The organism is Pseudomonas sp. MWU12-2319 (genome assembly GCF_023242525.1).
GTDB lineage: Bacteria > Pseudomonadota > Gammaproteobacteria > Pseudomonadales > Pseudomonadaceae > Aquipseudomonas > Aquipseudomonas gingeri_D.
The window spans coordinates 56,630-113,595 of sequence record NZ_JALJES010000012.1; the positions used below are offsets into that span (position 1 = coordinate 56,630).

51 protein-coding genes (1 of these 51 cut by a window edge) are annotated in these 56,966 nt (G+C 62.6%); 29 read left to right on the top strand and 22 right to left on the bottom strand.

Translation table 11 applies throughout. The annotated features are described in order from the left end of the window. The 5 genes from M5C01_RS19765 to pdxJ all read left to right on the top strand — a co-directional run. Positions 1 to 331: the 3' portion of a DUF4845 domain-containing protein gene (locus tag M5C01_RS19765; RefSeq protein WP_103497046.1), read on the top strand. 47 nt of this gene lie to the left of the window's left edge; 331 of the gene's 378 nt are visible here — the last part of the coding sequence; its start codon lies off the left edge, out of view; its stop codon occupies positions 329 to 331. Beyond that, positions 328 to 1,017: a ribonuclease III gene (gene rnc / locus M5C01_RS19770; RefSeq protein WP_103497033.1), complete on the top strand. Its 690-nt coding sequence runs from the start codon at positions 328 to 330 to the stop codon at positions 1,015 to 1,017. The genes M5C01_RS19765 and rnc overlap by 4 nt, the downstream gene beginning before the upstream one ends. Next, on the top strand, positions 1,010 to 1,912 hold the full coding sequence (era, locus tag M5C01_RS19775) for a GTPase Era (RefSeq protein WP_103497032.1): 903 nt from the start codon (positions 1,010 to 1,012) through the stop codon (positions 1,910 to 1,912). Before rnc ends, era begins: the two co-directional genes overlap by 8 nt. Positions 1,913 to 2,141: 229 nt before the next feature. Then, positions 2,142 to 2,831 carry a DNA repair protein RecO gene (gene recO / locus M5C01_RS19780; RefSeq protein ID WP_103497031.1) on the top strand — a complete coding sequence of 230 codons (690 nt, stop codon included), beginning with the start codon at positions 2,142 to 2,144 and terminating at the stop codon, positions 2,829 to 2,831. Positions 2,832 to 2,989: 158 nt separating this feature from the next. Beyond that, positions 2,990 to 3,736, top strand: a complete 747-nt coding sequence (gene pdxJ / locus M5C01_RS19785) for a pyridoxine 5'-phosphate synthase (protein ID WP_177099694.1) — start codon at positions 2,990 to 2,992, stop codon at positions 3,734 to 3,736. A gap of 170 nt (positions 3,737 to 3,906) precedes the next feature. Here pdxJ and mltF read toward each other — a convergent pair whose 3' ends face one another. Beyond that, positions 3,907 to 5,367, bottom strand: a complete 1,461-nt coding sequence (mltF, locus tag M5C01_RS19790) for a membrane-bound lytic murein transglycosylase MltF (protein ID WP_152740168.1) — start codon at positions 5,365 to 5,367, stop codon at positions 3,907 to 3,909. Positions 5,368 to 5,653: 286 nt separating this feature from the next. Between mltF and purL the strand changes: the two genes are divergently transcribed. Together purL and M5C01_RS19800 are read left to right on the top strand one after the other, a co-directional pair. Beyond that, complete coding sequence (purL, locus tag M5C01_RS19795; protein WP_152740169.1) at positions 5,654 to 9,550, top strand: phosphoribosylformylglycinamidine synthase; 3,897 nt, start codon at positions 5,654 to 5,656, stop codon at positions 9,548 to 9,550. A 6-nt stretch (positions 9,551 to 9,556) separates the two neighbouring features. Then, positions 9,557 to 9,868 (top strand): YqfO family protein, encoded by a 312-nt coding sequence (locus M5C01_RS19800; RefSeq protein WP_100944717.1) that lies wholly within the window; start codon positions 9,557 to 9,559, stop codon positions 9,866 to 9,868. Between the two features lie 106 nt (positions 9,869 to 9,974). Here M5C01_RS19800 and M5C01_RS19805 read toward each other — a convergent pair whose 3' ends face one another. The 8 genes from M5C01_RS19805 to M5C01_RS19840 all read right to left on the bottom strand — a co-directional run bounded on the left by M5C01_RS19805 (position 9,975) and on the right by M5C01_RS19840 (position 19,755). After that, positions 9,975 to 11,048, bottom strand: a complete 1,074-nt coding sequence (locus M5C01_RS19805; RefSeq protein ID WP_152740170.1) for a hypothetical protein — start codon at positions 11,046 to 11,048, stop codon at positions 9,975 to 9,977. A 284-nt stretch (positions 11,049 to 11,332) separates the two neighbouring features. Next, positions 11,333 to 13,048 carry an N-acetylglucosamine-specific PTS transporter subunit IIBC gene (gene nagE, locus M5C01_RS19810; RefSeq protein ID WP_103497026.1) on the bottom strand — a complete coding sequence of 572 codons (1,716 nt, stop codon included), beginning with the start codon at positions 13,046 to 13,048 and terminating at the stop codon, positions 11,333 to 11,335. A gap of 42 nt (positions 13,049 to 13,090) precedes the next feature. Further along, positions 13,091 to 15,607, bottom strand: coding sequence for a phosphoenolpyruvate--protein phosphotransferase (gene ptsP / locus M5C01_RS19815; protein WP_152740171.1), 2,517 nt, complete (start codon positions 15,605 to 15,607; stop codon positions 13,091 to 13,093). A gap of 13 nt (positions 15,608 to 15,620) precedes the next feature. Beyond that, positions 15,621 to 16,643, bottom strand: coding sequence for an SIS domain-containing protein (locus M5C01_RS19820; RefSeq protein ID WP_152740172.1), 1,023 nt, complete (start codon positions 16,641 to 16,643; stop codon positions 15,621 to 15,623). Then, complete coding sequence (nagA, locus tag M5C01_RS19825) at positions 16,624 to 17,730, bottom strand: N-acetylglucosamine-6-phosphate deacetylase (RefSeq protein ID WP_103497023.1); 1,107 nt, start codon at positions 17,728 to 17,730, stop codon at positions 16,624 to 16,626. The genes M5C01_RS19820 and nagA overlap by 20 nt, the downstream gene beginning before the upstream one ends. Positions 17,731 to 17,749: 19 nt before the next feature. After that, entirely contained in the window at positions 17,750 to 18,481 is a 732-nt protein-coding gene (locus M5C01_RS19830) for a GntR family transcriptional regulator (protein ID WP_152740173.1), read from the bottom strand. Positions 18,482 to 18,655: 174 nt separating this feature from the next. Beyond that, positions 18,656 to 19,159: a L,D-transpeptidase family protein gene (locus M5C01_RS19835; RefSeq protein WP_152740174.1), complete on the bottom strand. Its 504-nt coding sequence runs from the start codon at positions 19,157 to 19,159 to the stop codon at positions 18,656 to 18,658. Between the two features lie 41 nt (positions 19,160 to 19,200). Next, positions 19,201 to 19,755: an NUDIX hydrolase gene (locus M5C01_RS19840; RefSeq protein WP_152740175.1), complete on the bottom strand. Its 555-nt coding sequence runs from the start codon at positions 19,753 to 19,755 to the stop codon at positions 19,201 to 19,203. A gap of 147 nt (positions 19,756 to 19,902) precedes the next feature. Between M5C01_RS19840 and M5C01_RS19845 the strand changes: the two genes are divergently transcribed. The 5 genes from M5C01_RS19845 to purT all read left to right on the top strand — a co-directional run bounded on the left by M5C01_RS19845 (position 19,903) and on the right by purT (position 23,100). Then, the gene (locus M5C01_RS19845) at positions 19,903 to 20,502 is read left to right on the top strand and encodes a CoA pyrophosphatase (RefSeq protein WP_103497019.1); all 600 of its coding nucleotides are present in this window, start codon (positions 19,903 to 19,905) and stop codon (positions 20,500 to 20,502) included. 40 nt (positions 20,503 to 20,542) lie between these two features. Beyond that, a complete protein-coding gene (locus tag M5C01_RS19850; RefSeq protein ID WP_100944707.1) occupies positions 20,543 to 21,067 on the top strand; it encodes a gamma carbonic anhydrase family protein in 525 nt (174 codons plus the stop codon). After that, a complete protein-coding gene (locus M5C01_RS19855; RefSeq protein WP_103497018.1) occupies positions 21,064 to 21,270 on the top strand; it encodes a DUF1289 domain-containing protein in 207 nt (68 codons plus the stop codon). Before M5C01_RS19850 ends, M5C01_RS19855 begins: the two co-directional genes overlap by 4 nt. 63 nt (positions 21,271 to 21,333) lie before the next feature. After that, positions 21,334 to 21,801 carry a VUT family protein gene (locus M5C01_RS19860; protein ID WP_103497017.1) on the top strand — a complete coding sequence of 156 codons (468 nt, stop codon included), beginning with the start codon at positions 21,334 to 21,336 and terminating at the stop codon, positions 21,799 to 21,801. Positions 21,802 to 21,918: 117 nt separating this feature from the next. Then, entirely contained in the window at positions 21,919 to 23,100 is a 1,182-nt protein-coding gene (purT, locus tag M5C01_RS19865; protein WP_152740176.1) for a formate-dependent phosphoribosylglycinamide formyltransferase, read from the top strand. A 171-nt stretch (positions 23,101 to 23,271) separates the two neighbouring features. Here the strand turns inward: purT and M5C01_RS19870 are convergent, their stop codons facing one another. The 3 genes from M5C01_RS19870 to ccsA form a co-directional block, all read right to left on the bottom strand. After that, positions 23,272 to 24,588: an MFS transporter gene (locus M5C01_RS19870; RefSeq protein ID WP_152740177.1), complete on the bottom strand. Its 1,317-nt coding sequence runs from the start codon at positions 24,586 to 24,588 to the stop codon at positions 23,272 to 23,274. Between the two features lie 226 nt (positions 24,589 to 24,814). After that, positions 24,815 to 26,050 carry a transporter associated domain-containing protein gene (locus M5C01_RS19875; RefSeq protein WP_152740178.1) on the bottom strand — a complete coding sequence of 412 codons (1,236 nt, stop codon included), beginning with the start codon at positions 26,048 to 26,050 and terminating at the stop codon, positions 24,815 to 24,817. A gap of 15 nt (positions 26,051 to 26,065) precedes the next feature. After that, positions 26,066 to 26,878, bottom strand: a complete 813-nt coding sequence (gene ccsA / locus M5C01_RS19880) for a cytochrome c biogenesis protein CcsA (RefSeq protein WP_152740179.1) — start codon at positions 26,876 to 26,878, stop codon at positions 26,066 to 26,068. 197 nt (positions 26,879 to 27,075) lie between these two features. Between ccsA and ffh the strand changes: the two genes are divergently transcribed. The 11 genes from ffh (at position 27,076) to M5C01_RS19935 (ending at position 40,498) form a co-directional block, all read left to right on the top strand. Beyond that, positions 27,076 to 28,452, top strand: a complete 1,377-nt coding sequence (ffh, locus tag M5C01_RS19885; protein ID WP_100944700.1) for a signal recognition particle protein — start codon at positions 27,076 to 27,078, stop codon at positions 28,450 to 28,452. Positions 28,453 to 28,704: 252 nt separating this feature from the next. Next, a complete protein-coding gene (gene rpsP / locus M5C01_RS19890; RefSeq protein WP_017124058.1) occupies positions 28,705 to 28,956 on the top strand; it encodes a 30S ribosomal protein S16 in 252 nt (83 codons plus the stop codon). Positions 28,957 to 28,961: 5 nt separating this feature from the next. Beyond that, positions 28,962 to 29,498: a ribosome maturation factor RimM gene (rimM, locus tag M5C01_RS19895; protein ID WP_103494908.1), complete on the top strand. Its 537-nt coding sequence runs from the start codon at positions 28,962 to 28,964 to the stop codon at positions 29,496 to 29,498. 3 nt (positions 29,499 to 29,501) lie between these two features. Further along, entirely contained in the window at positions 29,502 to 30,254 is a 753-nt protein-coding gene (gene trmD, locus M5C01_RS19900; protein WP_100944698.1) for a tRNA (guanosine(37)-N1)-methyltransferase TrmD, read from the top strand. A gap of 45 nt (positions 30,255 to 30,299) precedes the next feature. Continuing rightward, positions 30,300 to 30,650 carry a 50S ribosomal protein L19 gene (gene rplS, locus M5C01_RS19905; RefSeq protein WP_100944697.1) on the top strand — a complete coding sequence of 117 codons (351 nt, stop codon included), beginning with the start codon at positions 30,300 to 30,302 and terminating at the stop codon, positions 30,648 to 30,650. 122 nt (positions 30,651 to 30,772) lie between these two features. Next, entirely contained in the window at positions 30,773 to 31,669 is an 897-nt protein-coding gene (xerD, locus tag M5C01_RS19910; protein ID WP_152740180.1) for a site-specific tyrosine recombinase XerD, read from the top strand. 132 nt (positions 31,670 to 31,801) lie between these two features. Further along, positions 31,802 to 32,533 (top strand): DsbC family protein, encoded by a 732-nt coding sequence (locus M5C01_RS19915; protein WP_103494910.1) that lies wholly within the window; start codon positions 31,802 to 31,804, stop codon positions 32,531 to 32,533. A 139-nt stretch (positions 32,534 to 32,672) separates the two neighbouring features. Beyond that, positions 32,673 to 33,977 (top strand): homoserine dehydrogenase, encoded by a 1,305-nt coding sequence (locus M5C01_RS19920; protein WP_103494911.1) that lies wholly within the window; start codon positions 32,673 to 32,675, stop codon positions 33,975 to 33,977. Between the two features lie 30 nt (positions 33,978 to 34,007). After that, positions 34,008 to 35,417, top strand: a complete 1,410-nt coding sequence (thrC, locus tag M5C01_RS19925) for a threonine synthase (RefSeq protein ID WP_152740181.1) — start codon at positions 34,008 to 34,010, stop codon at positions 35,415 to 35,417. A 203-nt stretch (positions 35,418 to 35,620) separates the two neighbouring features. Then, entirely contained in the window at positions 35,621 to 39,145 is a 3,525-nt protein-coding gene (locus M5C01_RS19930) for a transporter substrate-binding domain-containing protein (protein ID WP_152740264.1), read from the top strand. Between the two features lie 87 nt (positions 39,146 to 39,232). After that, complete coding sequence (locus M5C01_RS19935) at positions 39,233 to 40,498, top strand: EAL domain-containing response regulator (RefSeq protein WP_152740182.1); 1,266 nt, start codon at positions 39,233 to 39,235, stop codon at positions 40,496 to 40,498. Positions 40,499 to 40,510: 12 nt separating this feature from the next. Here M5C01_RS19935 and M5C01_RS19940 read toward each other — a convergent pair whose 3' ends face one another. Further along, positions 40,511 to 41,191: a response regulator transcription factor gene (locus M5C01_RS19940; protein WP_152740183.1), complete on the bottom strand. Its 681-nt coding sequence runs from the start codon at positions 41,189 to 41,191 to the stop codon at positions 40,511 to 40,513. Positions 41,192 to 41,360: 169 nt separating this feature from the next. Here M5C01_RS19940 and M5C01_RS19945 point away from each other — a divergent pair, with 169 nt between their 5' ends. Beyond that, positions 41,361 to 41,651: a DUF3509 domain-containing protein gene (locus M5C01_RS19945; RefSeq protein WP_103494915.1), complete on the top strand. Its 291-nt coding sequence runs from the start codon at positions 41,361 to 41,363 to the stop codon at positions 41,649 to 41,651. 162 nt (positions 41,652 to 41,813) lie between these two features. Here the strand turns inward: M5C01_RS19945 and M5C01_RS19950 are convergent, their stop codons facing one another. Together M5C01_RS19950 and M5C01_RS19955 are read right to left on the bottom strand one after the other, a co-directional pair. Then, entirely contained in the window at positions 41,814 to 42,713 is a 900-nt protein-coding gene (locus M5C01_RS19950) for a TIGR02285 family protein (protein WP_103494916.1), read from the bottom strand. 51 nt (positions 42,714 to 42,764) lie between these two features. Next, a complete protein-coding gene (locus tag M5C01_RS19955; RefSeq protein WP_103494917.1) occupies positions 42,765 to 43,964 on the bottom strand; it encodes a CaiB/BaiF CoA-transferase family protein in 1,200 nt (399 codons plus the stop codon). Positions 43,965 to 44,102: 138 nt separating this feature from the next. Here M5C01_RS19955 and M5C01_RS19960 point away from each other — a divergent pair, with 138 nt between their 5' ends. The 5 genes from M5C01_RS19960 (at position 44,103) to M5C01_RS19980 (ending at position 48,902) form a co-directional block, all read left to right on the top strand. Next, positions 44,103 to 44,645, top strand: coding sequence for a YaeQ family protein (locus M5C01_RS19960; RefSeq protein ID WP_100944687.1), 543 nt, complete (start codon positions 44,103 to 44,105; stop codon positions 44,643 to 44,645). A gap of 8 nt (positions 44,646 to 44,653) precedes the next feature. Beyond that, entirely contained in the window at positions 44,654 to 46,363 is a 1,710-nt protein-coding gene (gene recJ / locus M5C01_RS19965) for a single-stranded-DNA-specific exonuclease RecJ (RefSeq protein ID WP_103494918.1), read from the top strand. 345 nt (positions 46,364 to 46,708) lie between these two features. Further along, the gene (locus M5C01_RS19970; protein WP_152740184.1) at positions 46,709 to 47,815 is read left to right on the top strand and encodes an NADH:flavin oxidoreductase/NADH oxidase; all 1,107 of its coding nucleotides are present in this window, start codon (positions 46,709 to 46,711) and stop codon (positions 47,813 to 47,815) included. Positions 47,816 to 48,010: 195 nt separating this feature from the next. Further along, the gene (locus M5C01_RS19975; protein ID WP_152740185.1) at positions 48,011 to 48,523 is read left to right on the top strand and encodes an ATP-binding protein; all 513 of its coding nucleotides are present in this window, start codon (positions 48,011 to 48,013) and stop codon (positions 48,521 to 48,523) included. A gap of 187 nt (positions 48,524 to 48,710) precedes the next feature. After that, the gene (locus M5C01_RS19980; protein ID WP_103494921.1) at positions 48,711 to 48,902 is read left to right on the top strand and encodes a hypothetical protein; all 192 of its coding nucleotides are present in this window, start codon (positions 48,711 to 48,713) and stop codon (positions 48,900 to 48,902) included. A 134-nt stretch (positions 48,903 to 49,036) separates the two neighbouring features. Here the strand turns inward: M5C01_RS19980 and M5C01_RS19985 are convergent, their stop codons facing one another. From M5C01_RS19985 to M5C01_RS20015, 7 genes are all read right to left on the bottom strand, one after another. Further along, a complete protein-coding gene (locus tag M5C01_RS19985; RefSeq protein WP_152740186.1) occupies positions 49,037 to 50,338 on the bottom strand; it encodes a HipA domain-containing protein in 1,302 nt (433 codons plus the stop codon). Continuing rightward, positions 50,328 to 50,654, bottom strand: a complete 327-nt coding sequence (locus tag M5C01_RS19990) for a helix-turn-helix transcriptional regulator (RefSeq protein ID WP_103494923.1) — start codon at positions 50,652 to 50,654, stop codon at positions 50,328 to 50,330. The genes M5C01_RS19985 and M5C01_RS19990 overlap by 11 nt, the downstream gene beginning before the upstream one ends. 200 nt (positions 50,655 to 50,854) lie before the next feature. Beyond that, positions 50,855 to 52,336, bottom strand: coding sequence for an amino acid permease (locus M5C01_RS19995; protein ID WP_103494924.1), 1,482 nt, complete (start codon positions 52,334 to 52,336; stop codon positions 50,855 to 50,857). A 101-nt stretch (positions 52,337 to 52,437) separates the two neighbouring features. Continuing rightward, on the bottom strand, positions 52,438 to 53,862 hold the full coding sequence (locus tag M5C01_RS20000; protein WP_152740187.1) for a gamma-aminobutyraldehyde dehydrogenase: 1,425 nt from the start codon (positions 53,860 to 53,862) through the stop codon (positions 52,438 to 52,440). 58 nt (positions 53,863 to 53,920) lie between these two features. Next, positions 53,921 to 54,745, bottom strand: coding sequence for an ABC transporter permease (locus M5C01_RS20005; RefSeq protein WP_248764380.1), 825 nt, complete (start codon positions 54,743 to 54,745; stop codon positions 53,921 to 53,923). Beyond that, on the bottom strand, positions 54,735 to 55,682 hold the full coding sequence (locus M5C01_RS20010) for an ABC transporter permease (protein ID WP_152740189.1): 948 nt from the start codon (positions 55,680 to 55,682) through the stop codon (positions 54,735 to 54,737). The genes M5C01_RS20005 and M5C01_RS20010 overlap by 11 nt, the downstream gene beginning before the upstream one ends. Before the next feature lies 1 nt (position 55,683). Next, complete coding sequence (locus M5C01_RS20015) at positions 55,684 to 56,709, bottom strand: ABC transporter ATP-binding protein (RefSeq protein WP_152740190.1); 1,026 nt, start codon at positions 56,707 to 56,709, stop codon at positions 55,684 to 55,686. Positions 56,710 to 56,966 lie beyond the last annotated feature (257 nt).

Below are 56,966 nucleotides of genomic sequence, written 5' to 3' on the forward strand. Positions count from 1 at the left end.
GCTGACCCTGGCGTTGGTGGCCTTTGCCGCCAGTGTGGCGCTGAAGGTGGTCCCGCATTACCTCGACTATATGTCGATGAAGAGAATCATCATGTCGGTGGAAACCGACAAGGCGGCGGATATCACCACCGTCAACGATTTCTATACCCATGTTACCCGCGGCATGCAGGTCAACAGTATTCAGGATTTGGATTTGAACAAGGTGTTAAGCGTGACGTTGGAGAACAACAAGTTCCTCGCGCACTTGAAATATGAGCAGCGCGATCCGCTGATTCAGAACATCGATCTGGTGGTCAAGTTCGACCACGAATTCAGCGTGGCCAAACCGTGAGCGTGTCTTTAAGTCGTCTCGAGCGCCAGCTCGGCTATACCTTCAAGGATCAGGAGCTGATGCTCCTGGCCCTGACTCACCGCAGTTTTGCCGGGCGCAACAACGAGCGCCTGGAATTCCTCGGTGATGCCATTCTCAATTTCGTAGCCGGCGAGGCGTTGTTCGAGCGTTTTCCCCAGGCTCGCGAAGGCCAGTTGTCGCGTTTGCGCGCGCGCCTGGTGAAAGGTGAAACACTGGCGGTACTGGCTCGTGGTTTCGAGTTGGGCGAGTACCTGCGCCTGGGTTCCGGCGAATTGAAAAGCGGTGGTTTCCGCCGTGAGTCGATTCTCGCCGACGCCCTGGAGGCCCTGATCGGCGCCATTTACCTGGATGCCGGCATGGAAGCGGCACGGGACCGGGTGTTGGCCTGGCTGACCTCGGAGTTCGACAGCCTGACGCTGGTGGACACCAACAAGGACCCCAAGACCCGGCTGCAGGAGTTTCTCCAGTCCCGGGCCTGCGACCTGCCGCGTTACGAAGTGGTGGATATCCAGGGTGAACCACATTGCCGGACGTTCTTCGTCGAGTGCGAGATCACCCTATTGAATGAAAAAAGCCGAGGACAGGGCGTGAGCCGTCGTATTGCCGAACAGGTAGCGGCGGCATCGGCACTGATTGCCCTGGGCGTGGAGAATGGTAATGACTGATTCAACGGCAACACGCTGCGGCTACGTCGCCATCGTCGGCCGGCCGAACGTGGGCAAGTCCACGCTGCTGAACCATATCCTCGGGCAGAAACTGGCGATCACCTCGCGCAAGCCCCAGACCACTCGTCACAACATGCTCGGGATCAAGACCGAAGGCACCGTGCAGGCGGTCTACGTGGATACCCCCGGTATGCACAAGGGCGGCGAAAAGGCCCTGAACCGCTACATGAACAAGACCGCTTCGGCGGCGTTGAAAGACGTCGACGTGGTGATCTTCGTGGTTGACCGGACCCGCTGGACCGACGAGGACCAGATGGTCCTGGAACGCATCCAGTACGTCGAAGGCCCGGTGATCGTGGCCTTGAACAAGACCGACCGGATCGAAGACAAGGCCGAGCTGATGCCGCACCTGACCTGGTTGCAGGAACAGTTGCCCAAGGCGCAGATCGTGCCGATCTCGGCGCAGCACGGACACAACCTCGAGCACCTGGAAAGCCTGATCGCCACGCACCTGCCGGAAAACGAGCACTTTTTCCCGGAAGACCAGATCACCGACCGCAGCAGCCGTTTCCTGGCGGCGGAACTGGTGCGTGAGAAAATCATGCGGCAGATGGGCGCCGAGCTGCCTTACCAGATCACCGTGGAAATCGAAGAATTCAAGCAGCAGGGCAAGACCCTGCATATCCATGCGCTGATCCTCGTCGAACGTGACGGCCAGAAGAAGATCATCATTGGCGACAAGGGCGAGCGCATCAAGCGCATCGGCACCGAGGCGCGCAAGGATATGGAGCTGCTGTTCGATTCGAAGATCATGCTCAACCTGTGGGTCAAGGTGAAGGGCGGTTGGTCCGATGACGAGCGTGCACTGCGTTCGTTGGGTTACGGTGACCTGTAACCGGGTTGTTTGAGCGCTCCCTGGCGGAACGCGATCCCTGTAGGAGCAGGGCTTGTCCGCGAAGAGGCCCTTGAGGGCGCCAGAAGTTTCGCGAATGATCCCGAATACCAGTCAGTCGTATCTGAACAGCGGTATACCAACAAAGCTTTCAGAGGTCTTGAGGGCCTCTTCGCGGGCAAGCCCTGCTCCTACAGGGTTTCGGTAAATTCCTCTTTTGAGTCTCGGCTTCATGTCCGCTAACCCGCCTCCCGGCCAACCCGCCTACGTCCTGCACTCCCGTGCCTATCGCGAAAACAGCGCCTTGGTGGACTTCATCACCCCGCAAGGTCGGCTGCGTGCCGTGCTGCGCAGTGCGCGGGGCAAGGCCGGGACCCTGGCACGGCCCTTCGTGCCCCTCGAAGTGGAATTTCGCGGTCGCGGCGAACTGAAGAACGTCGGTCGGATGGAAAGCGCCGGTGTCGCCACCTGGCTGGTTGGCGAGGCCCTGTTCAGCGGTCTCTACCTCAATGAACTGTTGATCCGCCTGCTCCCGGCCGAAGACCCGCACCCCGCGGTCTTTGATCATTACGCCGCGACCCTGCTGGCCCTGGCCGAAGGCCGCCCCCTCGAACCGCTGTTGCGCTCCTTTGAATGGCGGCTGCTGGACGACCTCGGTTATGGCTTTTCCCTGGACCAGGATATTCACGGCGAACCGCTGGCGGCGGATGGCTTGTACCGCCTGCAAGTGGATGCCGGCCTGGAGCGGGTCTACCTGTTGCAACCGGGTCTGTTCCAGGGCACCGAGCTGCTGGCCATGGCCGAGGCCGACTGGACGGCGGTGGGCGCCTTGTCGGCGGCCAAGCGCCTGATGCGCCAGGCTCTGGCAGTGCACCTGGGCGGCAAGCCGCTGGTCAGTCGCGAGTTGTTTCGCAAGCCCTGAGGGCGGGCTCATTGGCGACAGGGCCGAGGTTTGGTTGGCGGCTTCAGTGATCCCCGGTGAACCCTCGGCATCCACACTCGACACACAGAACTGGCCGTACAGGCCACGACTGACGTGTATGCTGTGCACCGAATCTTCCACTCTTCAGGAGTCTTTCCGTGAGCACCAGCACTCGTATCCTTCTCGGCGTGAACATCGACCACGTCGCCACCCTGCGTCAGGCCCGGGGCACGCGTTATCCTGATCCGGTCAAGGCTGCGCTGGATGCCGAAGAGGCGGGCGCCGACGGCATCACCGTGCACCTGCGTGAAGACCGCCGGCACATCCAGGAGCGCGATGTGCTGCTGCTCAAGGATGTGTTGCAGACGCGGATGAACTTCGAGATGGGCGTGACCGAAGAGATGATGGCGTTTGCCGAGCGCATTCGGCCGGCACATATTTGCCTCGTGCCGGAAACCCGTCAGGAGCTGACCACCGAAGGTGGCCTGGACGTGGCGGGGCAGGAGGAGCGGATCAGGGCGGCGGTGGAGCGCCTGGGCAAGATCGGCAGCGAAGTATCGCTGTTCATCGATGCCGACGAGCGTCAGATTGCCGCGGCCAAGCGTGTCGGGGCACCGGCCATCGAGTTGCACACAGGACGTTATGCCGATGCCCATACGCCGGCCGAAGTTGCCGAAGAGCTGAAGCGGATTGCCGATGGCGTGGCGTTTGGCGTGGCCCAGGGCCTGATCGTCAATGCCGGGCATGGCCTGCATTACCACAACGTCGAGGCGGTGGCGGCGATTCCGGGGATCAATGAGCTGAACATCGGCCATGCGCTGGTGGCCCATGCGCTGTTCGTCGGATTCAAGGCAGCGGTGGTGGAGATGAAAGAGCTGATTCTGGCGGCTGCGCCCAAGGCTTGAGGGCTGGGCACTTCATATCGCGGCGCAACCTGGAGTTTTGTTGCGCCTGTTCCGGCCTCTTCGCGGGCAAGCTCCGCTCCCACAGGGGGGACGCGGTCAAACTGTGGGAGCGGAGCTTGCCCGCGAAGAGGCCCGTGAGCGCGCTACAAATAGCACAGGCTGGCAGCTGGCTAGAGCTGTGACGGCTGCTCGGTCGGCTTGGTCTTGTCCACGCCCGGCACATGCAGGTTGCTGTCCACCACCTGGCTGCCTTCCAGCTGCGGCTGGGTTACCCAGGTCAGGATGTCGTAGTAACGGCGGATGTTGGCGACGAAATGCACCGGCTCGCCGCCCCGCGCATAACCGTAGCGGGTCTTGCTGTACCACTGCTTCTGCGCCAGGCGCGGCAGCATCTTCTTCACGTCCAGCCACTTGTTCGGGTTCAGGCCTTCCTTCTCGGCGAGCTTGCGCGCATCGTCCAGATGACCGCTGCCGACGTTATACGCCGCCAGGGCAAACCAGGTGCGGTCCGGCTCTTCGATCTGCTCGTCCAACTGATCCTTCATATACGCCAGGTACTTGGCCCCGCCACTGATGCTCTGTCGTGCATCCAGACGATTGGACACGCCCATGGCCTGGGCCGTGCTCTGGGTCAGCATCATCAGGCCGCGCACGCCGGTCTTGGAGGTGACCCCCGGCTGCCACAGCGATTCCTGATAACCGATGGCCGCCAACAACCGCCAGTCGACTTTTTCTTCCTTGGCCGACGCGCGGAAATGTTTCTCGTACTTGGGCAGCCGCTGCTGCAGGTGCTGGGCAAAGGTATAGGCGCCGACGTACCCCAATACATCGACATGCCCGTAATAGCGATCTTTCAGGCGTTGCAGGGTGCCGTTCTGCTGCACTTTGTCGAGGTAGGCGTTGATCTCGTTGAGCAGGCTGTTGTCTTCGCCAGGGGCCACCGCCCAGCGCTGGCTGCGGGCATCGCCGAGGTCAAACGCGACCCGCACGTTGGGAAAGTAAACCTGGTTCATCGCCACTTCGTTGGAATCCACCAGGGTCAGGTCGATCTGACCTTCGTCGACCATGCGCAGCAGGTCGACCACTTCAACCGCGTCGGACTCTTCGTATTCAATCGCAGGATTCTGCTTTTTCAGCTCGGCGAGTTGTTCGGCATGGCTGCTGCCCTTGAGCACCGTGATGCGTTTGCCCACCAGGTCGGCCGGTGTGGTGGGGCGGGACTGGCCATTGCGATAGACGATCTGCGGGGTGACTTCCAGGTACGGATGGGAAAAGCGCGCCTGCAGCTTGCGCTGGTCGCTGCTCACCAGGCCGGCGGCCGCCAGCACCGGACCGTTGGGTTTGCCCAGCTGATTGAACAGATCGTCGAGGTTGTCCGCGGTTTCGATCTCGAGCTTGACCCCCAGGTCATCGGCAAAGCGCTTGACCAGCTCGTACTCGAAGCCGGTTTCGCCGTTGCGATCCTGGAAATAGGTGGCCGGACTGTTGCGGGTAATCACCCGCAGTACGCCGTCCTCCTTTACGCGCTCGAGTGTGCTGGGTTTATCAACACAGGCGCCGAGCATCAGGAAGAGTCCGGTTGCGATGAGCCACCTGGCACAGCGCGGGCGGAAAGCAGTTGGGGAGAACATCTGCGCAGTATACGCAAAGGACCCCGGCCGCCATATCTCGACAGAATCGCGCCGGTCTGCTAGCGATCCCCGGGAATGGCTGGAGGCTGTAGGAATAGGCTTTTGAGAGTGTATGAACTTTATAAAATAGTGGCGATGAATAATGCTAATGATCTGTAGGAATGGGTAATTAGACCTTGAGAGGCATGTGCTGTGAGGCAAGCGTGCCGTTTCGGGTGCCGTCGCGGGCGGTTTAGGCTAGAATGCACGGCCTCAAAGCACACCCCTTCCCGAGGCTGTCCCGAAGATGTTGATCCTGCGCGGCGCTCCTGCCCTTTCCGCCTTTCGCCACAGCAAACTGCTTGAACAACTGAGCCAAAAAGTTCCAGCTGTCAGTGGTTTGTATGCCGAGTTCGCCCATTTCGCCGAAGTGACTGGCGTGCTGACTGGCGACGAACAGCAAGTGCTGGCCCGCCTGCTGAAATACGGCCCGAGCGTGCCGGTCCAGGAGCCGACCGGTCGTCTGTTTCTGGTGTTGCCGCGTTTCGGCACCATTTCGCCCTGGTCGAGCAAGGCCAGCGACATTGCCCGCAACTGCGGCCTGGGGAACGTCCAGCGCCTGGAGCGCGGTATTGCCTTCTACGTGGCTGGCCAGTTCAGCGAAGCCGAAGCCGAGCTGATCGCCGCGGTCCTGCATGACCGCATGACCCAGATCGTGCTGGGCAAGCTGGAAGAGGCCGCCGGTCTGTTCAGCCATGCCGCGCCCAAGCCGCTGACGGCCATCGATCTGCTGGGCGGCGGTCGCGCCGCGCTGGAAAAAGCCAACGTCGAGCTGGGCCTGGCCCTGGCGGAAGACGAGATCGACTACCTGGTCGATGCGTTCAACGGCCTCAAGCGCAACCCCCACGACATCGAACTGATGATGTTCGCCCAGGCCAACTCCGAGCATTGCCGGCACAAGATCTTCAACGCCAGTTGGGATATCGACGGCCAGAGCCAGGAAAAAAGCCTGTTCGGCATGATCAAGAACACCTACCAGATGCACAGCGAAGGCGTTCTGTCGGCTTACAAGGACAACGCCTCGGTGATCGTCGGTAACGTCGCCGGACGTTTCTTCCCGGACCCTGAAACCCGCCAGTACGGCGCGGTGCAGGAGCCGGTGCACATCCTGATGAAGGTCGAGACCCACAACCACCCGACCGCGATTGCCCCTTTCCCGGGCGCAGCCACCGGTTCCGGCGGCGAGATCCGCGATGAGGGTGCTACCGGTCGCGGCGCCAAGCCGAAAGCCGGTCTCACCGGTTTCACCGTGTCCAACCTGCAGATCCCGGGCTTCGAACAGCCGTGGGAAGTGCCGTACGGCAAGCCTGAGCGCATTGTCACCGCGCTGGACATCATGATCGAAGGCCCACTGGGTGGCGCCGCGTTCAACAACGAATTCGGTCGTCCGGCCCTGACCGGCTACTTCCGGACCTTCGAGCAATCCATCACCACCCCGCGTGGCGACGAAGTGCGCGGTTACCACAAGCCGATCATGCTGGCCGGCGGTATGGGCAACATCCGCGCCGAGCACGTACAGAAAGGCGAAATTGTCGTCGGCTCCAAGCTGATCGTCCTCGGCGGCCCGGCGATGCTGATCGGCCTGGGGGGCGGTGCGGCTTCCTCGATGGCCACCGGCACCAGCTCGGCGGACCTGGATTTCGCTTCGGTACAGCGCGAAAACCCGGAAATGGAACGCCGTTGCCAGGAGGTCATCGACCGTTGCTGGCAACTGGGCGACAAGAACCCCATCAGCTTTATCCACGACGTGGGTGCCGGCGGTCTGTCCAACGCCTTCCCGGAACTGGTCAACGACGGCGACCGCGGCGGTCGTTTCGAACTGCGCAATATCCCCAATGACGAGCCGGGCATGGCCCCGCACGAAATCTGGTCGAACGAATCCCAGGAACGTTATGTCCTGGCGGTCGGCGCTGCGGATTTCGAACGCTTCAAGGCCATCTGCGAGCGTGAGCGTTGCCCGTTCGCCGTGGTCGGCGAGGCCACTGCCGAGCCGCAACTGACCGTCACCGACAGCCACTTCGGCAACAGCCCGGTGGACATGCCGCTGGAAGTGCTGCTGGGCAAGGCCCCGCGCATGCACCGTTCGGCGGTTCGCGAAAGCGAACTGGGCGACGATTTCGATCCGAGCACCCTGGCCCTGGCCGAGTGCGTCGAGCGCGTCCTGCATCACCCGGCCGTGGCGAGCAAGAGCTTCCTGATCACCATCGGCGACCGGACCATTACCGGCCTGGTCTCCCGCGACCAGATGGTCGGCCCGTGGCAGGTGCCGGTGGCTGACGTCGCCGTGACCGCCACCAGCTTCGACGTCTACACCGGTGAAGCCATGGCCATGGGCGAGCGTACGCCGCTGGCCCTGCTGAACGCCCCGGCTTCCGGGCGCATGGCGATCGGCGAAACCCTGACCAACATCGCCGCTTCGCGGATCGGCAAGCTGTCCGATATCAAGCTGTCGGCCAACTGGATGTCGGCTGCCGGCCATCCGGGTGAAGACGCCCGTCTGTACGACACCGTCAAGGCGGTCGGCATGGAACTCTGCCCTGAACTGGGCCTGACCATTCCGGTGGGCAAGGACTCCATGTCCATGGCCACCCGCTGGAACGACGAAGGCACCGACAAGAGCGTGACCTCGCCGCTGTCACTGATCGTGACCGGTTTCGCCCCGGTCACCGATATCCGCCAGACCCTGACCCCGCAACTGCGCATGGACAAGGGCACCACCGACCTGATCCTGGTCGACCTCGGCCGTGGCCAGAACCGCATGGGGGCCTCGATCCTCGCCCAGGTCTACGGCAAGCTCGGCAAGCAGGCTCCAGACGTCGACGACGCCGAAGACCTGAAGGCCTTCTTCGCGGTGATCCAGGGCCTCAACGCCGACGGTCATCTGCTGGCTTACCACGACCGTTCCGACGGCGGCCTGCTGACCTCCGTGCTGGAAATGGCCTTTGCCGGTCACTGCGGCCTGCACCTGAACCTCGACGGCCTGGCGGAAACCTCCGCCGACCTCGCGGCCATCCTGTTCAACGAAGAACTCGGTGCGGTGATCCAGGTTCGCCAGGACTCCACCCCGGACGTGCTGGCGCAGTTCAGCGCCGCCGGCCTGGGCGACTGCGTGTCGGTGATCGGCCAGCCGTTGAACAACGGCGAAGTCAGCATCACCTTCGACGGCGAGACGGTCTTCACCGGCGAGCGTCGCCTGTTGCAGCGCCAGTGGGCGGAAACCAGCTATCGCATCCAGCGCCTGCGGGACAACGCCGAATGCGCCGACCAGGAGTTCGATGTCCTGCTCGACGAGGGCAATCCGGGCCTGAGCTACAAGACCAGCTTCGATGTGAACCAGGACATCGCCGCGCCGTACATCAAGAAGGGCATTCGCCCACAGGTCGCCGTGCTGCGTGAGCAGGGCGTCAACGGCCAGGTGGAAATGGCCGCGGCGTTCGACCGTGCCGGTTTCAACGCCATCGACGTGCACATGAGCGATATCCTCGCCGGCCGCGTTGACCTGAACGAGTTCAAGGGCCTGGTTGCCTGCGGCGGCTTCTCCTACGGTGACGTACTCGGCGCCGGTGAAGGCTGGGCCAAGTCGGCACTGTTCAACGCCCGTGCCCGCGATGCCTTCCAGGGCTTCTTCGAGCGCACCGACAGTTTCACCCTGGGCGTGTGCAACGGTTGCCAGATGATGTCCAACCTGCACGAGCTGATTCCGGGCAGCGAATTCTGGCCGCACTTCGTCCGTAACCGCTCCGAGCAGTTCGAAGCGCGGGTGGCGATGGTCCAGGTCCAGGAGTCGAACTCGATCTTCCTGCAGGGCATGGCCGGTTCGCGCATGCCGATTGCTATCGCCCACGGCGAAGGCCATGCCGAGTTCGAAAGCGAGGAAGCCTTGCTGCAAGCCGACCTGTCGGGTTGCGTGGCCATGCGTTTCGTCGACAACAACGGCAAGGTCACCCAGACCTACCCGGCCAACCCGAACGGCTCGCCGCGCGGGATCACCGGGCTGACCAGCCGCGACGGTCGCGTCACCATCATGATGCCGCACCCTGAGCGGGTATTCCGTGCCGTGCAGAACTCCTGGCGCTCGGAAGACTGGAACGAAGACGCGCCGTGGATGCGTATGTTCCGCAACGCCCGCGTCTGGGTTAACTAAGCCACGATGTACAAGCTCAGCTTTTTCGTGCCGCCGAGCCATGTGGAACAGGTCAAGAGTGCCGTATTCGCCGCCGGAGGCGGGCGGATCGGTGCTTACGACCAGTGTGCATGGCAGGTGCTGGGCCAGGGCCAGTTTCGCCCGTTGGACGGCAGCCAGCCGTTTCTCGGGCAGACTGGTGTGGTCGAGCAGGTGGAGGAGTGGAAGGTTGAGCTGGTGGTGGCGGACGCCCTGATCGAGGCGGTGGTGCTGGCTCTGAAGCAGAGCCATCCCTACGAAACACCGGCTTATGAAGTCTGGCGATTAGCGGATTTCTGACCGTTTCACCGCTTTCACAAAACCCGCCACCTCGGCGGGTTTTGCTTGTCTGGGCATTGGCCGTTTCCAGCGGATTGCCGCAGCTTCCATGAGTTGGAAAACCCTTCTAGTTTTGCACTGGAGGCATCTTTCTCTCGCCGACGCACTCGGCCGGCAGACTCGCACCTTTCTCGAATCGGCACGCGCCTAGCAGTAACTCACTCTTGATACCGCCGATGAACGCGACGGCGCCTTCACGCCCTCCAGTACTAGGCCCTGAAAGGTCCACCGCCACGCTGTTGGGCTTGACTTCATAGACCCAGCCGCCGTTCTGCGCATCCGCGACCGCCCAGTTCCTGGCCGCGGTATAGTCGCGAAACGCCACAACGATCGAGTTGGTGAAGACCGGCGACTCCGGGTTGCTGCCCAATCGCAAATTCGGTGCCTGCGAGTTCCAGGCCCGCAACCCATGGGCAAGCGCCTCAGCCCCTTGCACGGGGTTGATGAGCGAGGAGCCGACCGCCCAGAGGGTTTGATTGCTCGTTACCCAGGCCAGTCCTTCTGGAGGCGTCACCTGGCTCCAGTCGATGGACATCGCCGCGACCTCCAATCGGCTTTCCTGGCCGGTGGGTTCGCGGTAGGCCTGGTTCGGGACGCAATCAGCCGCGTCGTTCTTCTTGCACGCCTGCTTGATAAAGCGCCCCTTGACCCCGCCCGGGAAGCTGATCTCTTCCTCGCTGACAATAGGTCCCCCGGATTTCTCCTGGTCGATGCCATGGGGGGCCTTGAACTCGAACACCCATTCCTTGGCGAAGCTCTGGGCGATCCGCTGACTGCGTGTGGTACTGCTATAGACCGACTTTCCCGCCCCCGCCCCGTGGCGGAACCAGTCGTACATCCACTCGTTCTCGGGGAAGTTCACGGCTTTGGGCAAGAGCCCGACCTGGAAGGCCTCAAGCCCCTGATCCGTGGTGTCGCCCCGATAGAGCGTGTCCATGTCGGTCCGCCAGTGCAGGGAGGGCAGGGTGTCGCGGATCGGTACGCTGGTATCCGCCGCGACCTGAAGCCAGGCTTGATACCAGGGCTCCTCGTCGCCCTGGGGTGTTCCTGCCGCCCATGCGCCATTGCCCGGCAGCCACGCGCCTGCCAACACTACCGCCGCGACCGCAGTCGTCCGAAGAAAACCGCCATCTTTTTTCATGATTTTGTGCCTCATCCAGAACGGTCAAGCCATGCCGAATCACATACGTCATGACTACACATTCTTCGACGTGACACCTTTCATCACTTTCGCGGGAGAAAGCTGCGCTGAGCGGAGCCTCGATCCGCAGAGTGAATGTTGAGTGTAGATTGTCACGGGTGCGATAGCTGCCTTCGGGCTCCCAGACTTGTAACGCTTCTTGTCCCGGTGCTGGGTAGTCGCTATTCATGGGGAGCCAGGCAGTTTGAGGTAACGCAGCGGTGCCGCTACCTCAAGCGGCGGAGCTAGAGTGGCGCTGCACAGGTTTCCCGGCGGTTCAATAGCGCCCCCAGTGCTTCACTGATTCCGCTGGCCGGATTCCCCACCAGCACATGCCAGGTCCCACCTTCCACCTGACTGACGCCTTGGCAGCCCAGGGTTTTCAGATCCGCCTCCGATAACCGTCGACCATCCTCAAGTTGCACCCGCAGCCGAGTCTGGGCCACGCATTCCAATGCCAGCACATTGTCTTTTCCGCCTAGCGCGTCCAGCCATTGTTGGAGCTGTTCCGTACTGATCGCTGTCGACTCGGCCCGCACCGGCTTACTCACCGCGATATCGATCGAACCGGTTACGGGCAAGGCCAAACGAATCTCATCGGCAATGCTGTCCGCCAACGGCCCGACCACCACTTGCAGGCTGCCGCCATGGCCCGGCCGGACCACCGCCATCGCCCCGAGGCTTTTCAGTTCGGCGTCCAGGGCTTTGTCACGGTCCAGCAACTCCACCCGCAGGCGCGTGGTGCAGGCACCGACCGTCAGCAGGTTGGCCGCCCCGCCCAGGGCCTGGATATAAGCGGCGGCCCTCTGGTTTTCGCTGAGTATCCGGGTGGCGGTCGCAGTGGCGATGTTCTCGCGCCCGGGCGTCTTCAAATCGAAACGACGGATGCAGAAATCGAAGACGAAGTAGTACAGCAGGGCATAGGCCAACCCCACCGGGAACACCAGCCAGCCGTTGGTCGACTTGCCCCAGCCCAGGGCCATGTCGATGGCGCCGCCGGAGAAGGTAAAGCCCAGGTGGATGTTCAGCGCGTTGGTCACCGCCATCGACAGACCCGTCAACAAGGCGTGCAACACATAGAGCATCGGCGCAAGGAACATGAAGGCGAATTCGATCGGCTCGGTCACCCCGGTCAGGAACGAGGTCAGGGCCATCGACAGCAGCAGCCCGCCCATCAGCTTGCGCCGTTCCGGCAGGGCATTGCGGTACATCGCCAGGCAGGCGGCCGGCAGGCCGAAGACCATCACCGGAAACATCCCGGTCATGAACTGTCCGGCCTTCGGGTCGCCGGCGAAGTAACGCGCCAGGTCGCCGGTCACCGCCAGCCCGGTCTCGGGCGAGGTGTAGCTGCCGAACACGAACCACATCATATTGTTGAGGATGTGGTGCAGGCCGGTGACGATCAGCAGCCGGTTGAAGACGCCGAAGACAAAGGCGCCGAGGCTGCCGCTCTCGACCATCAGCAGGCCGAGGCTGTTGATGGCGCTCTGGATCGGCGGCCAGATAAAGCCGAACACCACCCCCAGGCCCACCGCCGAGAACCCGGTGACAATCGGCACGAAGCGTCGCCCGCCGAAGAACGCCAGGTACTCCGGCAGCTTGATGTCCTTGAAGCGGTTGTACAGCGCACCGCCCAGCAGGCCGCTGATGATCCCGGCGAGCATGCCCATGTTGATGCTTGCATCGAGCACCTTGAGGGTGGCGATCAGCACCAGGTAACCGATGGCCCCGGCCAGCCCGGCGGTGCCGTTGTTGTCGCGGGCGAAACCCACGGCGATGCCGATGGCGAAGATCAGCGCCAGGTTGGCGAAGATGGTGTTGCCGGCATCGTGGACGATCGCGATGTTCAGCAGGTCGGTATCACCCAGGCGCAACAGCAGGCCGGCTATCGGCAGGATGGCGATGGGGAGCATCAACGCCCGTCCCAGGCGTTGCAGACCTTCGATGAAGAACTGGTACATGACGTGTCTCCTTCTTGTTGTTGTATGCAGGCGCTGGATCAATCAGCCCAGGGGCCAGTGTTGGCGACAGGCTTCACGGACTTTCGCGGCGCTGCCCAGTTGCAGCAGCGACGGCACGATCCGCCGACATTCGGCGGCATCCAGGTCGCGGACCCGCGCCTTGATTTCGCCAATTTGCGGGGTACTCACGGACAGCTCGGTGACCCCCAGGCCGATCAGCACCGGGGTTGCCAGCGGATCGGAGGCCAGCGCGCCGCAGACCCCGACCCAGCGCTGATGCAGGGCGGCCCCGGCGCAGGTCTGGGCCATCAGCCGCAGCAGGGCCGGGTGCAGGGCATCGACCCGGGCGGCGAGGCCGGCGTGGTCGCGGTCCATGGCCAGGGTGTATTGCGACAGGTCGTTGGTGCCGATGGACAGGAAGTCCGCGTGCTCGGCCAGTTGTTCGGCCAGCAGGGCGGCGGAAGGCACTTCGATCATCACCCCCAGTTCCGGGCGCAGGTTGAGTCCCATCTCAGTGGCCAGCTCATCCAGACGCTGGCGCACCTGCAGCAGTTCGTCGACTTCGCTGATCATCGGCAACAGGATCCGGCAGCGTTGCAGCGGGCTGACCTGCAGCAGGGCGCGCAGTTGCTGGTCGAGCAGTTCCGGCTGGGCCTGGCCCAGGCGGATGCCCCGCAGGCCCAGCACCGGATTGGTTTCCATCGGCAGCGGCAGGTAGTCGAGCTGCTTGTCGCCACCGACATCGATGGTGCGGATGATCACCGGTCGGTAGCCCATGGCATCGAGTACGCCCTGGTAGGCACTGCGTTGTTTCTCCTGATCCGGCGCGCTGCGACGGTCGACGAAGAGGAACTCGGTGCGCAACAGGCCGACGCCATCGGCACCGTGTGAATGGGCCTCGCCGGCTTCGGCGGCCGAGGCGACATTGGCCGCGACCTCGATGCGCAGGCCATCGAGGGTGTCGGCCGGCAACTGGGCCTGGGAGTGTTGTTGCTGGCGGCGCAGTTGCTGTTGCCCGTGGGCCAGGGCGACGCCTTCGCGGCGGGCCGCATCGGGGCTCGGTTCGAGGCGGCCCTGGCCGGCGTCGAGGACCACCACCTGGCCGGGCGCGATGTCCAGCAGCCCGCTCCCTAGCGCGACCAGGCAGGGCAGGCCCTTGCTGCGGGCGAGGATCGCCACGTGGGAGGTCGCACCGCCAGCGGCCATGCACAGCCCGGCGACCTGTTGCTGGCTGAGCAGCAGCAGGTCCGAGGGGGTCAGTTCCTGCGCGGCGACGATAGCGCCGGGCGGCAGGTCGTAGTGCGCGGCTTCACCCAGCAGGGCCCGCAACACCTGTTGCCGGAGGTCGCGCAGGTCGTTGGTGCGCTCGGCCAGCAGTGGATTGCCGAGATTGAGCAGGACCTGGCATTGCGCTTCGATCGACTGGTCCCAGGCGTGGCTGGCCGCCTGGCCGGCTTCGATGGCATGGCTGGCGGCATCCAGTAGCACGGGGTCTTCGAGCAGGGCGAGATGGGCGTTGAAGATCGCTTCTTCTTCGACGGCCTTGCGCTGGCGGGCCTGTAACAGTGTGCCGTGGATATCCGAGCGGACCTTTTCCAGGGCGGCGTCCAGCGCTTGCAGTTGTTCATCGGCGTTGTGCTGGCCGGCGTCCGGCGCCAGGCTGATGGCGGCCAGGCGTACCAGCGGGCCACTGACCAGGCCGGGCGAGGCGCACACGCCCTGGAGAACGCCGTCTTCGTTCGGTTGCGGCGCCGCCGTCTGCAGCGGTGGTGGTGCCGAATGGTGTGCATCGTTCAAAGGCGTGCGCAGCACCTTCAGCAGGGCCAGCAGTGCCGCTTCGCGGTCCGGCCCCTGGCAACTGATCTGCACTTCCTGCTGTTCGCCGACGCTGAGGCCCATGATGCCGATCAGGCTATCGAGGGCGGCGGATTTATCGCCCAGATGCAGGCGCGCGCTGCAATTGAAGCCCTGCGCGGTCTGGCGCAGCAAGGCCGCCGGACGTGCATGCAGGCCGCCGTGATGGGCGACCCGGGCGCTGCCGCGGACTTCGTCGGTGTCCGTCATCGGGGTAGGGGCCTGCTGTTCGGCGTTCTGGCGCGGGACGATTCGCAGCAAGGGCTCACCGACCTTGACCTGGCCCTGGGCCACGGGCTCCAGGTCGTAATGTTCGGCGTTGGTCAGGACCACCAGGCTCACCAGGCTTTTGCACTGGCGCGCCACCCGGTCCAGGTCGATCCGCAGCAAGGCCTGGCCGTCCTGCACCCGGGCGCCGGTCTCGACCAGCAGGGCAAAACCTTCGCCTTGCAGTTCGACCGTGTCCAGGCCCAGGTGCAGCAGCAGTTCGGCGCCGTTGTCGGCGCGCAGGGTCAGGGCGTGCCGCGTTCGGGCGATATGAATGATCTCGCCGGCACAGGGCGCATGCAGGCAATCGTTGAGCGGGTCGATGGCCAGCCCCGGACCCATGGCGCCGCTGGCGAATACCGCATCGTCGACCTCGACAAGCGGGAACACGGGGCCGCTCAGCGGGGCGCTGAGGGTGATGTTGTTCTTGTTATGCATGGCGCTGTACTCGTCAGTGGGTACGGGTGACTTTGCTCAGGTGGCGCGGTTGGTCGGGGTCCATGCCACGGGCCACGGCCAGGTGGGCGGCCATCACGTAGAAACTCTGGATCGCGAGGATCGGGTCGAGGGCCGGGTGCTCGGCGCAACACAGGTCCAGGTCGCGTTCGGCCACGTCCGGCGGCGCGGCCAGCAGCACCCGGGCCCCGCGCTGGCGCATCTCGGCGGCGAGCTTGAGCAGCCCGGCCTGTTCGGCACCCCGTGGGGCGAAGACCAGCAACGGGTAGCCGGCGTCGATCAGGGCCATGGGGCCGTGGCGGACTTCCGCGCTGCTGAAGGCTTCGGCCTGGATCGCCGAGGTTTCCTTGAATTTCAGCGCCGCTTCCTGGGCGATGGCGAAACCGGCGCCACGGCCGATCACCATCAACCGTTCGCAATCGCGCAGGGTCTCGATGGCCTTGCTCCAGTCGCGGGTCGCGGCCTGGCGCAGGCCTTCCGGCAGGGCCTCCGTGGCGGCGAGCAAGGCCGGGTCCTGGTGCCAATGGCCGAGCAGCCGCGCACTGGCGCTGAGGGTGGCGATAAAACTCTTGGTCGCGGCCACGCTTTGTTCCGGTCCGGCCAGCAGCGGGATCGTATATTCGCAGGCGGCTTCCAGCGGCGAGTCCGCCGCGTTGACCAGGGCCACCGTCAAGGCACCGCGTTCGCGCAGCAGGCACAGGCTGTCCACCAGATCAGGGCTCTGGCCGGACTGGGAAAAGGCCAGTACCGCCTGGCCGCTGACCTGCAACGGCGAGTGTTGCAGGGTCACCACCGACATCGGCAGGGAGGCCACCGGGACGCCGGTCTGCTGCATGGCGATATAGGCGAAGTAGCTGGCGGCATGGTCGGAGCTGCCACGGGCGACGGTCATCACCACCTGTGGCGGTTGCTCGCGCAGCCGGGTGCCGAGGGCCATCAGCCGGGTATCGAGCTGCTGCAACTGGCGGCTGACCGCCTCGTGGGCCGACAGTGCCTCTTCAAGCATTCTGGAAGTCATGGACTTCTCCTTCGACCATGATCGAGGTCAGTGTCAGTGAACGGTCCAGGCGCACGCAGTCGGCCCAACTGCCGGTTTGCAGGCGTCCGCGCTCGGGCAGGCCAAGGTAGTCGGCGGGGAATTGCGACAGGCGTTGCGAGGCTTCGGCCAGGGGCAGGCCGATCTTCACCAGGTTGCGCAGGGCCTGGTCCATGGTCAGGGTGCTGCCGGCCAGGGTGCCATCGGCCAGGCGTACGCCGCCCAGGCATTTGGTCACGGTGTGGCTGCCCAGCTTGTACTCGCCGTCCGGCATGCCGGCCGCCGCCGTGGAGTCGGTGACGCAATACAGGCAGGGAATCGAGCGCAGGGCCACGCGCATGGCCCCGGGGTGCACATGCAGCAGGTCCGGGATCAGTTCGGCGTAGCGGGCGTGGGCCAGGGCGGCGCCGACGATGCCGGGCTCGCGGTGATGCAGCGGGCTCATGGCGTTATACAGGTGGGTGAAGCTGGTGGCCCCGGCCTCGAGGGCGGCGACACCTTCTTCGTAGCTGCCCAGGGTATGGCCGATCTGCATGCGGATGCCCCGTGAGCTGAGGTCGCGGATCAACGGCGCGTGGCCGGCGATTTCCGGGGCGATGGTAATCACCCGGATCGGTGCCAGGCGCAGGTAGTCCTCGATTTCGGCGCTGACCGCCGTATGGGCGAAGTTCGGCTGCGCCCCCAGCTTGCCGGGGTTGATGAACGGACCTTCCAGATGCACACCGAGGACCCGGGCGGTACCGGGCTGGCGCTGTTCGCAATAGACCCCGAGTTGGCCGAGGATCGCGCTGATTTCCTCGGGCGGCGCGGTCATGGTGGTGGCCAGCAGCGAGGTGGTGCCGAAGCGCAGGTGGGTGCGGGCGATGGTCTCGAAGGCGTCGCCACCCTGCATGATGTCCTTGCCGCCGCCGCCGTGGACGTGCAGATCGATAAAACCGGGCAGCAGGTACGGCAGGTCGTTTTCACTCGGATCGCAGGGCGTGCCCTCGATCTGCGTGACCTTGCCGTGCTGGTGCAGCAGGCGGCCGCGAATCCAGCCTTGCGGGGTGAGAATGTTGTCTTCGGACATGGCAGGCTCTCTGAACAGGCTAACGCCGCAGTTCGGCGACGAAGTCGTAGTAATCGTTACGGCAGTAGGTGTCGGTCAGCTCGATGGGGGTGTTGTCCTCGAGGTAGCCGACCCGGGTCATCAGCAGCATCGCGGTACCGGGCTCGATGCCCACCAGCGCGGCGAATTCGGTCGAGGCGTTGATCGCGCGAATATGTTGCAGGGCCCGCACCACCGGACGGCCGATGCTGTCGAGGAAGGCGTAGAGCGAATCGCCGACGGCCTCGGGGTCGGGCAGCAGGGCGGCGGGCAGGGTGCTCATCTCGATGGCCATGACGGTATCGTCGGCGGTGCGCAGGCGCTTGAGCCGGGTGACCTGGTCCCGTGGCGACAGGGCCAGGCGGATCAGTTCCTCATGGCTCGGCAGGGCGATCTCGCGTTCCAGCCAGCGCGAGCCGGGGACAAAACCCTTGGCCCGCAGCCGTTCGCTGAAACTCGACAGGCGGGAAAGGGGTTGTTCCAGGCGTGGGGTGATAAAGGTCCCGGAGCCCTGGCTGCGGCGGATCAGCCCTTGTTCCAGGAGGACCTCCAGGGCCTTGCGCGCGGTGACCCGGGAAATGCTCAACAGTTCGCTCAGGTTGCGCTCCGAGGGCAATGCCTGTTCGGCTTTCCACTGGCCGGCATGGATCGCCGCTTCCAGGTTGCGCGCCAGTTGCAGGTAGAGCGGCGTCGGCTGGGACTCGTCGGGTCGCAGGGCGAGGATGTCGTTCATGTAGGATTTTTCCTGTGCGTTTGTTGGAAATTTTGCACTCGGACAGTGGTGATGAAAGTAATACCACTTGAATACCATGTCAATGCCAGTGGTTTCGTGAGAGTGCAATAAAAACGCCCATCATGGGGAGCATGACGGGCGTTGTTTGAGTCAGTGGTATCAGGGTGGTTCGGCTCAGGGGCGGATTTCCACCAGGGTGCCGTCCTTGACCAGGTTCCAGACCTCGCGCATATCGACGTTGCGCATGGCCACGCAGCCGTCGGTCCAGTCCAGGGTGTGGAACAGCTGTTCCGGGTAGTCCTCGGAATCCGGGGTGCCGTGGATCATGATCATGTCGCCGGGGTCCACGTTTTCACGGCGGGCGCGGGCCGAGTCGCTGATATTGGGGTAGGACAGGTGCATCGACAGGTTGTATTTGTCGCTGGTCTTGCGCCAGTCCACCCAATAGAAGCCCTCGGGCGTGCGCCGGTCGCCGGCGATGAGTTTCTGGCCCTTGGGATTTCGACCCAGGGAAATACGGTAGGTCTTCAGGGGTTTGCCATCACTGATCAGTTGCAACTGATGGGCGGACTTGAGGATCAGGACTTTCTCGATGATTTTGCCGGCCAGCGGGTCGGCGGCGGAGGCCTGGGACAGAGCGGCGAACGACAGGCAGAAGACGACTAACAACCAGCGCATTAAAACGGTATCCCTGAAGGTGAAGCGTTTCTGATTTCGGGTTATTGGGCGTTGCCGCGTGGCGCCATGGGCGGCACGGCTTCGCTGCGAACCGGGTATTGCTGGTTCGGGCGGTCGGCGAAGAAGCATTCCAGGGTCCGTCCGACGGTCCTGAACGCCAGTTCGGACCAGGGGATCTCGTGTTCTTCGAACAGCCGTACTTCCAGGCTTTCTTCGCCGGCGGCAAATTCCAGGTCCACCAGTTCGGCACGGTAGAACACATGTACCTGGTTGATATGCGGCACGTCGATCAACGTATAGATGCTCAGGTTGCGCACCTGCGCGCAAGCCTCTTCCAGGGTTTCCCGGCGAGCGGCCTGTTCCACGGTCTCACCGTTTTCCATAAAACCGGCGGGCAAGGTCCAGTAACCCCGGCGCGGCTCGATGGCACGGCGGCAGAGCAGGACCTGGGTGCCCCAGACCGGCAGGCAGCCGGCGACGATATTGGGGTTCTGGTAATGAATGGTGTCGCAGTGGTCGCAGACGAAGCGCAGGCGCGTGTCGCCCTCGGGTATGCGTTGACTCACCGGTTTGCCGCAATGGCTACAGAACTTCATGCTGGATTCTCTTGGCAATGCGCCTATCTTCGCGTGGGTGGCGGTCTGTCGGCAAGTTGTGCTTTCGCGACATGGCAACGTCCGGGACTTGGGCCAGTCACTTCTTTTGGTGCATGATGCCGGGTAAGTCGCAAATCGAGATCAGCCATGCTGGATGAGTTACTTCGACGGATAAGCAGCCATACGCCCCGCCCCCTGGAAACGGACCGTCGTTTTCCCGAGGCGGCGGTACTGGTGCCTATTACCCGCAGTGACGAACCGGAGTTGGTGCTGACCCTGCGCGCCAGCGGTCTGTCGACCCACGGCGGCGAAGTGGCCTTTCCCGGCGGGCGCCGTGATCCGGAGGATCCGGACCTGATTTTCACCGCCCTGCGCGAAGCCGAAGAAGAAATCGGCCTGCCGCCGGGTCTGGTGGAAATCATCGGGCCCCTCAGCCCGTTGATCTCCCTGCACGGCATCAAGGTCACGCCTTACGTCGGGGTGGTGCCGGATTTTGTCGACTATCGGGCCAATGACGCCGAGATCGCCGCGGTGTTCAATGTGCCGCTGGAGTTTTTCCGCCAGGACCCGCGTGAGCATACCCATCGCATCGACTACCAGGGCCGCAGCTGGTACGTGCCCAGCTACCGTTTTGGCGAGTACAAGATCTGGGGGCTGACGGCGATCATGATCGTCGAGCTGGTCAACCTGTTGTATGACGCCCGGATCAGCCTGCACAATCCCCCGGAACGTTTTATCAACATCTAGAGCCGCCGTTCAGGTGGTCGTGAGCCTTGAGGACAACCCTATGAAATACCGTCTGGGCGATGCCCGGGTCGAGACGCATCCGCAGAGCTGGGTGGCGCCCAATGCGACCCTGGTCGGCAAGGTCCGGCTGGAGGAGGGCGCCAGTGTCTGGTTCAACGCGGTGTTGCGAGGCGACAACGAACTGATCCTGATCGGCCGCAACAGCAATGTCCAGGATGGCACGGTGATGCATACCGACATGGGCTATCCGCTGACCATCGGCACCGGGGTGACCATCGGTCATAACGCGATGCTCCATGGCTGCACGGTGGACGACTACAGCCTGATCGGTATCAACGCGGTGATCCTCAACGGCGCGAAGATCGGCAAGCACTGCATCATCGGCGCCAATGCGTTGATCGGTGAGAACAAGGAAATCCCCGACGGTTCGCTGGTGATGGGCTCGCCGGGCAAGGTGGTCCGCGAGTTGACCGAGGCGCAGAAGAAAATGCTCGAAGCCAGCGCCGCCCACTATGTGCACAACGCCCAGCGTTATGCCCGCGACCTGGCGGTTGACGAAGCATGAGCACGCCGGAACGTCCGGTGGCCTCGCCTTGTGTGAGTGTCTGCGCGCTGGACGAACAGGACATCTGCATTGGTTGCCAGCGTACGGTCGAGGAGATCACCCGCTGGAGCCGCATGGACAACAACGAGCGCCGCGAGGTGCTGGCGCGTTGTCATGGGCGGGCCAAGGCCAGCGGCTTGCTGTGGATCCCGACAAAGTCTTGAGCTTGGCCCCGTGCGGTGGCTGAAGTACCCTGTAGGGCTCATAGACAAGGTCGTCTGCACTCCATGCTCTTTCTTCTCGCCTACATCGCCAGCGTCGTACTGATCAATTTCGCCTTCTCCGCGGCGCCGCACCTGGACATTATCTGGTCCGCCTGGGGCGGACTGGTATTTATCCTGCGGGACATGGTCCAGACCCGCTTCGGTCACGGCGCGATTGTCGCGATGATCGCGGCGCTGCTGCTGTCCTACTTCACCTCCGAGCCGGCCATCGCCCTGGCGAGCGCCACCGCCTTCGCCATCTCCGAATGCATCGACTGGCTGGTCTTCAGCATCACCAAGCGCCCGCTGCACGATCGCCTGTGGATAAGTTCGGCCCTCAGCATCCCGCTGGACACCTTTATCTTCTTCGGCCTGATCGGCGCGCTGACCCCGGGGGTGATCCTCACCGCCCTGGGCTCGAAATTCGCCGGGGTGACCTGCGTCTGGCTGGCCATGGCCTGGCGGATGCGCAAGGCGGCGCTTTCCAGCTGAAGTCAGGCCCGTTCGGTTCATGTCCCGCTCAGTTCATGTAAAATGCCGGCCTTTCTTCCCGACAGGTGCCTGATTGTCCAGGCGCCGTCGTTGATTCCGCTTCCTTGAGGACCTGAAATGACCCGTATCGGAACTCCACTGTCGTCGACCGCGACCCGCGTATTGCTCTGTGGCTGTGGTGAGCTGGGCAAGGAAGTGGTGATCGAGTTGCAACGCCTGGGCGTCGAAGTGATCGCCGTTGACCGTTACGCCGATGCGCCGGCCATGCAGGTGGCCCATCGCAGCCACGTGATCAATATGCTCGACGGCGCGGCCCTGCGGGCGGTGATCGAGGCCGAGAAGCCGCATTTCATCGTTCCGGAAATCGAAGCCATCGCCACCGCCACCCTGGTGGAACTGGAAGCCGAAGGCTTCACCGTGGTGCCGACCGCCCGTGCCGCGCAACTGACCATGAACCGTGAAGGCATCCGTCGCCTGGCCGCCGAAGAGTTGCAGCTGCCGACCTCGCCGTACCACTTCGCCGACACCTTCGAGGCCTACAGCCAGGCCGTTACGGATCTGGGCTTCCCTTGCGTGGTCAAGCCGGTGATGAGTTCTTCGGGCAAGGGCCAGAGCCTGCTGCGCAGCGTCGACGACGTGCAGAAGGCCTGGGACTACGCCCAGGAAGGCGGGCGTGCCGGTAAAGGCCGGGTGATCGTCGAGGGCTTTATCGACTTCGACTACGAAATCACCCTGCTGACCGTTCGTCATGTGGGTGGCACCACCTTCTGCGCGCCGGTCGGCCACCGTCAGGAGAAGGGTGACTATCAGGAGTCCTGGCAGCCGCAGGTCATGAGCCCGTTGGCCCTGGCCGAGTCGGAGCGGGTCGCCAAGGCGGTGACCGAGGCCCTGGGTGGGCGCGGGATGTTTGGCGTCGAGTTGTTTATCAAGGGCGACCAGGTGTGGTTCAGCGAAGTCTCGCCGCGTCCTCATGACACCGGCATGGTGACCATGATTTCCCAGGACCTGTCGCAGTTTGCGCTGCATGCCCGGGCGATTCTCGGCTTGCCGATCCCGTTGATCCGTCAGTTCGGCCCGTCGGCGTCGGCGGTGATCCTGGTGGAAGGGCAGTCGACCCAGACCGCGTTCGCCAACCTCGGTGCGGCGTTGAGCGAGCCGGATACCGCCTTGCGCCTGTTCGGCAAGCCGGAAGTCAACGGCCAGCGCCGCATGGGCGTGGCGTTGGCGCGGGACGAGTCGATCGAAGCGGCGCGGGCCAAGGCGACCCGTGCTGCTCAGGCGGTTGTGGTAGAGCTGTAAGCACGCTGACGAGCGCGGATTTGTGCCCTGCGCACAATCCGCGTTCACCACTGAACTGTAGGAGCAGGGCTTGCCCGCGAAGAGGCCCTTGAGTGCTGCATTGATCTCAAGGATGCCATCGCCAGCAAGCCGGCTCAATAATCGTGCTTGGCGCAGAAGTGGCGCCGATCTTCAGGCCACCTTGTTCAAATCGTTGTAGCGCGTTTCCTTCAAGCAGAAAATCGCAATCAGGCTCAACGCCGCCGCCCCTGATACATACCCGCCGACCCAACTCAAACCGCCCATCGCCACCAGCTTCTGGGCAAAGAACGGTGCCGCCGAGGCCCCGACGATGCCGCCCAGGTTATACGCCGCCGATGCGCCGGTATAACGCACGTGGGTCGGAAACAGCTCCGGCAGCAATGCCCCCATCGGCGCGAAAGTAATCCCCATCAGAAACAGCTCAAGGCACAGGAACAGGGCGACGCCGGTGGTCGAGCCATGGCCCAGCAACGGCTCCATGGTGAAACCGGACAACAGCGCCAGCACCCCGCCCAGGATCAGCACCGGCTTGCGTCCGAAACGGTCGCTGGCCCAGGCCGCCAGTGGCGTGGCCGCGGCCATGAACAATACGGCAAAACACAGCAGTCCCAGGAAAGTCTCGCGACTGTAGCCAAGGTTGGCCACGCCATAACTCAGGGAAAACACCGCCGAAATATAGAACAGTGCGTAACACACCACCATCGCCAGCGAACCGAGCAGCACCGGAGCCCAATAGCGGCTGAACAGCTCGACCAACGGCATCTTCACCCGTTCCTGGCGGGCCACGGCATTGGTGAAAATCGGCGTTTCCTCGAGCTTGAGGCGCACATACAGGCCGACCATCACCAGCGCGGCGCTGAGCAGGAACGGAATGCGCCAGCCCCAGGAACGGAACTGTTCATCGCTCAAGGTCATGGCCAGGATCAGGAACAAGCCATTCGCGGCGAGAAAACCGATGGACGGGCCCAGTTGCGGAAACATGCCGAACCAGGCGCGCTTGCCTGCGGGGGCGTTTTCGGTCGCCAGCAACGCGGCCCCGCCCCATTCGCCGCCAAGCCCCAGGCCCTGGCCGAAGCGCAGCAGGCACAAGAGGATCGGCGCCCAGGCGCCAATGGTCGCATAGCCGGGCAGCACGCCGATCAGCGTGGTGCAGACACCCATCAGCAGCAGCGAAGCGACCAGCGTCGATTTACGCCCGATGCGATCACCGAAGTGGCCGAACAGGATCGAGCCCAGCGGGCGGGCGAGGAAGGCGATACCGAAGGTCAGGAAGGCCGAGAGCATCTGCGCGGTGCCGTCGGTCTGCGGGAAAAACACCGGCCCGATCACCAGGGCGGCGGCGGTAGCATAGACGTAGAAGTCGTAGAACTCGATGGCCGTGCCGATAAAGCTGGCGGTCGCCACTCTCGAGGTCGAATTCAGCGGTTTGCTCGGCGTGGCGGTGTCAAAGGTGCTGCTGGAGGTCATTGCGGGCGTCCCTGAAAGTCTTGCGCGTGCGAATTATTAGTATTGAAGGCCCAGGGATAAGGGCTGGTTCCGGCGCGACAGGCTGTGAGTGTCGGCGGCGGATTCATGACAAGGCATTGCTGGCCGGAGGAGGCCAGGTGCGGGTAAGCGGGCGTTCCGGCGGGGCTGGATAAGCCCGCCCGATTATAGGAATGCGTCTATCGATCAAACAAGGGGGCAGGCTGTATCAAGGCGCAACCGGGACCGAACTGGTGTGCCAGACCAGCACCCGGCTGACCCGATTGTCCTCGGTCTCGAGGATTTCCAGGCGGTAGCGGCCGATCTTCAGGCACACGGCGCTCTCCGGGATGGTTTCCAGGGCTTCGGTCACCAGACCGTTGAGGGTTTTCGGGCCGTCGCTGGGCAGGTGCCAGCCCAGGCTCTTGTTCAGTTCGCGAATCGACGCGGCCCCTTCGATCACCAGCCGGCCATCGGGCTGGGGGTGGATGTGCGGGTTGTCGAGGCTGTGCTCGCTTTCGAACTCGCCAACGATTTCTTCCAGGATATCTTCCAGGGTGACGATGCCCAGCACCTCGCCGTATTCGTCCACCACCATGCCCAGGCGCCGTTGCTGCTTGTGGAAATTCAGCAGTTGCAGTTGCAGCGGCGTGCTTTCCGGGACGAAGTACGGTTCGTGGCAGGCGGCGAGCAGGGCGGCTTTGGTGAGGTTGGCATCGAACAGCAGATTGAGGATCTGGCGGGTATTGATCACCGCCTCGACCTGGTTGATATCGTTGTGGAACACCGGCAGGCGGGTACGGCGGTTCTTCAGCAACTGCGCGGTGATTTCCTCGATGGAGTCGTCGAGGTTGATCCCGTCCACTTCGCTGCGCGGTACCAGGATGTCGTTGACCGTGATGTTGTCCAGCGCCTTGATACTCGACAGCGACGGGCTGCGTGGCGGGTGCTCCGGTTCATCTTCCGGATCGAGGGGCGGCTGGTCTTCATCGCTCTGCTTGACCGTGCCGGCCTTGCTGATAAAGGGCCGCAGCAGCAACTGGGCGATGCCGTTGAGCAGCCAGGCCACGGGGTAGAGGATCTTCAGCGGAATGCCCAGCAGGGCATTGCCGGTGGCCAGGATCGGTTCGGGATAACGGACGGCGAGCAGGCGCGGCAGGTAGTCGGCGAAGACCAGCAGCAACACCGTGGCGCCGAGGCAGGCCAGCCAGGGCCCATGCTGGCCCCACTCCAGGATTGACAGCAGGGTGCCGATGATCACGACCACGACCCGGCACAGGGTATTGCACAGGATCAGGCTGTCGCGGGGGAACTTCATCCTGGCGGTGGGTTTTTCACCCGTGCGTAAAGCCGGGCGCAGGGCGGCGATTTGTTGCTGCGCGACTTCAATGGCGGTAAACAGCGCCGACCAGAGAATCAGCAGGGCCAATACGGCGAGCATTGGCCCGGCGGGCAAGTTGTCCATGGTCTTGTGTGCCCGTCAGATGTGCAGGATGTATTCGCGGACCAGCTTGCTGCCGAAATAGGCCAGCATCAGCAGGCAGAAACCGGCCAGGGTCCAGCGGATCGCCTTGTGCCCGCGCCAGCCGAGACGATTGCGCCCCCACAGCAGCACGCTGAACACCACCCAGGCCAGGCAGGCCAGCAGGGTCTTGTGCACCAGGTGCTGGGCGAACAGGTTCTCGACGAACAGCCAGCCGGAGATCAGCGACAGCGACAACAGGCTCCAGCCGGCCCAGAGGAAGCCGAACAGCAGGCTTTCCATGGTTTGCAGCGGCGGGAAGTTGCGGATCAGCCCGGAAGGGTGCTTGTTTTTCAACTGACGGTCCTGCAGCAGCAGGAGCAGCGCCTGGAACACCGCGATGGTGAACATGCCGTAGGCCAGGATCGACAGCAGGATATGCGCCAGGATCCCCGGTTCCTCGTCGATGATCTGCACCGTGCCCGAGGGCGCGAACTGCGCCAGCAGCACCGTCAGCAGGCCCAGCGGAAACAGCAGGAGCAGCAGGTTTTCCACCGGAATGCGCGAGCAGGCCACCAGGGTCAGGGCGATCACGGCGACGGCGATCAGGCTGGCGGCGTTGAAAAAGTCCAGGCCCAGGCCGATCGGGGTCATCAGGTGGGTGAGCAGGCTCACCGCGTGGGCGATCACGGCGACTACGCCGAGCCCGACCAGCAGGCGTTTGTTCGCCTTGGCGCCCTGGCGCAGGCGGGTGCCCTGATAGAGGGTCGCAGCGGCGTAGATGAAGGCGGCGGCGAGGCTGGTCAGCAAACTGGGTGACAAAGGGAGCATAAGTCCTGTTAGGCAAGCCCGAAAGACGCTGAGTTTGGCATAGAACCCCCGGTCCACGAAAGACCGTGGCGCTAGTGGCGGCATGCAGTCTCCGCTATAATCCGCGACCTGCCCACGCCGCAGGCTCGCCAGGCGCTGTTTTTCCTTGTTCCGGCAGCCATCACTTCGGTCTCCATAAGGGCCTCAAAGGATCGCGCATGTTTGAAAACCTGACCGACCGTCTCTCGCAGACGCTGCGCCATGTCACCGGCAAGGCCAAGCTGACCGAGGACAACATCAAAGACACCCTGCGTGAAGTGCGCATGGCGTTGCTCGAAGCCGACGTCGCCCTGCCGGTGGTGAAGGACTTCGTCAATTCGGTCAAGGACCGCGCGGTCGGCACCGAGGTGTCGCGCAGCCTGACCCCGGGCCAGGCGTTCGTGAAGATCGTCCAGGCCGAACTCGAAAGCCTGATGGGCGCCGCCAACGAAGACCTCAACCTCAGCGCCGTGCCGCCTGCGGTGGTGTTGATGGCCGGTCTGCAGGGCGCGGGTAAAACCACCACCGTCGGCAAGCTGGCGCGCTTCCTTAAAGAGCGCAAGAAGAAAACCGTGATGGTGGTCTCGGCCGACGTTTACCGTCCGGCGGCCATCAAGCAGCTGGAAACCCTGGCTGGCGACATCGGCGTGACCTTCTTCCCGTCCGATCTGAGCCAGAAGCCGGTGGACATCGCCGAGGCGGCGATCAAGGAAGCCCGTCTCAAGTTCATCGACGTGGTCATCGTCGACACGGCGGGTCGTCTGCACATCGACGACGAGATGATGGCCGAGATCAAGCAACTGCACGCGGCGATCAAGCCCGTGGAGACGCTGTTCGTGGTCGACGCCATGACCGGCCAGGATGCCGCCAACACCGCCAAGGCGTTTGGCGATGCGCTGCCGCTGACCGGGGTGATCCTGACCAAGGTCGACGGTGACGCCCGTGGCGGTGCCGCGCTGTCGGTACGGGCCATCACCGGCAAACCGATCAAATTTATCGGTATGGGCGAGAAGAGCGAAGCGCTCGAGCCCTTCCACCCGGAGCGGATTGCCTCGCGCATCCTCGGCATGGGCGACGTGCTCAGCCTGATCGAGAAGGCCGAGCAGACCCTCGACAAGGACAAAGCCGACAAACTGGCTAAAAAGCTGAAGAAAGGCAAAGGCTTCGATCTCGAAGACTTCCGCGACCAGCTGCAACAGATGAAGAACATGGGCGGCCTCGGTGGCCTGATGGACAAACTGCCGAATATCGGCGGGGTCAATCTGGCGCAGATGGGCAATGCCCAGGGCGCGGCCGAGAAGCAGTTCAAGCAGATGGAAGCCATCATCAACTCCATGACCCCGGCCGAGCGCCGCGACCCTGAGCTGATCAGCGGTTCGCGCAAACGTCGGATCGCCATGGGCTCCGGTACCCAGGTGCAGGACATCGGACGCTTGATCAAGCAGCACAAGCAGATGCAGAAGATGATGAAGAAATTCTCCGCCAAAGGCGGTATGGCCAAGATGATGCGCGGCATGGGCGGTATGTTGCCCGGCGGCGGCATGCCGAAAATGTAAAAGATTCGCGTCGACCTGACGGTCGGCGCTACCCTCGCAGGGATGCGGGGGATCGCCAGTAAACCCGCGTTCAGCGGGAGCTGACCTGCCGTTTTAACGACGGCTCTATGGCAAATCCAGATTGCACGGCGCCGGGCGCCGGAAAAAGTCATTTGCAAAAGTCCGTATATTCCTTAGAATATGCGGCCTTTCGGGCACCCATGCCCGCTGTGCATTTAGATTTGCAGCACCGACTACAGGAACGATGTTCACATGCTAACAATCCGTCTTGCCCTTGGCGGCTCCAAAAAGCGCCCGTTTTACCACCTGACCGTAACCGACAGCCGCAACGCTCGTGACGGTTCGCACAAAGAACAAGTGGGTTTCTTCAACCCGGTTGCTCGTGGTCAGGAAGTTCGTTTGTCCGTGAACCAAGAGCGCGTAGCCTACTGGCTGAGCGTTGGTGCACAACCTTCTGAGCGTGTTGCTCAGTTGCTGAAGGAAAACGCTAAGGTTGCGGCCTGAGCAATATGAACGCGACGCCGGCCTCTACCGATGATTTGATCGTTATCGGCAAGATCTATTCCGTTCATGGCGTTCGCGGCGAAGTGAAGGTTTATTCCTTTACTGATCCAATTAAAAACCTGTTGGACTACAAAACCTGGACGCTCCGGCGCGAAGGTAGCGTGAAACAGGTGGAGCTGGTCAGCGGACGCGGGAACGACAAGTTCCTGGTCGCAAAGCTCAAGGATCTCGATGATCGTGAAGAAGCGCGTCTTCTGGCCGGTTATGAGATCTGCGTGCCGCGCAACCTGTTCCCAGACCTGACCGACGGCGAGTACTACTGGTACCAGCTGGAAGGTCTCAAGGTCATCGACACCCTCGGACAACTGTTCGGGAAAATCGATCACCTGCTGGAGACTGGCTCGAATGATGTCATGGTGGTCAAGCCTTGCCCGGGCAGCCTGGATGATCGCGAACGCCTGTTGCCCTATACCGAGCAATGCGTGTTGGCTGTCGACCTGGTCGCTGGCGAGATGAAGGTGGATTGGGACGCGGACTTCTAAGCGATGGCTAGCCTACGCGTAGAAGTGATCAGTTTGTTTCCCGAAATGTTTTCCGCCATCAGCGACTACGGCATCACCAGTCGTGCGGTGAAACAGGGGCTCTTGCAGCTGACCTGTTGGAATCCGCGGGACTACACGACGGATCGACATCACACTGTGGATGATCGCCCATTTGGCGGTGGTCCGGGCATGGTGATGAAGATCAAGCCCCTTGAGGACGCCCTGGTTCAGGCCAAGGCAGCGGCAGGGGAGGCGGCGAAGGTGATTTACCTGTCGCCCCAAGGCCGGCAACTGAATCAGTTGGCGGTACGCGACCTGGCGAAAGAGGAAGCCTTGATCCTCATTGCAGGTCGTTATGAAGGCATTGACGAGCGCTTTATAGATGCTCATGTCGATGAAGAGTGGTCGATTGGGGACTATGTTCTTTCCGGTGGCGAGCTGCCGGCGATGGTCCTGATAGATGCGGTTACACGGCTGCTGCCCGGAGCTTTAGGGCATGCGGACTCCGCGGAGGAAGATTCCTTCACGGATGGTTTGCTGGATTGCCCGCACTACACCCGTCCGGAGGTGTATGCGGATCAGCGTGTTCCCGACGTGTTGCTCAGTGGCAACCACGCACATATCCGGCGTTGGCGTCTGAAGCAGTCCCTTGGCAGGACCTCGGAACGACGCGCCGATCTTCTGGAAAGCCGCTCGCTTTCTGGAGAAGAGAAGAAGCTGCTCGAGGAATACATCCGCGAGCGGGACGATAGTTAACAACGTATCGATGGTAGATCGAACGATTTACCTTAGGAGCACAGCATGACTAACAAAATCATTCTGCAACTCGAAGCCGAGCAGATGACCAAAGAGATCCCTACCTTTGCCCCGGGCGACACCATTGTCGTTCAGGTGAAAGTGAAGGAAGGCGACCGTTCGCGTCTGCAAGCGTTCGAAGGCGTGGTAATTGCCAAGCGTAACCGCGGTGTGAACAGCGCGTTCACCGTACGTAAAATCTCCAACGGTGTTGGCGTAGAGCGTACTTTCCAGACCTACAGCCCGCAAATCGACAGCATGGCTGTCAAGCGTCGCGGTGATGTACGTAAGGCCAAGCTGTACTACCTGCGTGACCTGTCGGGTAAAGCAGCTCGCATCAAGGAAAAACTGGCTTAAGTCCAGCTTCCGATGCAGAAAAAAGCAGCCTACGGGCTGCTTTTTTGCATTTCGGGTTTTGAAAAAGCCGTGGCGCGCTGTCACAGTTGATCTGCTTATCGCCTTTTGCTTTTCGAGCCCTTATGCCCGCCATCGATCACCCGCTTATCGACCAGTTTCTCGACGCCCTGTGGCTGGAAAAAGGTCTGTCCGACAATACCCGTGACGCTTATCGCAGCGATCTGGCGCTGTTCAACGGCTGGTTGCAGGAAAAAGGCCTGGAGCTGGACAAGGCCGGCCGTGAGCTGATCCTCGATCACCTGGCCTGGCGCCTGGAGCAGGCCTATAAACCGCGCTCCACCGCGCGCTTTCTCTCCGGTGTGCGCGGCTTCTATCGTTACCTGTTACGTGAAAAGCTGATTGCCGTCGACCCGACCTTGCAGGTCGAGATGCCGCAATTGGGGCGGCCCTTGCCCAAATCCCTGTCGGAAGCGGATGTGGAGGCGCTGCTGGCCGCCCCGGATCTGGGCGAGGCCATCGGCCAGCGTGACCGGGCCATGCTCGAAGTGCTTTATGCCTGCGGGCTACGGGTCACCGAACTGATCAGCCTGACCCTGGAACAGGTCAACTTGCGCCAGGGCGTGTTGCGGGTCATGGGCAAGGGCAGCAAGGAGCGGCTGGTACCCATGGGCGAAGAGGCGATTGTCTGGGTTGAACGTTATATGCGCGATGCTCGCATCGAACTGCTCGGCGGACGCCCCAGCGATGTGCTGTTCCCCAGCCAGCGCGGCGAGCAGATGACCCGCCAGACCTTCTGGCACCGGATCAAGCACCAGGCCAAGGTCGCCGGGATCGGTAAATCGTTGTCGCCGCACACCTTGCGTCATGCCTTCGCCACGCACCTGCTCAACCACGGCGCCGACCTGCGGGTGGTGCAGATGTTGCTCGGCCACAGCGACCTGTCGACCACGCAGATCTACACCCATGTGGCCCGTGCGCGGTTGCAGGATATGCATGCCAAACATCACCCGCGCGGCTAAGCTACACAGGGGTTCGGCCCCGCCGGGCTTATGTGATAGGCTCTATCGGTTTGCAAAGCGGGCGCTTGAAACCGATCAGTTTCCCCGCGGTCGTATCAGCCTCGGCCCCTTTGCCCGCCTTCAGGAGTTCCCATGCGTTTGACCCAGATTTTCGCCGCTGCTGCCCTCGCCCTGGTCAGCTCCCTGGCCTTGGCCGACGACACCGCCGAGCAGGCGATTCGCAAGAGCCTCGAAAGCCTTCAGCTGGAAACCCCGGTGGAGAGCATCAGTGCCAGCCCCCTGGCCGGTCTCTATGAGGTCCGGCTCAAGGGCAGCCGCGTGCTCTACGCCAGCGCCGACGGCCAGTTCGTCATGCAGGGCTACCTGTTCCAGCTCAAGGACGGCAAGCCGGTCAACCTCACCGAGAAAACCGAACGCCTGGGCGTGTCCAAGCTGATCAACGGTATTCCGGTGGCCGAAACCGTGGTCTACCCGGCCATCGGCGAAACCAAGTCGCATATCACCGTGTTCACCGACACCACCTGCCCGTACTGCCACAAGCTGCATGCCGAAGTGCCGGCGCTGAACAAGATGGGCATTGAAGTGCGCTACGTCGCGTTCCCGCGCCAGGGTCTCGGCTCGCCGGGCGACGAGCAGTTGCAGGCGGTCTGGTGCTCGGCCGACAAGAAAGCGGCGATGGACAAGATGGTCGAAGGCGATGACATCAAGGCTGCCAAGTGCGCCAACCCGGTTTCCAAGCAATTCGCCCTCGGTCAATCCATTGGTGTCAATGGCACGCCGGCAATTGTTTTGGCCGATGGTCAGGTAATTCCGGGCTACCAGCCGGCGGCACAAGTTGCCAAACTGGCACTGTCCGCCAAGTAATTCAGCCTCGTCACGTTCAACCTGTGACGAGCATGGCCCGCGGGACAGGGTTCCCGGGTCATCAATAGCGAGCCGCTGGCAGTCCAGCGGCTGTTTTCCACGGCCGACCTCGTGTCGGCCGTTTCATGGGGAGTTCAGAGTGAAACCGGTCAAAGTAGGCATCTGTGGGTTAGGTACCGTCGGTGGCGGCACCTTCAACGTACTTCAGCGTAACGCCGAGGAGATTGCCCGCCGTGCCGGGCGTGGAATCGAAGTGGCTCAAATTGCCATGCGTACGCCAAAGCCTCAGTTCCAGACCACCGGTATTGCGATTACCCACGATGTCTTCGAAGTGGCGAGCAACCCAGAAATCGATATCGTCGTCGAACTGGTGGGCGGCTACACCGTTGCCCGCGAGCTGGTGCTCCGCGCCATCGAGAACGGCAAGCATGTGGTCACCGCGAACAAGGCGCTGATCGCCGTGCATGGCAATGAAATCTTCGCCAAGGCCCGCGAGAAGGGCGTGATCGTTGCGTTCGAAGCTGCCGTGGCCGGTGGTATCCCGGTGATCAAGGCGATTCGCGAAGGCCTCTCGGCCAACCGTATCAACTGGGTCGCCGGTATCATCAACGGCACCGGTAACTTCATCCTCACCGAAATGCGCGAGAAGGGCCGTACCTTTGAAGACGTGCTGGCCGAAGCCCAGGCCCTGGGTTACGCCGAAGCCGATCCGACCTTCGACGTCGAAGGCATCGATGCCGCGCACAAGCTGACGATCCTGGCGTCCATTGCTTTCGGTATCCCGCTGCAATTCGACAAGGCCTACACCGAAGGCATCACCAAGCTCACCACCGCCGACGTCAACTACGCCGAGGCCCTGGGCTACCGCATCAAGCACCTGGGCGTGGCCCGCAGCACCGCCGCCGGTATCGAGCTGCGCGTGCACCCGACGCTGATCCCGGCCGACCGCCTGCTGGCCAACGTCAATGGCGTGATGAACGCGGTGATGGTCAATGGCGACGCTTCCGGTTCGACCCTGTTCTACGGGGCCGGTGCCGGCATGGAGCCGACCGCCTCGTCGGTCATCGCCGACCTGGTGGACGTGGTTCGCGCCATGACCAGCGACCCGGAAAACCGTGTACCGCACCTGGCCTTCCAGCCGGACTCGCTGTCGGCCCACCCGATCCTGCCGATCGAAGAGTGCGAAAGCGCCTACTACCTGCGCATCCAGGCCAAGGACCATCCGGGCGTGCTGGCCCAGGTCGCGAGCATCCTGTCGGAGCGCGGCATCAATATCGAATCGATCATGCAGAAGGAAGTCGAAGAACACGACGGCCTGGTGCCGATGATCCTGCTGACCCACCGCGTGCGCGAACAGCATATCAACGACGCCATCGCAGCGCTGGAGGCCCTGCAAGGCGTGGTCGGCCCTGTCGTGCGGATCCGTGTCGAGCACTTGAACTAAGCCGGCGCTGCCGATCAAGAGGAATTTTTCATGCGTTACATCAGTACCCGTGGCCAGGCACCGGCCCTGAACTTCGAAGACGTGCTGCTGGCGGGGCTAGCCAGCGACGGCGGCCTCTATGTGCCGGAAAACCTGCCGCGCTTCACCCAGGAGGAAATCGCTTCCTGGGCCGGCCTGCCGTATCACGAACTGGCGTTCCGGGTCATGCGCCCGTTCGTCACCGGCAGCATTCCGGATGCGGACTTCAAGAAGATCCTTGAGGAAACCTACGGCGCCTTCTCCCATGGCGCCGTGGCACCGCTGCGCCAACTGAACGGCAACGAATGGGTGCTGGAGCTGTTCCACGGCCCGACCCTGGCGTTCAAGGACTTCGCCCTGCAACTGCTCGGTCGCCTGCTCGACTACGTGCTGGCCAAACGCGGCGAGCGCGTGGTGATCGTCGGCGCGACTTCCGGTGATACCGGCTCGGCCGCCATCGAAGGCTGCAAGCACTGCGAGAACGTCGACATCTTCATCCTCCACCCGCACAACCGGGTGTCCGAGGTGCAGCGTCGGCAGATGACCACCCTGTTCGGCGACAACATCCACAACATCGCCATCGAAGGCAACTTCGACGACTGCCAGGAAATGGTCAAGAACAGCTTCGCCGACCAGAGCTTCCTCAAGGGCACACGCCTGGTCGCGGTGAACTCGATCAACTGGGCGCGGATCATGGCCCAGATCGTCTACTACTTCCACGCCGCCCTGCAACTGGGCGGCCCGGCCCGTTCGGTGGCGTTCTCGGTGCCGACCGGCAACTTCGGCGATATCTTCGCCGGCTACCTGGCACGCAACATGGGCCTGCCGATCAGCCAACTGATCGTCGCGACCAACCGCAACGACATCCTGCACCGCTTCATGAGCGGCAACCAGTACGTCAAGGACACCCTGCACGCGACCCTGTCGCCGTCCATGGACATCATGGTCTCGTCGAACTTCGAACGCCTGCTGTTCGATCTGCATGGGCGCAACGGCGCGGCCATCGCCGGGCTGATGGACACCTTCAAGCAGGGTGGCGGTTTCAGTGTCGACCAGGACCGCTGGAGTGAAGCACGCAAGCTGTTCGACTCCCTGGCCGTGGATGATGCCCAGACCTGCGAGACCATCGCCGAAGTCTTCGTCCAGAGCGGTGAAGTCCTCGATCCGCACACCGCCATCGGCGTGCGCGCGGCCCGTGAGTGCCGGCGCAGCCTGGACATCCCGATGGTGATCCTGGGGACCGCGCATCCGGTCAAATTCCCTGAGGCTGTGGAGAAGGCTGGCGTAGGAAAAGCACTCGAGCTACCTGCACACCTTTCCGATTTGTTTGAGCGAGATGAGCGTTGCACCGTCTTGGCCAATGACTTGAAAGTCGTCCAGGCCTTTGTCAGCCAGCATGGTAACCGTGGTAAGCCGCTCTGACAGACTAGAACGGTCACACATTAAAGCCCGCCCCTTGGCGGGCTTTATCGTTTTCGCATGTCAAACTTGCCTTGTTTTTTTGCCATTTCCTGAAATGGACCGAAGGGGGCAGGTAGTTCGTCATGGTGTTTTTGGGTCGATCCATACAATCCGTTCTGGCCAGTCTGTGCGGGTGGCTGTTGCTCTGCGTGCCCGTCAGTGCGATGGCGGCCCAGGGCCTGCCGTTCAGCCTGCCGCCATCGTTCGTCGAGGTCGACCGGCTGTCCCTGAGCCCGGAGGAGGAGCAATGGCTGGGGCCCGAACGGACCTTGCGGGTGGGGATTTCGGTTGCCGACTATGAACCCGTCGACATCACCAACGATCGTAACCGCTACCAGGGCATCAGTGCCGATTACGTCGGGCTGATCCGCGATCGCCTGGGGGTCGAAGTCCAGGTCCTCGGCTTCGGCGAGCGCGACCAGGCGGTCGAGGCCCTGCGCAGCGGGCAGATCGATATCCTCACCAGTGCCAACGGTTACGAGCGAGGCGTGCCCGGGTTGACGTTCTCCAGCGACTATATGCCGGACCGTTCGGTGATCGTCGGCCGCGTCGGCGGTCATGGCTTTCACGATCTGAACGGCAAGAAGGTGGTGCTGCTCGACGGTTACGCCGACGCCCAGGTGGTACACGCCACCTACCCGCAGAGCGAAATCATCCTCGCCCCGACCCTCTACAGTGCCCTGGAGGCGTTGTCCCAGGGCGAGGTCGAGGCGTTTATCGGTAACGAGGTGATTGTCCGCGCCTACAAGAGCCTGCGGCCCTACATGGGCGTGCACATCAAGGACAAGAGCGACTTGCCGCCGATTGGCTTCGCCTTTGCCACGCGTGAGTCCGATCATGTGCTCAGCGCTCTGGTGGAGCGGGTCCTGGACAATACCGACAACGCCACGCGGCGGGAGATCCTCGCCCGCTGGACCACCGGCTTCGGCTCGGACATCACTCAGCAGCGCATCAGTCTCACCGCCGCGGAGCGGGCCTGGATCGACCGTCACCCCAAGGTCACGGTGGTGGCCCAGCCGTATCCGCCGCATATCTACAAGGATGGTCACAACCGTTGGGTCGGCCTCAATCCGGACCTGTTGTCGCGCATTTCGCGCATGACCGGCCTGCAGTTCGAGTTCCGCGAAACCGGCTCCACGGCTGAAAGTGTCGATCTGCTTCACGACGGCAAGGCGTTGATGAGCACCACGCTGGCCGAAAGTGTCGAGCGCAAGACCTTCCTGAACTTCACCTATGCCTTTGGCGGCAGTGCCTGGGTGTTCGTGGTGCGCGTGCACGACTCGCCCCTCGGCTCGCTCTCGCAGTTGTCCGGGCGGGTGCTGGTGATGCCGGAGAAACATGCGCTGGAGCCGATGATCCGCAAGAACTACCCGGATATCCAACTGATCACGGTGAAGACGCCGGAGGAGGCCAGGGCGATGGTCGAGCGCGGCGAGGCGACCGCGACGATCCAGAGCGATACGCGGGCCTACCTGTATCCACCCGGACGACTGAAGGTCGGGCGCAGTGTCGAGGGACTCTGGTCGGCGGACAGTTTCTCGGTGGTCAAGACCGAGCCGGAACTGCTCAGTATCCTGAACAAGGCCCTGGAGGCGTTTCCCGTGGCCGAGCTGCGCGCGTTGCGGATCAAATGGCATGGCGCGATCGGCGTGGCGCCGATGCGTCCGGTCTGGGAGCGGGTGCCGCGCTGGGTCTATGGCCTGACGGCGGTGATGATCCTGCTGGGGGGCGTGTCCCTGGCCTGGAACCGCCGACTGAACGTCCAGATTCGCCAGCGCCGCCGGGCCGAACAGGAGCTCAGCGATCAGCTGGCCTTCCAGCGCGCCTTGCTGGACGGTATCCCCAATCCCATCTTCGTGCGCGACCTGGACGGTCGCCTGATAACCTGCAACCGCAGTTACGAGGAACGTTTTGCCACCACCCTGGAGCAGGTACAGGGCCGACGGATCACCGAAGTGGATATTTTGCCCCAGGCCACCGCGGAGCAACTGCATGCCGAGTTTATCCAGTTGTTCGAGACCCAGCAGCCGCTGTTCCAGGACCGCCAGCTCGACTTCGCCAGCGGCCGGATCGATATCTATCAGTGGATGGTGCCGTTCTACTCGGCGGAGGCGCAGTTGCAGGGACTGCTCGGTGGTTGGATCGACATCACCGAACGCAAGCAGCTCGAGGCCCAACTGATGGAAGCGCGCCAGCAGGCGGAGCAGGCCAACCAGGCCAAGAGTGCGTTCCTGGCCACCATGAGCCATGAGATCCGCACCCCCATGGTGGCCATCATCGGCCTGCTCGAACTCGAGCGCGAGCAGGCCCGGGCCAATGGACAGGAACTCTCCCAGGCGCTGCAGGTGGCGTATCAATCGGCGCAGGAACTGACGGCCTTGATCGGCGACAGCCTCGATCTGGCGAAGATCGAGGCCGGCGGCATGCACCTGGCGTTGCGTGCCGGTTCCCTGGTCGGGTTTCTGGAAAGCGTGCTGCAACTGTTCGAGGCCGCGGCGCGGGGCAAGGGCATTGAGCTGAGCCTGGAGGTAGAGCCAGGGCTGGAGGGGGATTACTGGTTCGATCCGCTGCGTTTGCGCCAGGTGTTGAACAACCTGATCGGCAATGCGCTGAAATTCACCGCCGAGGGCTTCGTGCACATTCACGTGCGCAGTGTGTCGTGCACCGCGGACCTGGAAACCCTGCGCATCAGCATCGAAGACAGCGGCAAGGGGATCGGCCTCGAACAGCAGAAGACGCTCTTCGCGCCCTTTGTCCAGATCCGTGGTCAGGCCGATGAAGAATATGGCGGCACGGGCCTGGGCTTGAGTATCTGCAAGCAACTGGTGGAGTTGATGGGCGGCAGTATCGTCTTGTTGAGCCGGCCGGGAGATGGCACGCGGGTGCGTATCGAGCTGGCGCTCAAGCCCGTGGAGCAGGCCCCGGCCGCGCCTGCCGCAGTGGAGGAGTCCAGGCCTCGGCTGCCGTCGCTCAAGCTGTTGATTGTCGACGACCTGTCCGCCAACTGCCTGGTGCTCAAGCAGCAGTTGAGCTTTCTCGGCCAGCAGGTCGTTGCCTGCCAGAGTGGCGAGGCGGCGTTACAGGCCTTGCAGCAGGAACCGTTCGATCTGGTGATCACCGATTGCAATATGCCGGACATGAGCGGCTATGCGCTGGCCGAGGCGATACGCCGGATCGAGTCCGAGGAGCGGCGTCCGCCGTGCCCGGTGGTCGGTTGCACGGCCAATGCCATGAGCGACGAACGCCAACGCTGCCTGCAGGCGGGCATGACCGAACTGCTGGTCAAGCCGGTTTCCCTGGACGAGCTGGCGCAACTGCTGGCGAGCATCGTGCCCGGGCGTTCCTTTGATATTCAGGCCCTGAGCGCCATGACCTGTGCCAATGCCGAGGTCATGCGCCGCATGTTGCTGGAGCTGCGCAAGAATCTCGAACAGGAGCGCGGGGCCCTGGAGGTCGCGGCCGAGTTGCACAACTGGGAAGGCCTGGCGGTGGCGGTCCATCGGCTCAAGGGCATCGCCTGTCTGATCGATGCCATCGCCCTGGCCCATGCCTGCGCCGACCTCGACAGCTGCGTGCGGCTCAAGTCCAACGAACGGGTGGCGGCGGACTGGCAGGCACTCAAGCAGGCCATCGAACGGGTGCTGGAGGATATCGAGCCGCATCTGCAGGCGGATATCCCGGCATTTTAGGACTTGTCCTATGGGGCGCGGGTGGGCGGTTGATTAAAGTCGAGGGTCATTGCGGACCACGACCGCCTCATTTTGTGGAGACCCTCGATGCGCGCACTCAAAGTCCTGATTCTTGAAGACAACTCTTTTCAACTGATGGCCCTGCACCAGATGCTCAATGCCACTGGCGTCTTTGATGTGCTGACGGCGGAAAATGTCGAGAGTGCACGCCAGTCGTTGGCCAATCGCGGCCCTATCGATGTGGCCATCTGCGACCTGCAACTGGAGGCGGGTGACGGCCTGGAGTTGATTCGTTCCCTGGCCGAGGGGCGGGAAGCGCAGGCACTGATCATTCTCAGCAGTGCCGAGCAGGAGGTGCTCGAGGGGGCTGCGCATATGGCACGCCAGCAGGGGCTGCATGTCCTCGGCTGCCTGCGCAAACCGGCGTCGGCCGCGGCCCTGGCGGACTTGCTGGCGAGCTACCAGCAACGTTTCGCCCGGCAGCGCCCTGGCCTGCCGCTGGCCCAGGTCTGCGAGTTGCTGTCGCTGCACGAACTCCAGGCCTGCGCCGGGGCTTCGGCTATCGAAAAATACGCGACCGCGCACTTTCAGCCCAAGCTGACCCATGACGGTCGAGTCGCCGGGGTCGAGGTGTTGCCGCGCTGGCAGCATCCGGAGCAAGGCCTGTTGCTGCCTGGCAGTTTCATGCCGGTACTGGAGTACGCGGGGCTGGCGCAGCCGCTGGTCTGGCAGGTGCTGGAGTTGGCGGTGAGTCTGTCGGCCGAGGTGCGTTTCGCCACGGATGAGGCCTTGCCGGTGGCGGTGAGTATTCCGGGGAGTCTGCTGGAGCAACTGGACTTCGCCGAGCGGCTGAAGGCCTTGCTGGAGCGCTTCGAGTTACCCGCCGAGCGCTTGACCCTTGAGGTCCTGGAAACCACCGAGTCCGGCAGCAGCGTTGCGCTGACTGAAGGCTTGCTGAGGTTGCGCATGCTGGGCTGCCAGCTGTCCGTCGGCGATTTCGGCATGGGCGGCGGCAGCCTGCAGCGCCTGCTCGAACTGCCTTTCACCGAACTGAAGATCACCGCGCCCTTCGTGGTCGGGATGGCCGCGGATTCACGCAAGTCGGCGATTGTCGCCGGAGCCTTGCGCATGGCGCGGGGCATGAACTTGCAGGTGGTGCTCAGCGGGATCGAGAGCGAAAGCGACTACCAGGCCGTCATGGCCCTGGGCGACTCGCTGGTTCAGGGGGACTTCGTCGCCGTGTCCATGAGCCGCGCCGAACTCTTGTCCTGGCTTGAAGTGGCGGGGTTCGGCCCGGTTTACCCCTTGGCCGGGCCTTTGAAACACGCCGCCCTGCACAGCGTCAATCTGTAGCGTCCGACCCCCTCAGGCCAGGCCATGTTCCTGCAGGTAGAGAAACAACGCCGCATCGTTGGACAGGCCGAGCTTGCGCATGGCGCTGACCTTCTGCGCACTCACCGTCTGCTTGCTGCGACACAACTGCGTGGCGATTTCACCGACGGTGCGCCCGGCCGCCAGCAGGCGTGTCACCTCCAGCTCCCGGGGTGAAAGTTGCTCCTGGTCGCCCAGGCGGTGTTCGCCGACCTCGCCGGCCAGCGCCAGGGTCTGGCGAATCGAGTTGGCCACATAGGGCCGTCGGTGGCGGACCTGGGCGATGGCCTCCGGCAGCTCGGCGGCCAGGCTGGCCTTGCTCAGCAGTCCCATGACCCCGAGATCGAGAATGGAGCGGAACAGCCCGGCGTTGTTGAGCATGGTCACCACCACGACCGGCAGTTGCGGGTGTTGCCGAGTTACGCTTTCAAGCATGCGCAGGCCGTCGCTCTGCTGTTCGACCGGCATCATGAAGTCGGTGACCAGTACCTCGCAGGTACAACGTTGCAGAAGCTCCAGAAGATCCTCTGGCGAGCTGGCCTCGCCGACCACACTCAGTCCGGGATCGCGTTCGAGGACGGCGCGCAGGCCGATCAGGAAAATCGGATGATCGTCTGCCAGGATGATGCGCAAAGGCGGCGGGGACGCTGAATTTCGTTGTTTTCTCTCTGTCATCTTTCTCGTTCATGCTCGCAATGGAACGGTAGACGCAGCGTCTTGAGGCGCGGCTTCTACCGATATCAGGTTAGCTGGCTTGACGAACTTTCTTCTCTGACTGGCGGTCTTTGACTCCAGCCCCCTTGTTTTTGACCTGTCGGGTTTTGACTATTGAGTGGTGATCGAGATGGAAAGTATCAGTCTGTTGCTGAATGAAGCATTGAGTCCTTATCCCGTCACCCTGACGCCCTCGGGAAGTCACGGTGAGTGTCTGCTGACCGTGAACAGTCGCGCCGGCCTGATCCTGGTGACCCGTGAAATCAGCCAGGCGCAACTCAACGACAAGCGCTTGTTGACCGATGTGGTCGATGGGCTGCATCGCGACCTGCGCATTGCCGAAGGACGCCTGGAACCCTGCGTCATCGCGGCCTTGCGTCATGCGGCTGAGGACAAGATGTTCCGCTCGGCTCGAGTGTAGAATTTTTTGGGGAACCTTTTTTCCGAAAGGGGTGTCAGATTTATAACGGCAGGATCAGGCATTGTGCTCCGGTGCTTGTAGCTTGTCGTACTGGTCTTTGTAGGCCACGTTTAACCCCGAGTCGTTTCCCCACTTCTCGGGGTTTCTTTTGTCTGGCGTTTGTCACTGGTCCTCAGGCGCCAGGAAAAACTGCCTGGCGTCTTCCCGATAGCTGTCCCGTTGTTGCGGGTCGAGCCATTGCACATAGAAATCGAGCAACTGATGCTGGCGCACTTCACGCAGGATCTGGTTGATGTGCGCGACAGCCGTGCGCCCCTGCTCCGTGTCCGAGCAACCGACGCGAATAAACTGGTACTTGGCGGTGCCCTTGAGCCGATAGAACGCCAGGCTCTCGGTGGCGATACCTTGTTGCTGGGCCAGGTAGCGGACTTCCGGCCAGTAGCCGAGTAGCGCGGTCAAGCGTCCGAGACGCTGCATTTGCAACAGGTTGCCGAGGGCATCGTTGCCGAAATGCGGCGTCAGGTGGGTCGCGGCTGTCCGTTGCAACAGATCGTCGATCGACTGGCCGTAGCTGCGTCCAGCGACAATCCCCAGTTTGAGCTGGTCGCTGGCCAGCAGGGCGGCGAGGTCGACCTCACCGTCCTGGACAAACGGCTCGATCAGCCGACGGTCCTCCTGGCGTACCACCAGCCCGTTGCTGGCCAGGCCGAGGCTGGGAATCGAGAAGACAATTTTCTTGGTTCGCTCCGCGGTCCAGAGCAGGACCGGGTCGCAGGTGAACGAAGGCTCGGCGAGCATCTGCATGGCCCGCGCGCGGTTGACCCGGAAGGATGTGTACTCGTACTCGGGCATGGCGGCGGTCAACAGCTGGCGCAGTTGATCGATGGCGCCCAGGCCTTTTTGCGGGCCGTCGAAAATGGTCAGTGGCGGCAGGTCCCGCAGCAACCAGATCAGCGTGTCCTTGGCCTCGGCAACGCTCGGCAGGGCGCAGGCGAGCGCCGCCAGCAGGGCGAGGGCTGGTCGTCGACAGAGCACGTGTTGCCAGAGAAATCGAGGACTCATGAGGTCCATACCTTCTGCGCAGTCAGGTCAAAGTCTTGCCACCACGGCACCCTAGATAGCGCCGCTATCGCGCAAGCGGGCAATCTGCGCGGCGTCATAACCGAGGCTAGCCAATATCGGGGTGTTGTGCTCGCCCAGTTCCGGTCCTACCCATTCGCTGGAGCCCGGGGTCTCCGACAGTTTCGGCACAATCCCCGGCATCTTGAAAGCCTTGCCGTCGGGCAGCTTGGCCTGGATAAACATTTCCCGGGCGAGAAACTGCGGGTCGCTGAACATGTCTTCGGCGCTGTAGATCCGGCTGGCCGGCACCTCGGCCTGGTTCAAGGTGGTGAGCACCGCGTCCAGCGATTGGCTGTTCACCCAGCGATCGATCACGCCATAGAGTTCGTCACGCCGGCTGTCGCGGCCATCATTGCTGGTCAGTACCGGGTCGTCCGCCAGGTCGTTGCGGTCGATGGCTTGCATGAAGCGCTTGAAGATCGCATCGCCATTGGCGCCGATCTGCACATGCTTGCCATCGGCCGTGGTGTGGATCGAAGAGGGCGTGATCCCCGGCATGATGTTGCCGGTGCGCTCGCGGATAAAGCCGAACACATCGAACTCCGGGACCATGCTTTCCATCATGGCGAAGATCGCTTCGTACAAGGCTACGTCCACCACCTGGCCATTGCCGCCGTTGACTTCGCGATGACGCAGGGCCATGAGCGCGCCGATCACGCCCCAGAGCGCGGCAATCGAGTCACCGATGGAAATCCCGGTGCGCACCGGTGGGCGGTCCTCGAAGCCGGTGATGTAGCGCAAGCCGCCCATGGACTCACCGACCGCGCCGAAGCCTGGTTGATCCTTCATCGGTCCGGTCTGGCCGAAGCCCGACAGGCGCACCATCACCAGTTTCGGGTTCAGCGCATGCAAGGTTTCCCAGCCGAGACCGAGCTTTTCCAGCACGCCGGGGCGGAAGTTCTCGATCAGGATGTCCGCGTCGCTCAGCAACTGCTTGAGGATGGCCAGGCCGTCCGGGTGTTTCAGGTTCAGGGTCAGGGATTGTTTGTTGCGCGCCTGGACAAACCACCACAGCGAGGTGCCCTCGTAGAGCTTGCGCCATTTGCGCAGCGGGTCGCCGCCGTCCGGCGATTCGACCTTGATCACCTGGGCGCCGAATTCGGCGCAGATGCGGGAGGCGAAAGGGCCGGCGATCAGGGTACCGAGCTCAATGACCTTCAGGCCGGAAAGGGGTTTGGCGGTGAGCGGCATGGTAGATCCTGTAGGACAACACGGGGCAATAGAGCCTTTTATCATGGCTGGCGCCATCCGCATAACTGCGAGCAGTCGTTGCTTGCCCCGCGTATCGGTTAGACTGGCCGCCTTTCCTCGTCCTTAGAAGCCCTGTTCATGGCCCAGCCGTCCACGACCTACAAATTCAACCTGAACCTCACCGACCTGGATCGCGGGGTCTATGAGAGCGTCAACCAGACCATCGCCCGCCACCCGTCGGAAACCGAGGAACGCATGACCGTGCGTCTGCTGGCCTACGCCTTCTGGTACAACGAGCAGCTGTCCTTTGGTCGGGGTCTGTCGGAAGTGGATGAGCCGGCACTGTGGGAAAAGAGCCTGGATGATCGTGTACTGCATTGGATCGAAGTCGGCCAGCCGGACGCCGATCGCCTGACCTGGTGCTCCCGTCGTACCGAGCGTACCAGCCTGTTGGCCTACGGCAGCCTGCGGGTCTGGCAGACCAAGGTGGTCGACGCGGTGAAGAACCTGAAGAACGTGAATATCGCCGCCGTGCCCCAGGAAATCCTCGAGACCCTGGCCAAGGACATGCCGCGGGTGATCAAGTGGGACGTGATGATCAGCGAAGGCACGATCTTCGTCACCGACGATCGTGGCCAGCATGAAGTCCAGCTGGAATGGCTGATGGGCGAGCGCGGTTAATTATTCCCATGCGTATTGAACCCCGCCCGCTGCCCGCCACACTGCCGTTTCTTGGTGATCTGCCGCCGTTGTTGACCCGCCTGTACGCCGCGCGCGGCGTGGTGTCCGAGGACGAGTTGGACAAGAGCCTGGCGCGGCTGATTCCCTTCCAGCAACTCAAGGGCATCGACGCGGCGGTGGACCTGCTGGTGACTGCACTGGAGCAGCGTCAGCGGATCCTTATCGTCGGCGACTTCGATGCCGACGGCGCCACCGCCAGCACGGTCGGGGTTCTGGGGCTGCGCCTGCTGGGGGCGGCCCATGTCGATTACCTGGTGCCGAACCGCTTTGAATACGGCTATGGCCTGACTCCGGAAATTGTCGCCGTGGCCTTGCAGCGCGAGCCGCAATTGCTGATCACCGTGGACAACGGCATTTCCAGCATCGAGGGCGTACAGGCGGCGAAGGCGGCGGGGCTTCAGGTGCTGGTCACCGACCACCACTTGCCCGGCAGCGAATTGCCGGCGGCCGATGCCATCGTCAACCCCAACCAGCCGGGCTGCGAGTTTCCGAGCAAGGCCCTGGCCGGCGTCGGGGTGATTTTCTACGTGCTGATGGCCTTGCGTGCGCGTTTGCGCAGCCTGGGTTGGTACGCCAGCGCGCCGCAGCCAAATATCGGCGAACTGCTCGACCTGGTGGCGCTGGGCAGCGTCGCCGACGTGGTACCGTTGGATGCCAACAACCGCATCCTGGTGCACCAGGGCCTCGAGCGGATTCGCGCCGGGCGTGCGCGGCCGGGGCTCAAGGCGATCCTGGAGGTGGCCAAGCGCGACCATTCTCGTCTGACCTCCACCGACCTGGGGTTTATCCTCGGCCCGCGTCTGAATGCGGCGGGGCGCCTGGACGACATGAGCCTGGGCATCGAATGCCTGCTCTGCGAGGACCCGGCCCTGGCCCTGGAAATGGCCAGCCAGCTCGATGAGATGAACAAGGACCGCAAGTCCATCGAACAGGGCATGCAGCGCGAAGCGCTGGCCCAGCTCAAGGACCTGCCGCTGGAGTCGATGCCGTTCGGCCTGTGCCTGTTCGAGCCGGACTGGCACCAGGGGGTGATCGGTATCCTCGCCTCGCGAATGAAAGAGCGTTATCACCGTCCGACCATCGCCTTTGCCGATGCGGGCGATGGCATGCTCAAGGGCTCCGGCCGTTCGGTGCCGGGATTCCATATTCGCGATGCCTTGAGCGTGGTGGCGGCGCAATACCCGGAGCTGATGGGCAAGTACGGCGGTCACGCCATGGCGGCGGGTCTGAGCCTGCCCCAGGAAAATTTCCCGTTGTTTGCCGAAGCCTTCGACGCCGAAGTGCGCCGTCAGCTGTCGGAAGACGACCTGACCGGACGCCTGCAGACCGATGGTTCGCTGGCCATCGAGGAGTTCAACCTGGAACTGGCCCGGGCGCTGCGCAATGCCGGTCCCTGGGGCCAGCATTTCCCCGAGCCGCTGTTCCATGGTGTGTTCCAACTGGTGGAAAAACGCATCGTCGGCGAGCGGCATCTGAAGGTGGTGCTGAAAAGCGAATGCGGTTCGCTGAAGCTTGATGGTATTGCCTTCGGTATCGATCCGGAGCTGTGGACCAACGCGCGGGTCGACTGGGTGGAGCTGGCCTACAAGCTCGACCTCAACGAGTTCCGTGGCAAGGAAAGCGTGCAGTTGATGATTGCCCATATCGAGCCGCGCTGAGACCTGTTGAGGGGATGCGGTCCGTCTTCCGTGGGAGCCGGCTTGCCGGCGATGAGGCCTTTGGGTCTTGTATCGCCTGCCCGGACGCCATCGCTGGCAAGCCGGCTCCTGCAGGGACCGTGTTGATTGATGTTATGAGGGCAGGTTACAGGCGATTCAGCCGGTTTAAATCCGCTGAACCCTCCCGCCTGTGCCGTTGTCGACTAGTCTGTAAGCACTGTCTGAATGGTCTTGTGACGTCGTCCTGTTTTTTACCCGCTGGGGGGCGGTTCTCCACCACTCTTGTCACTTGCCGACGTTCTAACAGAACCCTGGAGCCAGCCCACTTGATTTGAGAGGTGCCCCATGAGTCTGCTGCTCGAACCCTATACCCTTCGCCAATTGACCCTGCTCAACCGCATCGCGGTCTCGCCTATGTGCCAGTACTCCAGTGTCGACGGCCTCGCCAACGATTGGCATCTCGTCCACCTGGGCAGTCGGGCGGTGGGCGGGGCCGGGCTGATTTTCACCGAAGCCACCGCGGTCACCGCCGATGGCCGGATCACCGCCCAGGACCTGGGCCTGTGGAACGACGAACAGATCGAACCGCTGCAACGTATCACCCGGTTTATCACCGCCCAGGGCGCGGTGGCGGGGATCCAGCTGGCCCATGCCGGGCGCAAGGCCAGCACCCATCGACCCTGGCTGGGCAAGCATGGCAGCGTCAAGCCCGAGGACGGTGGCTGGACCCCGGTCGGCCCTTCGTCGATTGCCTTCGATCCGCAGCACACATCGCCCACCTCCCTGGACGAGAGCCACATCGCCGAGGTGATCCAGGCGTTTGTCGCGGCGGCCAAGCGGGCACTGATTGCTGGTTTCAAAGTGGTCGAAGTGCATGCGGCCCATGGTTATCTGCTGCACCAGTTTCTATCGCCCTTGAGCAATCAGCGCCGTGACCAATACGGTGGCTCCTTCGAAAATCGTATCCGCCTGGTATTGCAGGTAACCGAAGCGGTGCGGGCGGTCTGGCCTGACGAGTTGCCGCTGTTTGTGCGAGTGTCGGCGACCGATTGGGTGGAAGACGGCTGGAATCCGGACGAAACGGTGGAGTTGGCGCGGCGTCTGAAAGCCTTGGGTGTCGACCTGATCGACGTGTCTTCGGGCGGCACCGCTGCCAATGCGGAAATCCCCACGGGCCCCGGTTATCAGACCCGTTTTGCCGAGCGCGTACGCAAGGAGTCCGATATCGCCACCGGTACCGTCGGATTGATTACCGAACCGGCCCAGGCCGAGCATATCCTGCGCACCGGCCAGGCGGATATGATCCTGTTGGCCCGTGAGTTGTTGCGCGACCCTTACTGGCCGCTGCATGCCGATGATGACCTGGGAGGGCGCAAGGCGATCTGGCCGGCGCAGTATCAGCGTGCGACCCATCGCGATCAGCCGATTCATGAGTCGGATTTGCGTGATTGAGGGTTGGAAGCTTGCCGTAAGGCGTTTGAGCGAATAAGGTCGGTTTCATGAACTCACATCTGAACATCTCGATTATTCCCACCCTCGATCCGAGGGTGGGCTGACGCGTGTTCTGAAAACACCCGAAACCCGCCCACCGAGGCGGGTTTTTTCTGGCCGCTTCTCTGGGTTACTGGACGTCAAAAGGAGATTGAAATGTCGCAACCTGAAACCCCTGGCCCTGGCGATACTGTTCCGACCCTGCACCTGGTCTGTGGAAAGATCGGTTCAGGCAAATCGACGCTAGCGCAACATCTGGCAGCGACACCCTCGACGGTGTTGATCAGCGAGGACGTCTGGCTCGCGCGGCTGTATCCGGGAGAAATCAGCGAGATCACCGACTATGTGCGCTGCGCCACCCGCTTGCGCGGGGCCTTGGCCGAGCATCTCGTTGCACTATTGAAAGCGGGGATCTCGGTGGTGCTCGATTTTCCGTCCAATACCGTGGCCAGCCGGCTTTGGGCCCGGTCGGTCTTTGAGCGCGCGGGCGTTGCCCATCGGCTGCATTTTCTCGATGTGGGCGATGACGTGTGCAAGGCGCGCCTGAAGGTCCGCAATGAAATGGGCGATCACCCGTTCAAGACCACCGAGGCCGAGTTCGAGGTGATTTCCCGCTATTTCGAAGCGCCGGCAGTGGAGGAAGCATTTGAGGTGGTGCGGTATGAATGAGCCCGCTCGGAGGATATTCACCTGTCATCATCGGGATACCAGTGGGGCTGCCCTGCACAGTTAAGGAGATTTTCCTTCTGGAAATTTCGAAATGATCTTAGGTGAATTCGGATTGTTCCTACCCTTAGGCTAAGTCTGAGGCGGTTTTTCCAGGCGATTCCGGTCCTGTCACAGAGGGAAGGCGTCCATGTCAAAGCAGCGAAGTATCTTCGGTTTCATGCTGTTTCTCTGGACCTTCAGGGCCGCGCCCAGACCCAGGGTGCGCAAGCTCAGCGATGAGGAACTGCAACTGGTGGCGCGTTATCGCGCGTTGTCGGAAGAGGACCGCAATGCGCTGGGCTGCCTGTTGAATGTGATGGAGGGCGTTTCGCGGTTTTGAGCTGAGCGTGCCGTCATTACTCTGAATCGATTTGTTCTAAGTGCGATTTATTTTTCATAAATGATCTATATAGCGATCATAAAGTGATTTTATGATCGCTATATAGGGCATTTTGGCGAGGTGTTGGATCAGCGCTAGAGCGAGCGGCGAATACGTTCTGCTTGATTGGCCACGCGTTCGGCATTCCCGGACAGCCCTTCAAAAGCATAAGGATTCAGCATCTGTCGGCTTTTCAGGACTTGAAGGTCGATCTCACTGATACCCGATTCGGCGCAGACACTCGACCAATAGATGGCTATCGCTTCCAACTGCTGTTCGATGATCTCCAGTGCCTGGGCTTCTTCGAGTAGAAACTTTTCCCGTGCGGCAAGGCAAACGGAGAGTCGACTCTGGTTATTGTTGCCCAGTATCAGCATGGCCTGTGTGGCCTCGGTTCCCAAACGCATCTGTGGGCAGATATCGTAGGCCGGCGTCAGTTGATAAGCTTTTCCATCAAAAAATGCAGCATGATTACGCCCATGATCGTCGGTATTGCTGCACAGAATGTTGAAGACCAGTCGTGAGAACAGTTCCTTGAGATCGGCTTTCGGATCGGTAAAGTCGGCACGGATGATGTCTGTCAATTGCTCATAGCTGCAGTAGCGTGTCAGCATTTCATCCAGCCCGAACAGCGTCAGTGCCGACGCCATTATTTTTCTCGTCCAGCCTTTTTCCGTAGCCGTTCGGTCAAAGCGCTCGATGAGCAACACGTCCTTGCCCAGAACCCGCTCCATCCGCACGGGTGCGACATTCATACCGGTCAGGGACGCCAACTTCATGGCGATAAATTCTGATTTCACGACGTTGATCTGATCGTTTGACGCTGAGAATTTTGCGACGTACTTGTGCCCGTTGCTCTCGATCAGTGCCTTGGGGCGTGCACCTCCGATGGAGGTCCCGTGGTTGAGCGCCTGGTCGAGATCGATAGGTAAAGGCACTCCCTTGTCCACCAGGTCCGCTGCCTGCATCAGCTCATCCAGGGTCGCCGATCTGGAGTTTCTGGGGACGAATTCGGTGGCGGATGTCTGGAAATCCAGAGCTCCGATACGATCCGAGCCTGACTCCATCAGGTAGGTAAGCTCATCCAGGTCCTGGTTATAAGCGGCTGCGCCTTGCTTGCCGTACAGCCTATTGATGATGACTCGCCGCCCCCATGCGTCTGGTGAACCATCACGGATGCTACTGGGCATGGTCATGGAGTCGATGGGCTCAATGACCTCGGTGCCCAGCGGCAGTTCGCGCAGGTTCAGCGCGATGGCGTTTTTTCGTGCCAGATAGCTTTTGCCGTACACGAACACGAAACGACTTTTATCACGAACCAGGTTTCCCGCGACCACGGGTTCTGTTTCATCGGGCAGCCACAGCCAGACAAAGCATTGATCGGCGTTAGAAGTCATTGCTTACCTTTTTTGTCGGTGTGCGAATCCTTTTCGGTAGCACGGCGATTTTGGCATCCAGGTAGGTGTTCAGATGGGGCAAGGGGGTCGTATCGGAAAACAGTGTGATGCCCAGGAGGGTCGCCAGCTCGAAGACCACACCGATTTCGCATCGTGGATCACCGTGTTCGATACGCTGAACCGTTCCGCGCGACACGCCTGCCTTGTCTGCGAGCGCCTGCACCGTCAGTCCCCGCTCCTTGCGCTTGAGACGGATGACGTGGCCCATGACCTGCAGGGCATCAAGGCTGGCGGGGGAGTAACTGCGAACGGTCATCGGGGGTGTAAAGCCTGGAGTGAATGGATAGCGTTAACCCTAGAACATTTACTCGGATTTAACAATAAATGATCTTTATATGGATCTTAAGGTGCCTTTAAGATCTATATAAAGATCATTTATTGATTTTCTTTACCGGTCCTGGGTGGTCGGAGGACCGATCACCCAAGGGGTTTTTGGCTACTTACCAACGCTTGCCGTTACCGACCGATTTTCCAGGCATCGCCCGCCGGCGCAGTGCCACGGTCATAAGGCTTGCCCAGCCACATGTAGAGCAGGCCGAGACCGATGACGATGGCGGTGCTCAGGACCATGGCGTAGTTGATGTACCACGCCGCATCCGGGGTGCGCGGCCAGGCCATGTTGACGATGGCGCCGACGCCGTAGACCAGCGCACCGATATTCACCGGCAGGCCCCAGGCGCCCAGGGTGAACTTGCCGCTGGGTTTCCAGCCGCGCGCCCGGGCGAACAGGGCGGCCAGCACGATCATCTGGAAGGCCAGGTAGATGCCGATGGCGGCGAAGCTGACGATGGTCGCCACCGCGTCCTGCAGGAAGAAACCGAGGGCGATGATCAGCGCCGGCAGGACGCCGGAGACGAACAGTGCCGCCACCGGCACCTGGGTGGTCGGCGAAAGCCGTTTGAGCAGGCTGCTGCCGATAACCATTTCATCCCGGGCGTAGGAGTACAGCAGGCGACTGGCGGCTGCTTGCAGGCTGATGACGCAGGAGATGAAGGAAATCATCACCACGCCCATTACCACTTTCGAACCGACGCTGCCGAAGGCATTGTTGAGGATGGTGGTCACCGGGTCCTTGTCGGTGCCATTGATCACCGCCTGCATGTCCGGCACGGCGAGGATCAGCGCCAGGCAGGCGAACATCGCCGCGATACCGCCGATATAGATGGTCATGCGCATGGCCACCGGGATCTGCTTGCTCGGATTCGGGGTTTCCTCGGCCACATCGCCGCAGGCTTCGAAGCCGTAGTAGAGGAACATGCCCGCCAGGGACGCGGTGAGGAACGCCGGCAGGTAGGAGCCGTCGACGCGGATATCGAAGGTGTTGAACAGCACGCTGATCGGCTGGTGACGCTCGAACACCAGCAGGTAGACGCCGACGATCACCGCGCCGACCAGTTCGCAGAGAAAGCCGAACATGGCGATGCGCGCCAGGACCTTGGTACCGCTGAGGTTGACCAGGGTGGCGAACAGTGTCAGCACCAGGGCGATGACGATATTGGTATTGTTGCTCGGTTCGAAACCGAGCATCGCCGCCAGGTAAGGGCCGGCACCCACGGCTACGGCGGCAATGGTCACACAGAGGGCGATGGAGTAGATCCAGCCGACCATCCACGCCCAGCGTTTACCCACCAGGCGCCGGGCCCACGGATAGACGCCACCGGAAATCGGGAATTGCGAGACCACTTCACCGAAGATCAGGCACACCAGCAGTTGTCCACAGCCCACCAGCAGATAGGCCCAGAACATCGGCGGGCCGCCGGCGGCCAGGCACAGGCCGAACAGGGTGTAGACGCCGACCACCGGCGAGAGGTAGGTAAAGCCCAGGGCGAAGTTTTCCCACAGGCTCATGCTGCGATTGAAGTTCGAGGTGTAGCCCAGTTTGCGCAGCTGTTCGGCATCGCTGTCGGCGGCTGCGCCGAGATGGGGTTGTGCAGTCATGACGGTATTGCTCCGGAAAATCGGCAGATTTCAGGTGTCCGAAACCGTGGCCGGGCCATGACGGCCCGTCCCGGTTCGGTATTGTTTTGGTGGGTTGGTACTTAGTGCTTGAACATCACATGGCGCACGGTGGTGTAGTCTTCCAGCCCGTACATGGACATGTCCTTGCCATAACCGGACAGTTTCTGCCCGCCATGGGGCATTTCGCTGACCAGCATGAAGTGGGTGTTGACCCAGGTGCAGCCGTACTGCAGACGGGCCGCCAGACGGTGGGCGCGACCGACGTCGGCGGTCCATACCGACGATGCCAGGCCGTAATCCGAATCGTTGGCCCAACCCAGTACCTGGGCTTCATCGGAAAACTTCGTCACCGACACCACCGGCCCGAATACCTCGCGGCGGACGATTTCGTCATCCTGCTGGGCATCGGCCAGGACCGTTGGTTCGAAGAAGAAGCCATTGCCGGGCACCGTCTTGCCACCGGTGACCAGGCGGATATGCGACTGGGCCAGTGCGCGCTCGACAAAGCCGGCCACGCGGTCACGGTGCTGCGCGGTGATCAGCGGGCCCAGCTCGGTTTCCGGATCGTCCTGCAAGCCGTACTTGATGGTGCTGACCGCCGCGCCGAGTTTCTCGACAAACTTCTCGTAGATCCCCGCCTGGGCGTAGACCCGGCAGGCGGCGGTGCAGTCCTGGCCGGCATTGTAGAAACCGAAGGTGCGGATGCCCTCCACGGCGGCGTCGATATCGGCGTCGTCGAAGATGATCACCGGGGCCTTGCCACCCAGCTCCATATGCATGCGTTTGACGCTGTCGGCGGTGCTGGAAATGATGTGCGAGCCGGTGGCGATGGAACCGGTCAGCGAGACCATTCGCACCTGCGGGTGGGTCACCAGCGGATTGCCCACGGTCGGGCCACGGCCGAAGACCAGGTTGAGCACGCCGGCGGGGAAGATCTGCGCCGCCAGTTCGGCCAGGCGCAGGGCGGTCAGCGGGGTCTGTTCCGAGGGTTTGAGCACCACGGTATTGCCGGCGGCCAGGGCCGGGGCGATTTTCCAGGCGACCATCATCAGCGGGTAGTTCCACGGCGCGATGGAGGCGATCACGCCCACCGGGTCGCGGCGGATCATCGAGGTGTGGCCGGGCAGATATTCGCCCGCCGCCGAACCGCTCATGCAGCGGCTGGCACCGGCGAAGAAGCGGAACACGTCGGCGATGGCCGGGATCTCGTCGTTGAGGGCGGCGCTCAGGGGTTTGCCGCAGTTGTCCGATTCCAGTTTCGCCAGCTCCGGACCATGGGCCTCGATGGCGTCGGCCAGTTTCAGCAGCAGCAGGGAGCGGTCTTTCGGCGCGGTCTGCGACCAGCTTTCGAAAGCGCTGGCGGCGGCGCGCACGGCGGCGTCGACCTGGGCTTCGCTGGCTTCGTGGATATCCACCAGCACCCGGCCCAGGGACGGGTTGAATACGGATTGGGCCGGCCCTTCACCGTTGACGAGTTGGCCGTTGATCAGCAGTTTGGTTTGCATATGGGTGTCCTCATGACGCAATCAGATATTTCGATAAACACCGAACCTTGGAAATGGGTTATTTGCCGCCACTGCCCGCCACGCTTTCGCCGCCGCGAGTCAGGTAGTAGGCGCCGAGAATCGGCAGCATCGTGACCATCATCACCAGCATGGCGACCACGTTGGTCACGGGCACATCCCGTGGCCGGCTGAGCTGGTTGAGCAGCCAGATCGGCAAGGTGCGTTCATGGCCGGCGGTAAAGGTGGTGACGATGATCTCGTCGAATGACAGGGCAAACGCCAGCATGCCGCCGGCCAGCAACGCCGAGCCGAGGTTCGGCAGGACGATGTAGCGGAAGGTCTGCCAACCGTCGGCACCCAGGTCCATCGAGGCCTCGATCAGGCTGTGGGAGGTGCGCCGCAAGCGGGCGATGACGTTGTTGTAGACGATCACCACGCAGAAGGTCGCGTGGCCGACAATGATGGTGAACATCCCCGGCTCGATCCCCAGGGTCTTGAAGGTTGCCAGCAAGGCGATCCCGGTGATGATCCCCGGCAGGGCGATGGGCAGGATCAGCATCAGCGAGATGCCCTGCTTGCCGAAGAAGTCCCGGCGATACAGGGCGGCCGAGGCCAGGGTGCCGAGCAGCATGGCGATCAGCGTGGCAATCGCGGCGATCTGCAACGACAGCTTGACGGCTTCCAGTACATCGGGCCGGGCGAAGGCCACGCTGAACCACTTCAGGGTGAAGCCCTGGGGCGGGAAGCTGAAGGCCGAGTCCTCGGTGTTGAAGGCGTAGAGGAAGATGATCAGGATCGGGAAATGCAGGAACACCAGCCCGCCCCAGGCGGCCAGGCGCAGACCCAGGGAGGCCTTGTCCCCATGTTGTGAATTAGAGCGCATCGAAGGCCCCCAGGCGTTTGACGATGGACAGGTACACAGCGATCAGCACGATCGGCACCAGGGTGAAGGCCGCGGCCATCGGCATATTGCCGATGGCGCCCTGCTGGGCGTAGACCATGCTGCCGACGAAGTAGCCGGGCGGGCCGATAAGCTGCGGCACGATAAAGTCGCCCAGGGTCAGCGAGAAGGTGAAGATCGACCCCGCCGCGATGCCCGGAATCGACAGCGGCAGGACCACCTGCATAAAGGTCTGGCGCGGCTTGGCGCCGAGGTCCGCGGATGCTTGCAACAGCGACGGCGGCAGGCGCTCCAGGGAGGCCTGGATCGGCAGGATCATGAACGGCAGCCAGATATAGACGAACACCAGGCAGCGTCCCAGGTGCGAGGTCGACAAGGTGCTACCGCCAATCCCGGGAATCCCCAGGATGAACTGCAACAGCGGCTCCAGCCCGAGGTGCTGGACGAACCACTGGGCGACGCCGCCCTTGGCCAGCAGCAGGGTCCAGGCGTAGGCCTTGACGATATAGCTGGCCCACATCGGCATCATCACCGCGATATAGAAGAACGCCTTGGTCTTGCCGGTGGTGTAGCGCGCCATGTAGTAGGCGATGGGAAAGGCGATAAAGCCGGCGACGATGGACACCACCACCGCCATGCCCAGGGTACGCAGGATGATGTCGAAGTTCGACGGCGCGAACAGCGCGGCGAAGTTGGCCAGGGTCAGGTCCGGGGTGACCGCCATGGTGAAGTCGTCGAAGGTGTAGAACCCCTGCCAGAGCAGGGTCAGCAGCGAGCCGAGGTAGATCGCGCCGAACCAGATCAGTGGCGGCACCAGCAGCAGCGCCAGGTAGACGTTGGGGCGACGGTACAGCAGGTTGGCGAAGCGCCGCATCGGTGAGCCGGCCGCGGTCGCTTGGGGGAGGGCGAGGGTGTTCATCTCAGGCCTCGCTCGCCAGCACGGTCATGGCTTCCCGCGCCCAGCGCGCGGTGATGCGCTGGCCGGCCTGGTGCCCGGTATGGATGGCCTGCCATTGGCTGTTGGGCTGGCTGATGTTCAGGGTCTGGCCGTTGTCCAGTTTCAGTTCGTAGCGGGTGGCGCTGCCCTGGTACTGGATATCGTGGAGCAGGCCGCTGATCTCGACCTCATGACCTTGCACCGGACCGTCGGCGAAGCGCACGTGTTCCGGACGGATCGACAGCGGCAGGTCGCTGCCGCAGAGCTGTTTCGCCAGCTCGCCGCGAATCACGTTGGAAGTGCCGACGAACTCGGCGACAAACACGGTGGCCGGTTTCATATAGAGGTTGCGCGGGCTGTCGACCTGTTCGATGCGGCCCTTGTTGAATACGGCGACACGGTCGGACATGGACAGGGCTTCGGTCTGGTCGTGGGTGACGAAGATGAAGGTGATGCCCAGTTGCCGCTGGAGCTTTTTCAGCTCGCCTTGCATCTGTTCGCGCAGCTTGAGGTCGAGGGCGCCGAGGGGCTCGTCGAGCAGCAGCACGCGGGGGCGATTGACCAGGGCGCGGGCCAGGGCCACCCGCTGGCGCTGGCCGCCGGAGAGCTGCACCGGCTTGCGCTCGCCGTAGCCGGCCAGGGCGACCATGCCCAGGGCTTCTTCGGCACGGTTCAGGCGTTCGGTCTTGCCGACGCCTTTGACTTTCAAACCGTAGGCGACGTTGTCGCGCACGTTCATATGGGGGAACAGCGCGTAATCCTGGAACACCGTGTTCACATCGCGCTGATAGGGCGGCAGGCCGGCGGCTTCTTCGCCATGGATGCGGATCGAACCGGCGCTGGGTTGTTCGAAGCCGGCTATCAGGCGCAGGCAGGTGGTCTTGCCTGAGCCGGAAGGGCCGAGCATGGAAAAGAACTCGCCGTCCTGGATATCGATGGAAACCCGGTCAACGGCTTTCACTTCGCCGAACTGACGGGAAACGTGGGTGAACTGGACTGCAAGCGTCATGATGCGGTGCTCCGAGAAGGCGTGGGTCGCCGCAGCGGCCCGGCCTGGACTTCTGAAAAAGCTGAAACGGTGGAGAGCGGTCTGACTCACAACGCGCCGCCTGTTCGGACGCCATCGCCGGCAAGCCGGCTCCTACAGGATTTGTGTCGTGCGCAACCTCGTTGTGCGACACAGATCCCTTGTAGGAGCAGGGCTTGTCGGGACGCCGCATCGCCGCGAAGCTTTTAGCGGCCTCACGGGCCTCTTCGCGAGCAAGC

Coding starts and splice junctions, on each gene's coding strand:
- M5C01_RS19805 (WP_152740170.1), bottom strand. CDS start 11,048: ATGAAAAAAGATGGCGGTTTTCTTCGGACGACTGCGGTCGCGGCGGTA.
- M5C01_RS19930 (WP_152740264.1), top strand. CDS start 35,621: ATGGCGGCCCAGGGCCTGCCGTTCAGCCTGCCGCCATCGTTCGTCGAG.
- M5C01_RS19850 (WP_100944707.1), top strand. CDS start 20,543: ATGAAATACCGTCTGGGCGATGCCCGGGTCGAGACGCATCCGCAGAGC.
- rpsP (WP_017124058.1), top strand. CDS start 28,705: ATGCTAACAATCCGTCTTGCCCTTGGCGGCTCCAAAAAGCGCCCGTTT.
- nagA (WP_103497023.1), bottom strand. CDS start 17,730: ATGTCCGAAGACAACATTCTCACCCCGCAAGGCTGGATTCGCGGCCGC.
- recO (WP_103497031.1), top strand. CDS start 2,142: ATGTCCGCTAACCCGCCTCCCGGCCAACCCGCCTACGTCCTGCACTCC.
- M5C01_RS20010 (WP_152740189.1), bottom strand. CDS start 55,682: ATGAACACCCTCGCCCTCCCCCAAGCGACCGCGGCCGGCTCACCGATG.
- M5C01_RS19960 (WP_100944687.1), top strand. CDS start 44,103: ATGGCCCAGCCGTCCACGACCTACAAATTCAACCTGAACCTCACCGAC.
- M5C01_RS19860 (WP_103497017.1), top strand. CDS start 21,334: ATGCTCTTTCTTCTCGCCTACATCGCCAGCGTCGTACTGATCAATTTC.
- M5C01_RS20000 (WP_152740187.1), bottom strand. CDS start 53,862: ATGCAAACCAAACTGCTGATCAACGGCCAACTCGTCAACGGTGAAGGG.
- M5C01_RS19985 (WP_152740186.1), bottom strand. CDS start 50,338: ATGACTTCTAACGCCGATCAATGCTTTGTCTGGCTGTGGCTGCCCGAT.
- M5C01_RS19800 (WP_100944717.1), top strand. CDS start 9,557: ATGTACAAGCTCAGCTTTTTCGTGCCGCCGAGCCATGTGGAACAGGTC.
- M5C01_RS19950 (WP_103494916.1), bottom strand. CDS start 42,713: ATGAGTCCTCGATTTCTCTGGCAACACGTGCTCTGTCGACGACCAGCC.
- M5C01_RS20005 (WP_248764380.1), bottom strand. CDS start 54,745: ATGCGCTCTAATTCACAACATGGGGACAAGGCCTCCCTGGGTCTGCGC.
- M5C01_RS19870 (WP_152740177.1), bottom strand. CDS start 24,588: ATGACCTCCAGCAGCACCTTTGACACCGCCACGCCGAGCAAACCGCTG.
- M5C01_RS19980 (WP_103494921.1), top strand. CDS start 48,711: ATGTCAAAGCAGCGAAGTATCTTCGGTTTCATGCTGTTTCTCTGGACC.
- rimM (WP_103494908.1), top strand. CDS start 28,962: ATGAACGCGACGCCGGCCTCTACCGATGATTTGATCGTTATCGGCAAG.
- M5C01_RS19975 (WP_152740185.1), top strand. CDS start 48,011: ATGTCGCAACCTGAAACCCCTGGCCCTGGCGATACTGTTCCGACCCTG.
- M5C01_RS20015 (WP_152740190.1), bottom strand. CDS start 56,709: ATGACGCTTGCAGTCCAGTTCACCCACGTTTCCCGTCAGTTCGGCGAA.
- purL (WP_152740169.1), top strand. CDS start 5,654: ATGTTGATCCTGCGCGGCGCTCCTGCCCTTTCCGCCTTTCGCCACAGC.
- M5C01_RS19970 (WP_152740184.1), top strand. CDS start 46,709: ATGAGTCTGCTGCTCGAACCCTATACCCTTCGCCAATTGACCCTGCTC.
- M5C01_RS19935 (WP_152740182.1), top strand. CDS start 39,233: ATGCGCGCACTCAAAGTCCTGATTCTTGAAGACAACTCTTTTCAACTG.
- trmD (WP_100944698.1), top strand. CDS start 29,502: ATGGCTAGCCTACGCGTAGAAGTGATCAGTTTGTTTCCCGAAATGTTT.
- rplS (WP_100944697.1), top strand. CDS start 30,300: ATGACTAACAAAATCATTCTGCAACTCGAAGCCGAGCAGATGACCAAA.
- ccsA (WP_152740179.1), bottom strand. CDS start 26,878: ATGCTCCCTTTGTCACCCAGTTTGCTGACCAGCCTCGCCGCCGCCTTC.
- M5C01_RS19915 (WP_103494910.1), top strand. CDS start 31,802: ATGCGTTTGACCCAGATTTTCGCCGCTGCTGCCCTCGCCCTGGTCAGC.
- thrC (WP_152740181.1), top strand. CDS start 34,008: ATGCGTTACATCAGTACCCGTGGCCAGGCACCGGCCCTGAACTTCGAA.
- M5C01_RS19945 (WP_103494915.1), top strand. CDS start 41,361: ATGGAAAGTATCAGTCTGTTGCTGAATGAAGCATTGAGTCCTTATCCC.
- M5C01_RS19940 (WP_152740183.1), bottom strand. CDS start 41,191: ATGACAGAGAGAAAACAACGAAATTCAGCGTCCCCGCCGCCTTTGCGC.
- M5C01_RS19835 (WP_152740174.1), bottom strand. CDS start 19,159: ATGCGCTGGTTGTTAGTCGTCTTCTGCCTGTCGTTCGCCGCTCTGTCC.
- M5C01_RS19820 (WP_152740172.1), bottom strand. CDS start 16,643: ATGACTTCCAGAATGCTTGAAGAGGCACTGTCGGCCCACGAGGCGGTC.
- purT (WP_152740176.1), top strand. CDS start 21,919: ATGACCCGTATCGGAACTCCACTGTCGTCGACCGCGACCCGCGTATTG.
- M5C01_RS19840 (WP_152740175.1), bottom strand. CDS start 19,755: ATGAAGTTCTGTAGCCATTGCGGCAAACCGGTGAGTCAACGCATACCC.
- recJ (WP_103494918.1), top strand. CDS start 44,654: ATGCGTATTGAACCCCGCCCGCTGCCCGCCACACTGCCGTTTCTTGGT.
- ffh (WP_100944700.1), top strand. CDS start 27,076: ATGTTTGAAAACCTGACCGACCGTCTCTCGCAGACGCTGCGCCATGTC.
- nagE (WP_103497026.1), bottom strand. CDS start 13,048: ATGTACCAGTTCTTCATCGAAGGTCTGCAACGCCTGGGACGGGCGTTG.
- era (WP_103497032.1), top strand. CDS start 1,010: ATGACTGATTCAACGGCAACACGCTGCGGCTACGTCGCCATCGTCGGC.
- M5C01_RS19995 (WP_103494924.1), bottom strand. CDS start 52,336: ATGACTGCACAACCCCATCTCGGCGCAGCCGCCGACAGCGATGCCGAA.
- M5C01_RS19845 (WP_103497019.1), top strand. CDS start 19,903: ATGCTGGATGAGTTACTTCGACGGATAAGCAGCCATACGCCCCGCCCC.
- M5C01_RS19955 (WP_103494917.1), bottom strand. CDS start 43,964: ATGCCGCTCACCGCCAAACCCCTTTCCGGCCTGAAGGTCATTGAGCTC.
- ptsP (WP_152740171.1), bottom strand. CDS start 15,607: ATGCATAACAAGAACAACATCACCCTCAGCGCCCCGCTGAGCGGCCCC.
- M5C01_RS19855 (WP_103497018.1), top strand. CDS start 21,064: ATGAGCACGCCGGAACGTCCGGTGGCCTCGCCTTGTGTGAGTGTCTGC.
- M5C01_RS19830 (WP_152740173.1), bottom strand. CDS start 18,481: ATGAACGACATCCTCGCCCTGCGACCCGACGAGTCCCAGCCGACGCCG.
- mltF (WP_152740168.1), bottom strand. CDS start 5,367: ATGTTCTCCCCAACTGCTTTCCGCCCGCGCTGTGCCAGGTGGCTCATC.
- M5C01_RS19875 (WP_152740178.1), bottom strand. CDS start 26,050: ATGGACAACTTGCCCGCCGGGCCAATGCTCGCCGTATTGGCCCTGCTG.
- xerD (WP_152740180.1), top strand. CDS start 30,773: ATGCCCGCCATCGATCACCCGCTTATCGACCAGTTTCTCGACGCCCTG.
- M5C01_RS19990 (WP_103494923.1), bottom strand. CDS start 50,654: ATGACCGTTCGCAGTTACTCCCCCGCCAGCCTTGATGCCCTGCAGGTC.